42 protein-coding genes and 1 riboswitch are annotated in these 49,538 nt (G+C 64.0%); of the genes, 21 read left to right on the top strand and 21 right to left on the bottom strand.

The window, feature by feature from the left end; translation table 11 throughout:
• Positions 1-204 precede the first annotated feature (204 nt).
• Complete coding sequence (locus E4L98_RS01285; RefSeq protein ID WP_135199753.1) at positions 205-1,668, top strand: catalase; 1,464 nt, start codon at positions 205-207, stop codon at positions 1,666-1,668.
• Between the two features lie 46 nt (positions 1,669-1,714).
• Positions 1,715-2,824 carry a patatin-like phospholipase family protein gene (locus E4L98_RS01280; RefSeq protein ID WP_229257176.1) on the top strand — a complete coding sequence of 370 codons (1,110 nt, stop codon included), beginning with the start codon at positions 1,715-1,717 and terminating at the stop codon, positions 2,822-2,824.
• Here the strand turns inward: E4L98_RS01280 and E4L98_RS01275 are convergent.
• A complete protein-coding gene (locus E4L98_RS01275) occupies positions 2,781-3,692 on the bottom strand; it encodes a LysR substrate-binding domain-containing protein (RefSeq protein ID WP_135199752.1) in 912 nt (303 codons plus the stop codon). The two genes, E4L98_RS01280 and E4L98_RS01275, sit on opposite strands and share 44 nt — an antisense overlap.
• An 89-nt stretch (positions 3,693-3,781) precedes the next feature.
• Here E4L98_RS01275 and scpC point away from each other — a divergent pair, with 89 nt between their 5' ends.
• From scpC to E4L98_RS01255, 4 genes are read left to right on the top strand one after another with little or no spacing between them, the layout of a single operon-like run.
• Positions 3,782-5,275: a succinyl-CoA:acetate CoA-transferase ScpC gene (gene scpC / locus E4L98_RS01270; protein ID WP_135199751.1), complete on the top strand. Its 1,494-nt coding sequence runs from the start codon at positions 3,782-3,784 to the stop codon at positions 5,273-5,275.
• A gap of 33 nt (positions 5,276-5,308) precedes the next feature.
• Positions 5,309-6,436, top strand: coding sequence for a M14 family metallopeptidase (locus E4L98_RS01265; RefSeq protein WP_135199750.1), 1,128 nt, complete (start codon positions 5,309-5,311; stop codon positions 6,434-6,436).
• 2 nt (positions 6,437-6,438) lie between these two features.
• A complete protein-coding gene (locus E4L98_RS01260) occupies positions 6,439-6,903 on the top strand; it encodes a CYTH domain-containing protein (protein WP_135199749.1) in 465 nt (154 codons plus the stop codon).
• A gap of 28 nt (positions 6,904-6,931) precedes the next feature.
• Positions 6,932-7,237, top strand: a complete 306-nt coding sequence (locus E4L98_RS01255) for a hypothetical protein (RefSeq protein WP_135199748.1) — start codon at positions 6,932-6,934, stop codon at positions 7,235-7,237.
• Positions 7,238-7,266: 29 nt separating this feature from the next.
• Here the strand turns inward: E4L98_RS01255 and E4L98_RS01250 are convergent, their stop codons facing one another.
• The 5 genes from E4L98_RS01250 to E4L98_RS01230 all read right to left on the bottom strand — a co-directional run bounded on the left by E4L98_RS01250 (position 7,267) and on the right by E4L98_RS01230 (position 14,081).
• The gene (locus E4L98_RS01250) at positions 7,267-8,529 is read right to left on the bottom strand and encodes a DUF2863 family protein (protein WP_135199747.1); all 1,263 of its coding nucleotides are present in this window, start codon (positions 8,527-8,529) and stop codon (positions 7,267-7,269) included.
• 147 nt (positions 8,530-8,676) lie between these two features.
• Positions 8,677-11,385 (bottom strand): aconitate hydratase AcnA, encoded by a 2,709-nt coding sequence (gene acnA / locus E4L98_RS01245; RefSeq protein WP_135199746.1) that lies wholly within the window; start codon positions 11,383-11,385, stop codon positions 8,677-8,679.
• Between the two features lie 90 nt (positions 11,386-11,475).
• Positions 11,476-11,988: a hypothetical protein gene (locus E4L98_RS01240; RefSeq protein ID WP_135199745.1), complete on the bottom strand. Its 513-nt coding sequence runs from the start codon at positions 11,986-11,988 to the stop codon at positions 11,476-11,478.
• Entirely contained in the window at positions 11,988-12,992 is a 1,005-nt protein-coding gene (locus E4L98_RS01235) for an HpcH/HpaI aldolase/citrate lyase family protein (RefSeq protein WP_135199756.1), read from the bottom strand. The genes E4L98_RS01240 and E4L98_RS01235 overlap by 1 nt, the downstream gene beginning before the upstream one ends.
• Positions 12,993-13,091: 99 nt before the next feature.
• Positions 13,092-14,081, bottom strand: a complete 990-nt coding sequence (locus E4L98_RS01230) for a malate dehydrogenase (protein ID WP_135199744.1) — start codon at positions 14,079-14,081, stop codon at positions 13,092-13,094.
• A 239-nt stretch (positions 14,082-14,320) separates the two neighbouring features.
• On the opposite strand from E4L98_RS01230, the gene E4L98_RS01225 reads away from it, so the two are divergent.
• From E4L98_RS01225 to gltA, 7 genes are all read left to right on the top strand, one after another.
• Entirely contained in the window at positions 14,321-15,106 is a 786-nt protein-coding gene (locus E4L98_RS01225; RefSeq protein WP_135199743.1) for a GntR family transcriptional regulator, read from the top strand.
• A gap of 205 nt (positions 15,107-15,311) precedes the next feature.
• Positions 15,312-15,734 carry a succinate dehydrogenase, cytochrome b556 subunit gene (gene sdhC / locus E4L98_RS01220; RefSeq protein WP_135199742.1) on the top strand — a complete coding sequence of 141 codons (423 nt, stop codon included), beginning with the start codon at positions 15,312-15,314 and terminating at the stop codon, positions 15,732-15,734.
• A complete protein-coding gene (gene sdhD / locus E4L98_RS01215; RefSeq protein ID WP_135199741.1) occupies positions 15,734-16,102 on the top strand; it encodes a succinate dehydrogenase, hydrophobic membrane anchor protein in 369 nt (122 codons plus the stop codon). Before sdhC ends, sdhD begins: the two co-directional genes overlap by 1 nt.
• Positions 16,103-16,104: 2 nt before the next feature.
• Entirely contained in the window at positions 16,105-17,883 is a 1,779-nt protein-coding gene (sdhA, locus tag E4L98_RS01210; protein WP_135199740.1) for a succinate dehydrogenase flavoprotein subunit, read from the top strand.
• Positions 17,884-17,899: 16 nt separating this feature from the next.
• On the top strand, positions 17,900-18,610 hold the full coding sequence (locus tag E4L98_RS01205) for a succinate dehydrogenase iron-sulfur subunit (protein WP_135199739.1): 711 nt from the start codon (positions 17,900-17,902) through the stop codon (positions 18,608-18,610).
• A 56-nt stretch (positions 18,611-18,666) separates the two neighbouring features.
• Positions 18,667-18,948, top strand: coding sequence for an FAD assembly factor SdhE (locus E4L98_RS01200; RefSeq protein WP_135199738.1), 282 nt, complete (start codon positions 18,667-18,669; stop codon positions 18,946-18,948).
• Between the two features lie 54 nt (positions 18,949-19,002).
• Complete coding sequence (gltA, locus tag E4L98_RS01195; RefSeq protein WP_135199737.1) at positions 19,003-20,304, top strand: citrate synthase; 1,302 nt, start codon at positions 19,003-19,005, stop codon at positions 20,302-20,304.
• Positions 20,305-20,370: 66 nt separating this feature from the next.
• Here gltA and E4L98_RS29900 read toward each other — a convergent pair whose 3' ends face one another.
• From E4L98_RS29900 to E4L98_RS01150, 10 genes are all read right to left on the bottom strand, one after another.
• Positions 20,371-20,517: a hypothetical protein gene (locus E4L98_RS29900; RefSeq protein WP_167761246.1), complete on the bottom strand. Its 147-nt coding sequence runs from the start codon at positions 20,515-20,517 to the stop codon at positions 20,371-20,373.
• 283 nt (positions 20,518-20,800) lie between these two features.
• Positions 20,801-21,133, bottom strand: a complete 333-nt coding sequence (locus tag E4L98_RS01190; protein ID WP_135199736.1) for a hypothetical protein — start codon at positions 21,131-21,133, stop codon at positions 20,801-20,803.
• Between the two features lie 40 nt (positions 21,134-21,173).
• A riboswitch (SAM-I-IV-variant riboswitch) is annotated at positions 21,174-21,277 on the bottom strand.
• A 90-nt stretch (positions 21,278-21,367) separates the two neighbouring features.
• Complete coding sequence (locus E4L98_RS01185) at positions 21,368-21,688, bottom strand: hypothetical protein (protein ID WP_135199735.1); 321 nt, start codon at positions 21,686-21,688, stop codon at positions 21,368-21,370.
• 28 nt (positions 21,689-21,716) lie between these two features.
• Positions 21,717-22,511, bottom strand: a complete 795-nt coding sequence (locus tag E4L98_RS01180; RefSeq protein WP_135199734.1) for a hypothetical protein — start codon at positions 22,509-22,511, stop codon at positions 21,717-21,719.
• A complete protein-coding gene (locus tag E4L98_RS01175; RefSeq protein ID WP_135199733.1) occupies positions 22,512-24,938 on the bottom strand; it encodes a hypothetical protein in 2,427 nt (808 codons plus the stop codon).
• Positions 24,939-24,995: 57 nt separating this feature from the next.
• Positions 24,996-26,165, bottom strand: coding sequence for an alpha-xenorhabdolysin family binary toxin subunit A (locus E4L98_RS01170; RefSeq protein WP_135199732.1), 1,170 nt, complete (start codon positions 26,163-26,165; stop codon positions 24,996-24,998).
• 115 nt (positions 26,166-26,280) lie between these two features.
• Entirely contained in the window at positions 26,281-27,039 is a 759-nt protein-coding gene (locus E4L98_RS01165; RefSeq protein WP_167761245.1) for a hypothetical protein, read from the bottom strand.
• A gap of 149 nt (positions 27,040-27,188) precedes the next feature.
• On the bottom strand, positions 27,189-27,593 hold the full coding sequence (locus tag E4L98_RS01160) for a hypothetical protein (RefSeq protein WP_135199730.1): 405 nt from the start codon (positions 27,591-27,593) through the stop codon (positions 27,189-27,191).
• A 35-nt stretch (positions 27,594-27,628) separates the two neighbouring features.
• Positions 27,629-28,009: a BlaI/MecI/CopY family transcriptional regulator gene (locus tag E4L98_RS01155; protein WP_135199729.1), complete on the bottom strand. Its 381-nt coding sequence runs from the start codon at positions 28,007-28,009 to the stop codon at positions 27,629-27,631.
• 18 nt (positions 28,010-28,027) lie between these two features.
• Positions 28,028-29,455 (bottom strand): leucine-rich repeat-containing protein kinase family protein, encoded by a 1,428-nt coding sequence (locus E4L98_RS01150; protein WP_135199728.1) that lies wholly within the window; start codon positions 29,453-29,455, stop codon positions 28,028-28,030.
• Between the two features lie 390 nt (positions 29,456-29,845).
• Between E4L98_RS01150 and E4L98_RS01145 the strand changes: the two genes are divergently transcribed.
• The 3 genes from E4L98_RS01145 to E4L98_RS01135 all read left to right on the top strand — a co-directional run bounded on the left by E4L98_RS01145 (position 29,846) and on the right by E4L98_RS01135 (position 36,198).
• Positions 29,846-32,701 carry a 2-oxoglutarate dehydrogenase E1 component gene (locus E4L98_RS01145; protein ID WP_135199727.1) on the top strand — a complete coding sequence of 952 codons (2,856 nt, stop codon included), beginning with the start codon at positions 29,846-29,848 and terminating at the stop codon, positions 32,699-32,701.
• 77 nt (positions 32,702-32,778) lie between these two features.
• Positions 32,779-33,861 (top strand): biotin/lipoyl-containing protein, encoded by a 1,083-nt coding sequence (locus E4L98_RS30480; protein WP_229257174.1) that lies wholly within the window; start codon positions 32,779-32,781, stop codon positions 33,859-33,861.
• Positions 33,862-33,903: 42 nt separating this feature from the next.
• Positions 33,904-36,198, top strand: a complete 2,295-nt coding sequence (locus E4L98_RS01135; protein ID WP_135199726.1) for a UvrD-helicase domain-containing protein — start codon at positions 33,904-33,906, stop codon at positions 36,196-36,198.
• Here the strand turns inward: E4L98_RS01135 and E4L98_RS01130 are convergent.
• Genes E4L98_RS01130 through E4L98_RS01115 form a run of 4 tightly spaced genes read right to left on the bottom strand, consistent with a single transcriptional unit; the run spans position 36,193 to position 39,442 of the window.
• Positions 36,193-37,275, bottom strand: coding sequence for an acyltransferase family protein (locus tag E4L98_RS01130; RefSeq protein ID WP_167761244.1), 1,083 nt, complete (start codon positions 37,273-37,275; stop codon positions 36,193-36,195). The genes E4L98_RS01135 and E4L98_RS01130 overlap by 6 nt on opposite strands.
• Complete coding sequence (locus tag E4L98_RS01125) at positions 37,272-38,042, bottom strand: BPSS1780 family membrane protein (protein WP_135199724.1); 771 nt, start codon at positions 38,040-38,042, stop codon at positions 37,272-37,274. Before E4L98_RS01125 ends, E4L98_RS01130 begins: the two co-directional genes overlap by 4 nt.
• A gap of 2 nt (positions 38,043-38,044) precedes the next feature.
• Entirely contained in the window at positions 38,045-39,001 is a 957-nt protein-coding gene (locus E4L98_RS01120; RefSeq protein ID WP_135199723.1) for a homoserine kinase, read from the bottom strand.
• A gap of 33 nt (positions 39,002-39,034) precedes the next feature.
• Positions 39,035-39,442, bottom strand: coding sequence for a hypothetical protein (locus E4L98_RS01115; protein ID WP_135199722.1), 408 nt, complete (start codon positions 39,440-39,442; stop codon positions 39,035-39,037).
• A gap of 221 nt (positions 39,443-39,663) precedes the next feature.
• On the opposite strand from E4L98_RS01115, the gene polA reads away from it, so the two are divergent.
• From polA to E4L98_RS01100, 3 genes are all read left to right on the top strand, one after another.
• Positions 39,664-42,420 (top strand): DNA polymerase I, encoded by a 2,757-nt coding sequence (gene polA / locus E4L98_RS01110; RefSeq protein WP_135199721.1) that lies wholly within the window; start codon positions 39,664-39,666, stop codon positions 42,418-42,420.
• Positions 42,421-42,491: 71 nt separating this feature from the next.
• Positions 42,492-43,373: a dienelactone hydrolase family protein gene (locus tag E4L98_RS01105; RefSeq protein ID WP_135199720.1), complete on the top strand. Its 882-nt coding sequence runs from the start codon at positions 42,492-42,494 to the stop codon at positions 43,371-43,373.
• Between the two features lie 166 nt (positions 43,374-43,539).
• Complete coding sequence (locus E4L98_RS01100; RefSeq protein ID WP_371857156.1) at positions 43,540-44,244, top strand: ZIP family metal transporter; 705 nt, start codon at positions 43,540-43,542, stop codon at positions 44,242-44,244.
• A 70-nt stretch (positions 44,245-44,314) separates the two neighbouring features.
• On the opposite strand, the gene E4L98_RS31135 is transcribed toward E4L98_RS01100, so the two are convergent.
• Positions 44,315-47,482 (bottom strand): S8 family serine peptidase, encoded by a 3,168-nt coding sequence (locus E4L98_RS31135; protein ID WP_307722068.1) that lies wholly within the window; start codon positions 47,480-47,482, stop codon positions 44,315-44,317.
• Between the two features lie 326 nt (positions 47,483-47,808).
• On the opposite strand from E4L98_RS31135, the gene E4L98_RS30465 reads away from it, so the two are divergent.
• Positions 47,809-48,684 carry a PEP-CTERM sorting domain-containing protein gene (locus E4L98_RS30465; protein WP_229257173.1) on the top strand — a complete coding sequence of 292 codons (876 nt, stop codon included), beginning with the start codon at positions 47,809-47,811 and terminating at the stop codon, positions 48,682-48,684.
• Positions 48,685-48,702: 18 nt separating this feature from the next.
• Positions 48,703-49,538 (top strand): hypothetical protein (locus E4L98_RS01085; protein WP_135199718.1); only part of this gene is annotated, 836 nt, incomplete at its 3' end.

Here is a 49,538-nt window from a genome sequence, read left to right as displayed (position 1 = left end):
CCCCCCCCCCCCAACCCCCCCCGCTTCCCGGGGGGGGCCCCCCCCCCATCTGCCAATACGGCGCCCCCAACGGGCCTTTTGGGGGGCGCCCACCCCGACTTGATTTAGTTTCTGGCTATTATTTTCATAGATATTTATAGATTTCTTTAATGGCTCGCGCTGGGTAGAATAGTTTCACACTATCAAACAACGAGGAGCTATAGCATGAGCCAGCCACCAATCACTACCGCTTCCGGCATCCCTGTCGCCGATAACCAGAATTCCATGACTGCCGGTCCACGCGGACCGGTACTGTTGCAAGACTTTCACTTGATCGAGAAACTCCAGCACTTCAATCGTGAGCGCATTCCCGAGCGTGTGGTGCATGCCAAGGGTTCGGGCGCTTATGGCACCTTCACGGTTACCAACGATATCACCCAATACACCAAGGCCAGACTGTTCGCCGAAGTCGGCAAGCAGACCGAGACTTTCCTGCGCTTCTCCACCGTCGGCGGCGAGAAGGGCAGCGCCGATACCGAGCGCGATCCGCGCGGCTTCGCGGTGCGTTTCTATACCGAGGAAGGCAACTGGGATTTGGTCGGCAATAACACGCCGGTGTTCTTCATCAAGGATGGCATCAAGTTCCCTGACTTCATCCACACGCAGAAGCGCGATCCGCAGACCAATCTGAAGTCGCCGACCGCGATGTTCGATTTCTGGAGCCGCACGCCGGAGAGCCTGCACCAGGTCACGACGCTGTTCTCCAGCCGCGGCACGCCGGACGGCTACCGCCACATGCACGGTTTCGGCAGCCATACCTACAGCCTGATTAACGCCGCCGGTGAACGCGTCTACGTCAAGTGGCATTTCCTGACGCAGCAGGGCATCCGCAACCTGTCGGCCGCCGAGGCGACGCGCATCGCCGGCAGCGATCCCGATTACGCGCAGCGCGATCTGTTCAACGCGATTGCCAAGGGCGATTTCCCGCGCTGGGACGTCAAGCTGCAAGTCGCCACCGAGGCCGATCTCGCCGCGTGGGAAGCCCGCACCGGCTGGAATCCCTTCGATCTGACCAAGGTGTGGCCGCACAAGGATTTTCCCTTGATCCCGGTCGGCGTGCTGGAACTGAACCGCAACCCGCTCAACTATCATGCGGAAGTCGAACAGGCCGCGCTGTCGCCAGCGAATGTGGTGCCGGGCATGGGCTACTCGCCGGACAAGATGCTGCAATCGCGCCTGTTCGCTTACCACGATGCGCAGCTGTACCGCGTCGGCACCAATCACCAGCACCTGCCGGTGAACGCGCCACGCTGCCCGTTCCACAATCAGCAGCGCGACGGCGCCATGGCCATCGCCAACGGCGGCGCGGCGGTGAATTACGATCCGGTGCAGGCGGCCGGCAGCAATCCGCAAGGTATGGGCCACGGTGAACCGGCGCTGCCGCAGAGCGGCGCGGCCGGCCGCTACGACGCCCGCGGCAAGGAGGACGATTACACTCAGGCCGGCGATCTGTTCCGCCTGATGCCGAAGGATGAGCAGCAAAACCTGTTCGATAACCTGGCCGGCCCACTGAGCCAGGTGAGCGCCGAGATCATCGAACGCCAGCTGGGCCACTTCGACCTGGCCGATCGCGCCTACGGTGCCGGCGTGCGCGCGGCGCTGAAAGCACGCGGTGTGAATGTGGGCTGAAGATGGCTTACAATCTCCATGTTGCAGTGCATCGTGGAGATAACTCTTGAGCCGCAAACCTGCTTGTCCTCCTTCATCCTCCCTGCCGGGCCAGGTCGTGCTGGTCCTGCAGGGCGGCGGCGCCTTGGGCGCATATCAGATCGGCGTGTATCAGGCACTGCACGAAGCGGGCATCGAACCGGACTGGGTGATCGGCACCTCGATCGGCGCGATCAATGGCGCCATCATTGCCGGCAATCCGCCCGAGGCGCGGCTGGACAAGCTGCGCGAGTTCTGGCACCGCATGGAGCGCAATTCCTTCGGCTTCGCCACCATGCCGCGCGCCATCGCCAACGCGATCACGCTGGGGCAGGGGATACCGGCCTTCTTCGAGCCGAATCTGGCGTCGTGGTGGAATCCGGAAGCGCGCGTCGGCATCGAGCACGCGTCCTTTTATCAGACCACGCCCTTGCGCAGCACGCTGGAGGCGCTGGTCGATTTCAATTACATCAATCAGAAGCGGATGCGCTTCACCGTCGGCGCGGTCAATGCGCGCAACGGCGCCATGCGCTATTTCGACAGCAAGCGTGAGCAACTGTGTGTGGAGCATGTGATGGCGTCGGGCGCGCTGCCGCCGGCATTTCCCGCGGTGCGCATTGACGGCGAGCCGTATTGGGACGGCGGCATCTATTCCAATACGCCAATCGAGGCGGTGCTCGATGACGAGCCGCGCCGCAGCTCGGTGATCTTTTCGGTGGAGGTCTGGAACCCGGACGGCAGCGAACCGCAAAGCGTGCTCGATGTGCTCGACAAGCATAAGGAGATTCAGTATGCCAGCCGCGCCAGCAATATCGAGCAGCAGCGCAAGCTGCACCGCCTGCGCCACGTGATCCGCCAGCTGACGCAGCATCTGCCGGACAAGGAACTGGCACTGGCCGAGGTGCGCGAGCTCGCATCCTGGGGCTGCGGCACCGACATGCACGTGGTCTCGCTGCGTGCGCCGCGCATCGGCGGTGAAGACCACACCAAGGACATCGACTTCAGCGCGTCCGGCATCCGCGCGCGCTGGCAGGGCGGTTATGACGATACGCGGCGCTTCCTCGAGCAGCGTCCGTGGGAGCAGCCCATCGACCCTATCGAGGGGATCGCGATCCACCGCCTGCCGGAACATTGCTGAGCATCTCCTGGCAGATGTCCAGCCAGGCCCGCGCCGCGTGCGACAGGTAGCTGCCGCGCCAGACGTGGGCCGGCTGCCATGGCAGTTCCGGCTCCAGCCGCACCGCGTCCAGATGGCCGATGGCCAGCCGATGGATGAACGGTTCGGGCAGCAGCGCCACGCCCATGCCGGCGGAGGCCATGGCCACCAGCCAGTCCCACTGGCCGCTCTGCGCGGCGATCTGCGGTTCGAAGCCCGCCGCGGCAAAGGCTTTGCGCAGCGCGCGCGTCATGGCGAAATCGTCCTTCAGCAGCACCAGCGGCGTGCCCGCCAGCGATTTCAGTCTGATCGCCGAGCGGTTCTTCTGAAAAGTGCCGCGCGCCGCCAGCGCCCACACCGGATAGCTGGCAATCGGCGAACATTCCAGCCCCAGTTCCGGATCTGCCGGCAGCACCGTCAGGCCGATTTCAAGCTCGCCCTGCGCCACCTGACGTTCGATGGCCTGGCCGGCGTCTTCCCGCAAGGTCAGCACGATGTTGGGATGGCGCTGGCGGAAGGCTTTCAGCACGGGCGTGAACAGCAGGTTGATCATGGGTGGGATGCCGACCGTCAGCTGGCCGCGCTCCGCCGCCTGCGTGTCGCGTATCTCCACCGCCAGCTGGCGCATGGTGGCCAGCATTTCGATCCCGCGCGCATGGACCACCTGGCCGGTGTCGGTCAGCGTCAGCTTGCGGCCGTCGCGCACCAGCAGCTGGGCGCCGGTTTCCTCTTCCAGCTGGCGCACCATCTTGCTGATGGTGGACTGGGTGACGTGCAGCGACTCCGCCGCCTGCGTAAAACTGTTCAGACGGACGGTCTCGACGAAGTAGCGCAGCGATCGCAGGTCCATGAATAAAACGACTGGAGAATGAGAATTTAAGTCATAAGACGACGGTTTCTCTGATTCTATACTGAAACAAAAGAACGAGGAGAACCACCATGTATGAAGACCGTATACGCCGTCCGGCGCTGATGAATAAACTGATGAGCGCCGCGCAGGCCGCGCAGCTGTTCAGGGACGGCATGACCGTCGGCATGAGCGGTTTCACCCGCGCCGGCGACGCCAAGGCGCTGCCGGCCGCGCTGGTGGAGCGTGCGCGCCAGACGCCGCTGCATCTGACCCTGCTGACCGGCGCCTCGCTTGGCAATGACAGCGACGGCCTGATGGCCAACGCCGGCGTGGTCGCGCGCCGCATGCCGTTCCAGGCCGACGCCGCGCTGCGCCGCAAGATCAATGCGGGCGAGGTGATGTTCATCGACCAGCACTTGTCCGAGACGGCCGAACAGCTGCGCGCCGGCGATCTCAAAGCGGTCGATATCGCCGTGATCGAGGCGGTGGCGATCACGCCCGACGGCGGCATCATCCCCACCATGTCGGTCGGGAACACGGCCAATTTCGTGCAGCAGGCCGACAAGGTGATCGTCGAGATCAACCTGAGCGCACCGCTGGCGCTGGAAGGCTTCCACGACATCTACGTGCCGGGCAACCGCCCGCACCGCAGTGCGATTCCGCTGCTGACGCCATGGCAGCGCATCGGCTGGACTTCGATTCCGGTGCACCCGGACCGCATCGCCGCCATCGTCATCACCGATAGCCCGGACAGCCCGTCCAACGCGCTGCCGCCGGACGAAGAAACGGACGCCATCGCGCGCCATGTGATCGGCTTCCTGGACGGCGAAGTGAAGGCGGGGCGCATGGACCCGTCGCTGCGGCCTTTGCAGGCCGGTATCGGCACCATCGCCAACGCGGTGCTGCATGGCCTGATCGATTCCCCGTTCAGCAGCATGACCATGTACTCGGAGGTGCTGCAGGACAGCGCCATCGAGCTGCTGGATTCCGGCCAGCTGAGCATGGCATCGGCCTCGTCGATTACGCTGTCGGCGGCCATGCACGAGAAGTTCGTGCGCAACATCGAGAACTACCGCGAACGCATCGTGCTGCGGCCGCAGGAGATCAGCAACCATCCCGAGATCGTGCGCCGGCTCGGCATCATCGCGCTGAACACGGCGCTGGAGTTCGACATCTACGGCAACGTCAACTCGACCCACGTCGGCGGCACGCACATGATGAACGGTATCGGCGGCTCGGGCGACTTCGCCCGCAACGGCGCGCTGTCCATCTTCGTCAGCAAGTCGGTGGCCAAGGATGGCGCGATCTCCAGCGTGGTGCCGTTCGCCGCGCACGTCGATCACACCGAGCACGATGTCGACGTGCTGGTGACGGAATGGGGCCTAGCCGACCTGCGTGGCCTGGCGCCGCGCGAGCGCGCGCCGCTGATCATCGAACACTGCGCGCATCCCGACTACCGCCCGCAGCTGCGCGCCTATTTCGAGGAAGCGCTGCTGGGCGGCGGCCAGACGCCGCACGTGCTGGAGCAGGCATTGTCGTGGCATGCCCGCTATAAACGAGAGGGAAGCATGCTGGTAAAATAATGGTCATCAGCATACCCTTAGTATTGGATTAACATGACCATTAAAATCAGCCAGAACTTCGACTCGGGCGCCATTGAAGTGCTGCGCGCGGACAGTGCCGACACCATCGAACTGAATCTGCGCAAGGACTCGCACGCTGACATTCACCAGTGGTTCCACTTCCGCGTGCAGGGCGCGCGCGGCCAGAAGCTGACCATGCGCTTCCTGAACGCCGGCCAGGCGACGTACGCCAAGGGCTACGAAGACTACCAGGCGGTGGCCAGCTACGACACCGAAAACTGGTTCCGCGTGCCGACCAAGTTCGATGGCGCGGTCATGACGATCAACCACACGCCCGATACCGACAGCATCTACTACGCTTACTTCGAGCCGTATTCGTTCGAGCGTCACCTGCGTCTGCTGGGCGAAGTGGGTGAGCATCCGCTGGCGCGCGTGCACGATCTGGGTTCGACGGTCGATGGCCGCGACATGAACCTGGTGGTGATCGGCAAGCCGGAAGCGGAAAAGAAGATCTGGTTCATCGCGCGCCAGCACCCGGGCGAATCGATGGCCGAGTGGTTTATCGAAGGCCTGATCGACGCGCTGCTGGACGACGCCAATCCGATCGCCCGCAAGTTGCTGCAGACCTGCGTGTTCTACATCGTGCCTAACATGAATCCGGACGGCTCGGTGCGCGGCAACCTGCGTACCAACGCGGCCGGCGCCAATCTGAACCGCGAGTGGATGACGCCATCGGTCGAGCGCAGCCCGGAAGTGCTGTACGTGAAGCAGAAGATGCACGAAACCGGCATCGACATGTTCTTCGACATCCACGGCGACGAGGCGCTGCCGTACAATTTCGTGGCCGGCAATGAGATGCTGGAGAACTTCAGCGACGAGCGTCGCCAGAAGCAGCAGGCTTTCATCGACCGTTACAAGAACGCCTCGCCGGACTTCCAGGACAAGGTGGGCTACGCGGCCAGCAAGTACAAGGAAGACATGCTGACCTTGGCGTCCAAGTACGTCGGTCATCACTTCGGCTGCCTGGCGCTGACGCTGGAGATGCCGTTCAAGGACAACGCCGATCTGCCCGATCCTGCCGTCGGCTGGAACGGCGCGCGCAGCGCTGCACTGGGCGCGGCCATCCTGCAGCCCATCCTGCTGTCGCTGGGCGATTACTGATCGTGGGCGTCGAGATCGAGCGCAAGTTCCTGCTGTCGGGCGACGGCTGGATGCAACTGGGGGAGCCGGTGTTTTTCCGCCAGGGCTATCTGTCGTCGCACAAGGAACGCGTGGTGCGCGTGCGCATCGAGGGCGAGCGCGGCGTGCTGACCATCAAGGGCGCCAACCAGGGCGCCACGCGCGGCGAGTGGCAGTACGAGATTCCGGTCGCCGAGGCGGCCGAGCTGCTGGACCGCCTGTGCGAGCAGCCGCTGATCGAAAAGTACCGCCGCCGCATCGCATTCGCCGGCAATGTGTGGGAAGTGGATGAGTTCCTCGGCGTGAATGCCGGGCTGGTTGTGGCCGAGATCGAACTGCAGTCGGAAGAACAGCAGTTCGACAAGCCGGACTGGGTCGGCGAGGAAGTCACGCACGATCTGCGCTACCTCAACTCGAACCTGATCAAGCACCCGTTCTCCACTTGGTAAGGCGGGCATTCTGTCCTAAGCTGGAAGGATGGACAGCGAACGGCAAACCGCGCTGGAGGCGCGCTTCGATGCGACATTGCCGACCTTGGCAACCAAGGCGGATGTGGAAGCGTTGCGTGCCGATATACACAAGTGGATGGTTGGCAGCATGATCGGCTTGTTTGTTGGCTTCGGCGGGCTGGCCGCCGCGATGGGGCAGTTGCTCAAGCCCTCGCCGCCGCAAACTCCCGTCGTGGTGCAGGCGCCTGTTCCGCCACCGGCGCAGGTAACTACGCAGCCACAGCAGACGCTGCAGCCGATCGTAATCTACCTCACGCCGCCGGCGCAAAAATAAAGCCCCTGTTTGCGGACAGGGGCGTTTTATTAATGGAAGTGCTCGGTGCCGACCGGCGCATCCTCGGGCATTTCCGCGTGCGCCAGTTCGCCCAGCGGGTCGGCGAACAGCGGCGCGCCGCAGTCGTCGCAGAACTCGACCACATAACGTTCGTTATGCTTCTTGATCTGGGTGACGCCCGCCTCGTTCAGGTGCAGCACGATTTCTTCCAGCGGCGTCAGCGGCTTCTGCGATGGAATGGCCGAGGCGGGACCTTCCGCCGGCGTGCCTTCCTCGTCTTCCTGGCCGTACAGCGGCCACACCACGCCGTAGATCACGTCCGACGACGAACGCTGGGTGAACGCCACCCGGTATTCGTCGATCTGGCCGTCGGCGTTTTCCTCGCCGAAGCCGGCGATCACGGCGCGCAGATCGCCCGGTTCCAGCGCCAGCGTATGGGTCAGGTAGTGCACGGCGGCGCGGATCGACACCGGACGGATCTGCTTGTCGGCTTCGCGGCAGGCCATGTAGTACGCTTCCGGCAGCAGCAGTTCGATGCCGCAGCCCGGCAGCAGACGGCTGACGGTCGGCGCCGCCTGCGCGCGCCACTGCTCCAGCGCGGTGGCGCGCTCGGCGGCGTAGTTGTTCTGGAGTTCGGCCATCTGCCAGCGGAACAGCGGCGCGCCGGCCGGCGCCACCACGGCCACCAGCAAATAGCGGGTGTCGGCCAGGAAGGGCGCCGTCTCCGGCACCTTGCTGTCGGCCTTCAGCAGCGTGCCCTTGACGGCGGCCTGCGCCAGCTTGTGCACTTTGCCGTAGGTCTCGACGTGGCTGCGCGGCAGTTGGTCGATCGAGAACAGGGTGGGCGACATGGCCATCTGCGTGCCGTCGGCCAGCAGGTGGGCGGAGAAGTGCGCCGACAGGGTCTGCAGGATGTCCGCCGGGATCGCGCCGGAAGCGATGGCAAAGCGGGTCCAGGCCAGGATGGGCGCGGCCACCAGCAGCACGTCGTACGGCTTGCTCACGCCGTCGGCGGTGTCGATGGTGAAGCTGCCCGATTCGCTGGCCGCCTCGACGCCATCCATCAGCACGTCGTAGGCGTTCAGGTCCTCCTTGAACAGTGCGTTGAGGGTGGCGTCGATGGTGTCCTGGTGACCGGTCTTCAGCAGTTTCTGGAGCTGTGCATCGAGAGTGTGTTCCCAGGCCCGCTCTTCGATACGGCTGGCCGCCTGCCCGATGGCCTGGGCATAGGTGGCGAGACGCTGGCTCTCGGCGGACAGTTTGTGGGATGAAGCTTTAGATGGGCGACGCATAGCGCGGTAAGAGTCTCATTAAAAGTGAATAAAACGGATCAGTCATGCAGATGATAACCCTTATGAGCCCTATTGTAGATCATTCGGCAAACGTGCATAAAAAAAGCCGGGCAAGCCCGGCTTCTCATGCGTGCGTTGCTTAACCGATTAGGCCGCCAGCAGCTGACGCAGCACGAACGGCAGGATGCCGCCATGCTTGTAGTAGTCGACTTCGATCGGCGTGTCGATACGCAGCAGCACCTTGACTTCCTGGCTGGAACCGTCTTCGCGGTTGATCACCAGGGTGGCCAGCTGTTGCGGCTTGATATCGCCGTCCAGGCCCTTCAGGTCATAGGTTTCCTTGCCGGTGATGCCCAGCGATTCGACCGAATCGTCGCCGATGAACTGCAGCGGCAGCACGCCCATGCCGACCAGGTTGGAGCGGTGGATACGCTCGAACGAACGCACGATCACCGCCTTCACGCCCAGCAGCTGGGTGCCTTTGGCCGCCCAGTCGCGCGACGAGCCGGTGCCGTACTCTTCACCGCCGAACACCATGGTCGGGGTACCGGCCGCCACGTACTTCATGGCCGCGTCGTAGATCGACAGCTGTTCGCCCGACGGCTGGTGGATGGTGATGCCGCCTTCCACCGCGGAACCGTCGGCTTTCGGCGGGATCATCTTGTTCTTGATGCGCACGTTGGCGAAGGTGCCGCGCATCATGATCTCGTGGTTGCCGCGGCGCGAGCCGTAGGAGTTGAAATCGGCCTTCATCACGCCGTTTTCCTTCAGCCATTTGCCGGCCGGGCCGTCTTCCTTGATCGAACCGGCCGGCGAGATGTGGTCGGTGGTGATCGAGTCGCCGAATACGCCCAGCGCGCGCGCGCCGGTGATGTTCGGGTCGGTCTGTTTCGGGGTCATCTCGAAGCCCTCGAAGAACGGCGGCTCGGCGATATAGGTCGAGGCCGGCCAGTTGTAGACCTGGCCTTCGGTCGACGACACGTGCTCCCACAGCTTGCCCGGATTGCCCTTGACATCGGCGTAGTTGGACTTGAACACTTTCGCGTTCATCGCGAACTTCATCAGCTTGGCGATCTCTTTCGAGGTCGGCCAGATATCGCCCAGGTACACGTCCTTGCCGTCCTTGCCCTTGCCGACCGGCTGGGTCATCAGGTCGACGGTCATGTTGCCGGCGATGGCGTAGGCCACCACCAGCGGTGGCGAGGCCAGGAAGTTGGAGCGGATGTTCGGGTGGATACGCGCTTCGAAGTTACGGTTACCCGACAGCACGGCCGAAGCCACGATGTCGTTGGTGGTGATGGCCGCGTTCAGCTCCGGCGTCAGGTCGCCGGCGTTGCCGATGCAGGTGGTGCAGCCGTAGGCGGTGACGCCGAAGCCCAGCTGTTCCAGGTAGGGCAGCAGGCCGGCGGCGGTCAGGTACTCGGTCACCACGCGCGAGCCCGGGGCCAGCGAGGTCTTGATGTGGGGCGCCACGGTCAGGCCGGCTTCCACCGCCTTCTTGGCCAGCAGGCCGGCGGCCAGCAGCACGCTCGGGTTGGAGGTGTTGGTGCACGAGGTGATCGCGGCGATCAGCACGTCGCCGTTCTTCACGTGCACGCCGTTGGTGGTGGTGTAGGTGGCGTTCAGGTCCTCGGCCTTCTTGTTGAAGCCGTTTTCCGAGGTCGGTTTCGAGAACAGTTCGGTGAAGGTGTTCTTCACGTGGCCGATTTCGATACGGTCCTGCGGACGCTTCGGACCGGCCAGCGACGGGGTGACGTCGGACAGGTTCAGTTCCAGCACGCGGGTGTAGTCGATTTCGCCGGCTTTCGGGATGCCGTACATGCCCTGGGCCTTGAAGTAAGCCTGGAAGGCGGCGATTTCCTCCTTGGTGCGGCCGGTGCCCTCGAAGTATTCGATGGTGGCGTCGTCGACCGGGAAGAAGCCCATGGTGGCGCCGTATTCGGGCGCCATGTTGCCGATGGTGGCGCGGTCGGTCACCGACAGGGTCTCGGTGCCTTCGCCGAAGAATTCGACGAACTTGCCCACGACCTTGGCCTTGCGCAGCATCTCGGTGATGGTCAGCACCAGGTCGGTCGCGGTGCAGCCTTCGCGCAGCACGCCGGTCAGGTTGACGCCGATCACGTCCGGGGTCAGGAAGTAGACCGGCTGGCCCAGCATGCCGGCTTCCGCCTCGATGCCGCCGACGCCCCAGCCGACCACGCCGATGCCGTTGATCATGGTGGTGTGCGAGTCGGTGCCGACCAGCGAGTCAGGGTAGTAGACGCCGTTGCCATCCTTGTGGACGCCGCGCGCCAGGTATTCCAGGTTGACCTGGTGGACGATGCCGAAGCCCGGCGGCACCACGCCGAAGGTGTCGAAGGCTTGCATGCCCCACTTCATGAACTGGTAGCGCTCGTTGTTGCGCGAGAATTCCAGCTTCATGTTCAGGTCCAGCGCCTTCGGCTCGCGGAAGTGGTCGATGGTGACCGAGTGGTCGACCACCAGGTCGACCGGCACCAGCGGCTCGATCTTCTTGGCGTTCACGCCCATCTTGTAGGCGACGTTGCGCATCGCGGCCAGGTCGGCCAGCAGCGGCACGCCGGTGAAGTCCTGCAGCACCACGCGCGCCACCACGAACGGAATCTCTTCGGTACGCTCGGCGGTCGGCGCCCAGCTGGCGACCTGCTTGACGTGTTCTTCGGTGACTTTCTTGCCGTCGACGTTGCGCAGGACGGATTCCAGCACTACGCGGATCGATACCGGCAGGCGGGAGATGTTGACGCCCAGGCTCTTCTCCAGGGCCGGCAGCGAATAGAATTTTGCCTTCTTGCCCGAAATAGTGAATTCCTTAAGCGTGTTCAGAGTGTTGCGGGACATGACCTCTCCTTCAGATGGGTATCGTCTATTATTGAAGTTAAACCTTGTTGCTCAAGGCGCCCGTGACGGCGCGCCCGTCCTGGACTGCCGTTACTGAATGGTGACCTTGCTGCTGGCCGGTGCCGCCTGGTTCACGGCCACCGCTTTCGATTGTTCGGCGTCGCGGCACTCGTTGGCCAGCTGGCGGTTCTGCTTGGAGTCCAGCAGCATGCCCTTGGCCGGGATGCCGATCCAGATCAGGCCGTACAGCTTGTTCTCGAAGCGGTTGGCGCCGGTGGTGGTGCCGACGCGGGTCAGGCGGTGCAGACGCTTCTTCCAGCGCAGCGCGATGTGGGCGTCGTCGCCGGCGTTGGTGTAGATGGTGATCTTGTTGCCCAGTTCGCAGTCGAAGTCGACCGAGGTGGTGTCGGTGATCGAAGGCTCGTCGGCTTCCTCATCGGGAGCCTTCGGTTCCACCGGCTTTTCGGCGGTCTTCTTCCTGGCGGCCGCCTTCTTGACGGTTTTCTTGGCCGGAGCGGCGGTGGTGTCGGCGTGGGCGCCGGCGGCCAGCGTCAGCGAGGCCAGGGCGAAGCTGCAGGCAGCGAGTAATTTGGTCAGGGACATTAGTGTGCTTCCATAGGGTGAGCGGTCGAAGTGCCGTTGAACAGCGGCGCCACCGACTCGGGCAGCGTCAGGCCGGCCAGTCGGGCGCGTTGTAAAACGGTCCAATAGTAGCGATAGCTGGCGCGGTCGTGCAAGCGCCCGTGCTGGGAAATCGGTCCCCATTGCACAGCAGCAGCTTCATGCAGAATCGCGGCCGCCTCATTGACTTCCGACAGGCGCGGCGTGAACGTCTTGATGATGGGCTTGATCTGGCTCGGATGGATGCTCCACATCCGCGTGTAGCCGAACTCGGCGGCGGCGCGCTGCGCATCGTTGGCGGCCACGGCGGTATCCTTGATCTCGGTGGTGACGTTGTGCGACGGCACCTTGCCGTGCGCGTGGCAGGCGGCGGCGATTTCCAGCTTGGCGCGCACCACCAGCGGGTGGGTGAACTGGCCCGGGGTGCGCATCGCGCTGCCCGGAATCGCACCGTAGTGCGAGGAGACGAAGTCCATGATGCCGAACGACAGGCACTGCACCTCGGGCAGGGCGGCGATGGCGTACACGTCGTGCAGGGCGCCGTGGGTTTCGATCAGCACGTGCACCGGCAGGTCCTGGCGGCCGGCGCGCGCGGCGGCGGCGCCGATGTGCTTGACGGCGCGGGCGGTGTCGTCGATGCCGTTCACCTTGGGCACCACGATATAGGCCAAGCGCGCGGCGGCGGCGCAGATCAGCTCGACGTCGCGGGCGAAATGCGGGCTGTGCACGTCGTGCACGCGCGCGCCGATGCGGTTGAAACGGTTGTCGTCGGAGTTGATCAGTTCGGCCACCAGGCGGGCGTGGGCTTCCTCGTTGCCGGCGCTGGCGCCGTCCTCGCAATCGAGGGTGATGTCGAACAGGGGGCCAAGTTCTTGTTGCAGGGCGATCGATTTGCGCATCAGCTTCTCGGAGCCGGCGTAGTGGTCGCAGGCCGGGAGCAGCGTCGGCTGGAGATTACCCTGGAATAAAACCTCGGATGGATGCATGCAGTCGGTATCGGATGAAACGACCGCCGCGCTGCTCTCGGCAGCGCGGCGGGTGCGGCGGATCGGCGGTTTAACCGGTTCCACGTGCGGAAAGAACGATTATGGCAGCAGGTGCTTGACGCCTTCGCGCTCTTCGGTCAGTTCCTTCAGGGTCAGGTTGATGCGTTCTTGCGAGAAGGCGTCGATTTCCAGGCCTTGAACGATCTTGTATTCGCCGTTTTCGGTGGTCACCGGGAAGCCGAACACGATGCCCTCAGGGATGCCGTAGGAACCGTCCGATGGCACGCCCATGGTGGTCCACTTGCCGTTGGTGCCGACGTGCCAGTCGTGCACGTGGTCGATGGCGGCGTTGGCGGCCGAGGCAGCCGACGACAGGCCGCGCGCCTCGATGATGGCGGCGCCGCGCTTGCCCACGGTCGGCAGGAAGGTGTTGACGTTCCATTCCTGGTCGTTGATCAGCTCTTTCACCGATTTGCCGCCGACGGTGGCGAAACGGTAGTCGGCGTACATGGTCGGCGAGTGGTTGCCCCACACGGTCAGCTTCTCGATGTCTTTCACCTGGGTGCCGGTCTTGGCGGCCACTTGCGACAGCGCGCGGTTGTGGTCCAGGCGCAGCATGGCGGTAAAGTTCTTGGCCGGCAGCGACGGCGCCGATTTCATGGCGATGTAGGCGTTGGTGTTGGCCGGGTTGCCGACCACCAGCACTTTGACGTTGCGCGATGCCACCTGGTCCAGGGCTTTGCCTTGGGCGGTGAAGATCTGGGCGTTGGCTTCCAGCAGGTCCTTGCGCTCCATGCCCGGGCCGCGTGGGCGGGCGCCGACCAGCACGGCGTAGTCGACATCCTTGAACGCGGTCAGCGGGTCGGAGTGGGCGGTCATTTCGGTCAGCAGCGGGAACGCGCAGTCGTCGATTTCCATCATGACGCCCTTCAGCGCCTTCTGGGCTTTCTCGTCAGGGATTTCCAGCAGTTGCAGGATGACCGGCTGGTCCTTGCCGAGCATGTCGCCGTTAGCGATGCGGAACAGCAGAGCGTAGCCGATTTGGCCGGCGGCGCCGGTGACAGCAACGCGCAGTGGGGTTTTAGCCATGATGAATCTCCAATGTGGGAAGTAAATCGTTCTTCAATCGCGGGACCGGTGGCCGGTCCGGGAAACCGTAATCATACTGCAAAAATCAACGCTTAGAATCATGTATGTGGAAGCGTTCGGCGGGGAGTGTAGGCCGGTTGTCACTGGCTGTCAATCCTATCTTATGTCTTATATAAGACAGAGGAGTTTTTGGCGTTTTTTCTGGACGGCACCGGCCTTTTGTGGTGAAATCTCGGGCTATGAGTTCCGCACCGACCAATCCGAGCAGCATGATGGCCGCAGCCAGCGCCGGCGGTGCGGGCGGAGCATCCCCTACTTTTTCACCTCTCTACCAGCAAATCAAGTCCCTCATAACGCAGAGCCTGCAGTCCGGCGAATGGAAGCCGGGCGAGCTGATCCCGAGCGAAGTGGAGCTGGCCAACCGCTACAAGGTCAGCCAGGGCACCGTGCGCAAGGCGATCGACGAGCTGGCCGCGGAGAACCTGGTGATGCGCAAGCAGGGCAAGGGCACCTTCGTCGCCACCCACCACGAGGAGCGCGCGCAGTTCCGCTTCCTGCGGCTGGTGCCGGACGAGGGCGTGCCGCATTCGGGCGTCAGCCAGTTCATCGAGGTCAAGCGCATGCGCGCGCCGGCCGACGTCGCGCGCCTGCTCGACCTCAAGTCCGGCGACGCCGTGATTTTCGTCAAGCGTGTACAGTCCTTCGACGCCGTGCCGACGATTCTGGAAGAGCTGTGGCTGCCGGGTATCACTTTCAAGGGATTGACGGCCGAGCGGCTGGAAGAATACAAGGGTCCGATGTACGGGCTGTTCGAGTCGGAATTCGGCACGCGCATGATACGGGCCACCGAAAAAATCCGCGCCGTCTGCGCCAGCGCCGAGGACGCCGTCTTGCTGAAGATCGCCGCCAGCACGCCGCTGCTGGCGTCCGAGCGGGTGTCGTTCACCTACGGCGACAAGCCGGTGGAATTGCGCCGCGGCCTGTATCTGACCGAGCACTACCATTACCACAATGAGCTGAATTGAGGGAGACACAGCGTCGCAGAGGGCGAAGTCATACGCCGGTAGCATTGTTGCGCTGATAATACGTTGAGCTACGGAAAGTAGCCGCCACCCAGTGTTGCCAAACACTATTTTAGATATATGTGACAATAGATATTGGTTGTACATGCGGAAATAAGCGAAAATCGCAGTCTTACCAATTTTTGTAATAGCCTGAGGAGGTCTTGTTATGTCAGAAGCCGTAAGGGAAGCCCCTAAAAAAGAACGGCCGGAGTTCCGTAACATCCACGTTACCGAACTGTCCAACTACCGCATGCCATTGGCGGCGATCGTATCCATCCTGCACCGTATCAGCGGTTTCCTGGTGTTCCTGCTGCTGCCCTTCGTGCTGTATCTGCTGGAGCAGAGCCTGCGCTCCGAGATCTCCTTCGCCTACTACCAGGGTTTCGTCACCTACCCGCTGGTCAAGCTGATCATCCTCGGCCTGGTGTGGGGCTACATGCAGCACTTCTGCTCCGGCGTGCGCCACCTGATCATGGACATGCACATCGGCCTGGACAAGCACTCGGCGCGTAAATCGTCGGCCGCCGTGCTGGTGGTCAGCCTGGTGCTGACCCTGATCGTCGCCCTCAAACTGTTTGGAGTATTCTGATGGCCAACAATAACAACATCGGTCCTAAGCGCCGCGTGGTCGGCGCCCACTACGGCATGAAAGACTGGCTGGCGCAGCGCGTCACCGCCGTCGTCATGATCCTGTACACCGCGATCCTGCTGATTTCCTTCCTGTCCGGCCAAAACTTCACGTATGAGGGCTGGGCCGGCCTGTTCGCGCAACAATGGTTCAAGCTGATCAGCGCGGTTACGCTGCTGGGCCTGTTCTACCACGCCTGGGTGGGCGTGCGCGACATCTGGATGGACTATGTCAAATCGGTCGGCCTGCGCCTGACCCTGCAAATCGCCACCATCCTGTGGCTGATCGCTTGTGCCGTCTGGGCGGTACAGATTCTCTGGAGTGTTTAATCGTGGCAGCTATCAAATCTGCAATCCCATCCCGCCGCTTTGACGCGGTAATCGTCGGCGCCGGCGGCTCCGGCATGCGCGCATCCCTGCAGCTGGCCGAAGCCGGCCTGAACGTGGCGGTGCTGTCGAAAGTGTTCCCGACCCGCTCCCACACCGTGGCGGCGCAGGGCGGCATCGGCGCCTCGCTGGGCAACATGGCCGAAGACAACTGGTATTGGCACATGTTCGACACCGTCAAGGGCGGCGACTATCTGGGCGACCAAGACGCGATCGAATTCATGTGCCGCGAAGCACCGAAAGTCGTGTACGAGCTGGAGCACTTCGGCATGCCGTTCGACCGTAACCCGGACGGCACCATCTACCAGCGTCCGTTCGGCGGCCACACCGCCAACTTCGGCGAAAAAGCCGTGCAGCGCGCCTGCGCCGCGGCCGACCGTACCGGTCACGCCCTGCTGCACACCCTGTACCAGCGCAACGTCCGCGCGCGCACCCACTTCTTCGTCGAGTGGATGGCGCTGGACCTGGTGCGCGACGCCGACGGCGACGTGGTGGGCGTGGTGGCGCTGGAAATGGAAACCGGCGACGTCATGATCCTGGAAGCCAAGACCACCATCTTCGCCACCGGCGGCGCCGGCCGTATCTTCGCCGCCTCGACCAACGCCTTCATCAACACCGGCGACGGCATGGGCATGGCGGCACGCGCCGGCCTGCCGCTGCAGGACATGGAATTCTGGCAGTTCCACCCGACCGGCGTGGCCGGCGCCGGCGTGCTGATCACCGAAGGTGTGCGCGGCGAGGGCGGTATCCTGATCAACTCCGAAGGCGAGCGCTTCATGGAACGCTACGCGCCGACCCTGAAAGACCTGGCGCCGCGCGACTTCGTCTCGCGTTCGATGGACCAGGAAATCAAGGAAGGCCGCGGCTGCGGTCCGAACAAGGACCACGTGATGCTGGACCTGCGCCACATCGGCAAGGAAACCATCGAGAAGCGTCTGCCGTCGATTCTGGAAATCGGCCACAAGTTCGCCAACGTCGACGCCACCAAGGAACCGATCCCTGTGGTGCCGACCATCCACTACCAGATGGGCGGCATCCCGACCAACATCCACGGCCAGGTGGTCACGCCGAACGGCGACGGCACCCAGCGCGTGGTCAACGGTCTGTACGCGATCGGCGAATGCGCCTGCGTGTCGGTGCACGGCGCCAACCGCCTGGGCACCAACTCGCTGCTGGACCTGGTGGTGTTCGGCCGCGCGGCCGGCAACCACGTGGTGGCCTCGAACCTGAAGCAGAAGGAAAACAAGCCGCTGCCGAAGGACGCCGCCGACTTCGCGCTGAACCGCCTGAACAAGCTGGAAACCTCGACCGGCGGCGAAAAAGTGCAGGGCGTGGCCAACGACATCCGCGCCACCATGCAGAAATACTGCGGCGTGTTCCGTACCGACGCCATGCTGCAAAAAGGCGTGGAAGAGATCATGAAGCTGGACGAGCGCCGCAAGCACGTGTCGTTCCAGGACAAGTCCAAGGTGTTCAACACCGCCCGCGTGGAAGCGCTGGAACTGGACAACCTGATCGAAACCGCGAAGGCGACCATCGTGTCGGCGGCGGCGCGCAAGGAATCGCGCGGCGCCCACGCCCACGACGACTTCCCGCACCGCGACGACGACAACTGGATGAAGCACACCCTGTGGTACTCGGAAGGCAACCGCCTGGATTACAAGGCGGTCGTGACCAAGCCGCTGACGGTCGACACCTTCAAACCGAAACCACGTACTTTCTAAGCAAGGGCTCATTGTTATGCCACGCACTCTCAAACTGAAAATCTACCGCTACGATCCGGACAAGGATGCCAAGCCCTACATGCAGGATGTCACCGTCGAGCTGAAAGACACCGACAAGATGCTGCTGGACGCCCTGCAGCGCATCAAGTCCGACGTCGACGACTCGCTGGCCCTGCGCCGCTCGTGCCGCGAAGGCGTGTGCGGTTCGGACGCGATGAACATCAACGGCAAGAACGGTCTGGCCTGCACCACCAACCTGAAAGAGCTGACCGAGCCGATCGTGCTGCGTCCGCTGCCTGGCCTGCCGGTGATCCGCGACCTGATCGTCGACATGACCCAGTTCTTCAAGCAGTACCACTCGATCAAGCCGTACCTGATCAACGACTCGATCCGTCCTGAAAAGGAACGCCTGCAGTCGCCGGCCGAACGCGAAGAGCTGGACGGCCTGTACGAGTGCATCCTGTGCGCGTGCTGCTCGACGTCGTGCCCGTCGTTCTGGTGGAATCCGGACAAGTTCGTCGGCCCGGCCGGCCTGCTGCAAGCCTACCGCTTCATCGCCGACTCGCGCGACGAAGCCACCGGCGAGCGTCTGGACAACCTGGAAGACCCGTACCGTCTGTTCCGCTGCCACTCGATCATGAACTGCGTCGATGTCTGCCCGAAGGGTCTGAACCCGAACAAGGCCATCGGCAAGATCAAGGAATTGATGGTACGTCGCGCGATCTAAAGCGCACTTTACGGGCGGCGATCTCGTCGCCCGTTTTAGTATAAAGTAGTATTGATATGACTGAAACGAACGCTATTGCGCATCAGTCCGACCCGGCCAACCGCGCCCGCCTGCGCTGGCGCGCCCGCCGCGGTCTGCTGGAAAACGACATCATCCTGACGCGTTTTCTGGATGCGCATGAAACCGAATTGACCGACGAGGAAGTGGACGCACTGACGCGGCTCCTCGACTTGTCGGACAATGCCCTGATGGATCTGGTACTGGCCCGTAAAGAGCCGGAGGGCGAGGTCGATCTGCCGCACGTGCATGCGTTGCTGCAGCGGCTGCGCCTGGCGTAGCAGCACACCCAGAATTTTTTTATCCGTAGCATCTCTCCAAAGAAGGAAGAGTCCATGAATATCTCTGATAACAAAGCCACTCTCTCGTTCTCCGATGGCAGCGCATCGGTCGAATTCCCGATCTACAAAGGCACCGTCGGCCCGGACGTGATCGATATCCGCAAACTGTACGGCGCCACCGGCAAGTTCACCTACGACCCGGGCTTCATGTCGACCGCCTCGTGCAACTCGTCGATCACCTACATCGACGGCGACAAGGGCGAGCTGCAATACCGCGGCTACCCGATCGAACAGCTGGCGGTGAATGCCGACTTCATGGAATCGTGCTACCTGCTGCTGAACGGCGAACTGCCGAACGCAGTACAGAAACAGGAATTCGTCGACACCGTGACCAAGCACACCATGGTGCACGAGCAGATGCAATTCTTCTTCCGCGGCTTCCGTCGCGACGCGCACCCGATGTCGGTACTGGTCGGCACCGTCGGCGCGCTGGCCTCGTTCTACCACGATTCGCTGGACATCAACGATGCCAAGCAGCGCGAAATCTCGGCCATCCGCCTGATCGCCAAGATGCCGACCCTGGTCGCCATGGCCTACAAGTACTCGATCGGCCAGCCGTTCATGTACCCGCGCAACGACCTGTCGTACTCGGCCAACTTCATGCGCATGATGTTCGGCAACCCATGCGAAGAGTACAAGGTCAACGACGTGCTGGTGCGCGCGCTGGACCGCATCCTGATCCTGCACGCCGACCACGAGCAGAACGCTTCGACCTCGACCGTGCGTCTGGCCGGTTCCTCGGGCGCCAACCCGTTCGCCTGTATCGCTGCCGGTATCGCCTGCCTGTGGGGCCCTGCCCACGGCGGCGCCAACGAAGCGGCACTGACCATGCTGAAGGAAATCGGCAGCGTCGAGAACATCCCGGCCTTCATCGAGAAGGTCAAGGACAAGAACTCGGGCGTGAAGCTGATGGGCTTCGGTCACCGCGTGTACAAGAACTTCGACCCGCGCGCCAAACTGATGCGCGAAACCTGCCACGAAGTGCTGAACGAACTGGGCCTGCACGACGACCCGCTGTTCAAACTGGCGATGGAACTGGAAAAGATCGCCCTGAACGACGAATACTTCGTCTCGCGCAAGCTGTACCCGAACGTCGACTTCTACTCGGGCATCGTGCAGTCGGCGCTGGGCATTCCGGTGTCGCTGTTCACCGGGATCTTCGCGATGGCGCGTACCATCGGCTGGATCGCCCAGTGGAACGAAATGATCGCCGATCCGGAACAGAAGATCGGCCGTCCACGCCAGCTGTTCGTCGGCGCCACCGTGCGCGACGTGCCGCCGCTGGACAAGCGTTAATCGGCGCTGTAACGCACTCCAAAAAAACGGGCTTCGGCCCGTTTTTTTATTGTGCTGGTGCCGCCTTCAAGATACGGCATTTGCCGGGTTCGTCAGCGGCACAGAGAAACACTCCCGCGTCGCACTTGAAATGTAGCGGCCGGTGGCGATTGCTTCTCGCGCACTCGCCGTGGTGAACGCGGCCAATAGCGCCAATATGATAGCGATTTTCATAAGGCATCCATTGAAGATGGTATCCGCAGAATGAATTGCCGTCAGCTGGCGGCAGTGCCTCCAGTCTGAGCTTAACTCGTGGCGATCTTTCGATCTGGAACAGAGAATCCGCGAATTCCGCCTGCCGCGAATATTTTTCTACGGCAAGCTTGGTCGCATATTGAGAAAGCCTATGAAATGCCGCGGAAAGACAGTGACACCGGGCTTGGGCCCGGGACACTTGAATGGCAGCCGGACATGTCGGACTGGCGGAGCAGGAAGCGTCCAGGAAAGGAGCGCTGCATCATGCATGGAATCTCAACTCAGGAGATGGGCTGTCGAAGTGCAACATATGTTCGACGTGCACCTTGATCTCTCTGTTCAGGCTGGCCAGCGCCTTGCGCAGGGCGCGCGCGGAGGCTTCGCCGATGCCGCCGACGGTGATGCTGTGCTCATAGTAGCCGCCGCGGCGCAGGATCAGCCATTTCTCGACGCGCGCGTTGGAGTTTTTCAAGGTCGATTCGAGTTGGCCGGCAGCGGGCTGACTGGCGCCCAGCGACAGGTGAAAGGTGTGCGTCATGCGGAACTGCTGATCCAGCGCGCTGGCGTCTTGAGAGAGAATGGTCTGCGTAGTCATGGTTGCTCCAAAATTCCTGGCCCGATCCGGAGCAAACCACCTGCACCCGCTTCGTTGCCGTTAAAAGGCCGCATCGCCGTAAGGCTTCCACCTTGCCCGGGAAGGCAGGTTGGCGTCGGATCAAACCGACTCTTGATGCAAAAAGTCTATATCGGATTATATTGAACAAATCCGCTATAGAGAACATGTGTTCAATATAGCGGAATTTCCGCGCCAGGGCAATACCCTGCGCGCTCAGTTGTGCGAGGTCAGTTGCACGAAGCCGCCGTTCAGCACCACCACGCTGTTCATGTTCAGCAGGTTGTCGATCGGGGCGCCGCGCGTGACCACGAATTCCTGCTCGCCGAAGACGCCGTCCTCGCCGACCGCCACCACCGACAGACCGTTCAGGTAGATGTTGGAGTCGTTGCCGTAGGTAACCCGGGCCTGTGAATTGGCGCGGATGGTGATGGTCTGCTGGCCGGCGGTGTTGGCCGGATTGTCGCCGGCGCGGATCGACAGCGTCAGGCTGATGTCGCGCGGGGTGTTGTTGATGAAGGTTTTCTGGCCTGCCATGATGAAGCTCCTTGGTTGAAGTTGAGGTTTAAGCCGCGGCGGCAAAGGCGGCCGCTTCGGCGGCCACGCTCTGCCATTGACTGCCCGCCAGTTGCAGGTCCAGGCCGGCCAGTACCGTGTCCAGGCTGGCGGCCAGTGTCTGCATGTCTTCCCGAAGCGCCGCCAGGTCGTCGCTGATGCCGCCCCAGGCGCCGCGCAGGCGTTCGATGTCGGCCAGCGGCACGTTGCCGGCGACCGCGTACAGCACCGCCACCTGCGCCAGATTGGCGGCGATGGCGCCGATCTGCGCCGCCAGCCGGGCGGCCAGACCGTCGTTGCTGCCCATGCCGGGAATGCCGACCGATTGCGCCGTCAACGACGAGATCACGCCCGGCAGCGCGCGCTGGATGTTGCCGCAGGTGCTGCCCAGCGTCTGCAGGTCCGGCACCAGTGCGGCGGCCAGCGTGGCGCAGCGCTGCGCCGTGTCCATCGCCGGCTGCAGCAGGGCATCCAGCGCCGCGCCTTGTTGCGCCGCCTGCTGGCCGCTGATCATGGCGTTCAGGCGCGGCGCCAGCTGCTGGGAAAAGTAGCTGCCGTATTGGCTGATCTGGCCGGCCAGCGACAGCAGGTTGGGATGCGTGCGCGCGCTCCAGTTGGCGGCGCAGGTGCGCAGCGTGGCGTAGTCGGGCAACTGGGCGGCGATGCCGGCGCTGGACGCGGCATCGGTGGCGTTGACGCTGGCCAGGAAGTCGCCGATGGCGCGCCATTGCGCGGCCGGCAGGGCGAACGGGCTGCCGCCGGCTGTCACCGTGTCCGGTCCGAGGTCGATTCGGGTGGTGTCCATTCAGCTTCCTTTCACGTTGAACGCGGCCGGGATGGCGCTGCCCTGGAACTGGAAGGTGACGCTGCTCACGGCCGACAGGTCGACGCCGGGATTCAGTTCGACCGGCAGGCTCAGATGCCAGGCGCTGAACGGCGTCGGTGCGAAGTAGGCGTACTTGACTTCGTTGTCGACGCGGCCATCCAGCTCGATGTAGCCCAGGTCACCGTTGGCGAAGGCCCAGGCCGGATTCGGATCGGCCGATTTGGCGGGCTTGACGTGGTATTCGAACAGGCGCGCCAGCGGCTTGCTGGAGAACGCGTAGTCGTCGCCGGCGCGCCGGTCGGCGTAACTGCCCGAGCTGGCGATGCGCACGCTGATGCGCTGGCCGTACGGCGCCCTGACGCCATCCAGCCAGACGCGGATGGTGTCCAGCCGCACCCGTTCCAGGCCGAGGAAGGGCAGCGCCGGCAGCGCGATGGCCACATCGGCCGCGCCGGAGCGGATCGCGGCCACGGTGGCGGCATCGGTGACGACGACGGTCTTGTCGCTGATCGCCTGCGGCGGCGGGTCGAACAGGGTGAGGGCGTTGGCCTTGTCCAGCGCCACCGCGGTCAGCGCATTCAGGCCGGTCTCCAGCGTCTGCACCGTGTCGACCACTTTCGGCTGCACGGTGGACGGCGTCAGTGCCCAGTAGAAGTAGGAGGCGCGGTAATTCTGCAGCGCGCTGTACAGGGCGCCCTTGGCGTCCAGGTAGCGCTGGTAGAACTGCTGCATCATCAGTGCACTCGGTGCCGCGCCGGCGCGCAGCTGCGCCACCAGCGCCTGCAGGCGCGCCTGCTGCTGCTGGGCGGTCTGCTGCTGCAGCGAGATCGCGGCGTACTGCTGCGCGGCCTGGATCGCCGCCACTTGCGCCTGCGCCAGGGCCTTGCCGTAGATGCACTGGATGGTCAGCGCCTGCAGGTAGTCGCTGGCGTAGTCGATGCCCTTGTCGATCGGTTCCTTCAGCGCGTCGGTGCTCTTGACCAGGAAGATGTCCCACTGCGTGGCGCTGTCGATGTCCGCGCCGGTGTCGATGTCCTGCATCTTCGCCACCAGGCCGGACGCGTCCTGGATGCTGCGCGCGGCTTCGGTGATGGTGGCCGACAGTTCGTAGACCGCCTTCAGCGCTTCCATCGCATCCTTCAGCGATTTCATGGTGTCGGCCATTTCGGCGGCGGCCTTGCTGGCGTCGGACACCGCCTTCACGGTCTGGATCGCGCCGTCCGCTGCCGCCGGAGCGGCCGCGCCGTCGCCGACCGCGATGGCGACAATCGCCGCGCCGAAGGTGGCGATGCCAGTGACGATGGCGAACACCGCCTTGGCGATGGCCGCCCGCTCATAGGCCGGCAGGCCGACGTCCTGGAAGTCGATGGATACATTGCGTGTTGCCAGCTGCTGGGTATTCAGTTCGGCCAGCGCGGCCGCCACGGCGGCGTTGGCGTTGACGCAGTTGAGATTGGCCTGGGCCAGCAGGCCGTTGACGTAGTCGGTCTGGTAGACGGCGTTGTCGCACAGTGCCTGCGCCAGCGCGATGCCCTGCTGGCTGACCGCCTGCTGGGTGCTCAGCGCCATGTAGTCGCTTTCGTACTGGCGCGCCTGCGCCACGTAGGCGTCGGCCAGCTGGGTGTAGATGTCGGCGCTGAGGTAGGGCACGAAGGTGGCGCCGTTGGCGCGCGCGCTGATCTGCGCGCTGAGCAAGGTGGCCAGCGATGCGCTGCGCAGGAATAGTCCCAGCTGCGCCGGCACGGCGCCCGACCAGTCCTTGACCCAGCCGAGTATCGACAGCGCCAGCGCCGGCTGCTCGTCGACCAGCAGCGTGCCGAAGATGAAGGCGTTGTTCAGCGCCAGTTCGAATTCGTCGTCGAGCGCCAGCGGCAGGCCGTTGGCGCGGCTCAGCGGCGCCATCGTCGGCGCGCCGTTGACGCTGTGGATGATGACGCCAGGATCGGCGCTGGCGGCGTTGACCACGAAGGTCACCGGCTGCGTGGCGACGCTGGACACCACCGCGCGCGCCGTCAGCGCGCCCTGCATCTCGTCGCAGAACAGCAGCAGCGCCGCGCTCGACGAAGCGCGGTAGTCGAGCAGCACCGCGGCGCTGGGATCGACTTCGATGCGGCGCGCGTACACCACCAGCACGGCGGCGGCCAATGGCCAGCTCAAACCGGCCGGAATGGTCAGCACGTCCGCGTACACGGTAACGTGGGTGGGCTGCATGCCGCTGGCGGCGATCTGTTGTTTGAGGTCGGCCAGGTTCAGGTACATGGAGCGGAACACGGCGTTGCGGGCGTCGATCTGGGCGCCGGACGCCTGCGGTATCTGGCCTTCGCTGGCCAGGTCGCGGTAGAGCGTGGCCCAGTCGGTGGCCGCGGGAGCGGACGGACTGGCGGTTTGTAGCGCGGAACGGGGCATGGCTGAATCTCCTGTCGGGAATGAGCAAGGGCCGGCGTTGGCCGGCCCGGCGCCGATTTATTGCAGCGTGGTGCCGGCCGGCGCGCCGCTGACGGTGACGTAGGCGTTGACGCGGTACTGGTCCGCTTCAGCGGCGACGTTGGCCCAGGCGGTAATCGCCTCGTCCACGCCCAGGTTCATGATGATCGGCAGCGCCTGGCGGATGTCGGTGTCGATCAGGGAGACGATGGAACCCAGGTCGGAAGCCAGGCCGCCCCAGATGCCCTGGATTTTCTGGATGATGGGCAGCGCGGCCGCCAGTGCGTTGACGATCTCCTGCATGCCCTTCTGCGCCATGCTGATGCCGATCATCAGCGCGGCGTCGGCGGCCAGCTTGTCGTTGTCGGCATTGATCTTGGCGGTGGCGGCCTTGGCGCGGTCCAGCGCTTCCACCGCGCGCGCGCCATAAACACCGGCCACGACGGCGGCGGCGATGGTCCCGAACGGGAAGATCCAGGCATAGGTCGGCGAGGTCGAGGCGACGATCACGTCGTGCTTGTATTCGGCGTTGGCGGCATCGAGCACCAGCTGCTGCGCGGTCAGGTCCTGCATCAGCGCGGTGACTTCGGCGCTGGTGGCGCCGTACTTGTCGTTGTACTGCTTGACCAGGCCGGCGTCGCCTTTGGGGCCGATCAGCGTGATCTGGTCGTTCTGGGTGTTGGTGGCGAAGGTAGCGATCTGCTTGGCGACGTCGCTGGCGCGGTTGGCGTAGCTGGTGGCCTGCGCGGACAGGTTGTCCAGGATCGCCTTCAGCGCCTTGAGTGCGTTGGCGTTGGTGGGATCGTCGCTGAGGATGTTGGCTTCCTTGAGGATGGCGTTGTAGTAGGTGGGCGCCTTGGTTTTGCCGTACTGCGAAATGTCGGCGGCCAGGTTGACGGTGGCCGGGAACACGGTGTTCTGCCAGGTGGCGCAGTGGCCGTTGATCACGCCGTAGCACTGGATCAGCGGCTGGAAGTCGCTCATGCTGTCGGGCGCGCCCTTGCCCAGCGAGGCCTTGAACGTGGCGTCGGTAGTCGGCAGGGCCAGCGCGTTGATGACGTAGGTCTGGATCGCCAGCCACTCGGTGGCGGACATGGCGAACGCCGGGCCGCCGCTGACGGCCGGCGTGGCCAGCGCGCCGGGGCCGATCGATGGCGCGGTGCTGTTGGCGGACAGGGGACGGGCGATGGTGCTGGGGACGGCGGACATGAGTATTCCTTTCTGTGGGCAGTGACGAGTGGAGGTGCCGGTGCGGTGGCGCCATGTGTGCTGGCAGATCAGAATAAGCGCGGCGGGTGGCGCGGCGTCAGTATCGCCGGGCGTGTTACGGTAACGTGTGGGCCGGTTCGCTGTCGGCGAAATGGCGCTGCAACGCGCTGCTGATGGTTTGCGCCAGCCGCTCCTGGGCAGCGATGCTGCGTCCGGCCGGCGCGTCGTATTGCTGCGACCAGGCGATCACGCCGCTGTCGCCGGCGAGCAGGCGCAGGCTGATACGTGCGCATGCGCCGTCGATGCGGATGCTGCCTTCCAGCTGCAGCGCGGCCTGCCGATCCTGGCCGGCATGGCGCATGACGGTGGGACCGAGCGCCTTGAACAGCTGGTGCGTGAGTTCATCGTTGATATCGGCCGCGTAGGCCATGGCCGCGGGTGTGGCGTCGGCCACTGTCAGCGGCTTGAACACCAGCGGCCGCACGGACGCTGCGCGGCGCGGCACGGCTGCCGTCACGATTTCAGGCATATAACTGCCGAGGGGGATGTCGAAGCGTAGCGGTGCGTCGTTGCCGCTGGTGGCGTAGTAGCTGCGCAGCTTGGCGCGCAGCCGTCCGGCCTGGACGCGGACGATGGGATCGTCGCAGGTGTCGTAACTGCCGGGATCGCGGTCGAAGACGGCGATGCCGATCGAATACTCGCTGGTTTCGCGGCGGTTGCCGCTCACGCTCTGTTCCACCAGGTAGCGCAGCAGGCGGCTGATGCGGCGCGAGCGGCAGAACAGCGGGCTGGTCAGAACCTGGTTCAGTGCGGCTTCCACTTCGACGGGAACGCGCGGCGGCGGCATGACTGGCTTGCGTACTGGCAGCCGCATGGGGATCGCAACGGGAGCGCTGTGCATACGGTGGACCTCCGTTTCGGTTGGCGGGATCGATACTGTATGCCGAAGCGGCGACGCTGTTCCTGTCCGGACTGCTTAGTTTGGCTGGCGATTGATATGGATCAATGATGTCGCACGCTGCATTACCTGTGTCGCTTGTCGGGCCGCTGCACCAGCACCCACCAGATGAGCACGCCCAATGTCATTTGCGGCAGGTTGAACAGGAATTTGCCGATGGTGACCTGCTGTCTCTGCGCCCAGGCCAGGTTGGCGGTCTCGGTGATGATGTTGGTGTGGTAGAAGCACAGGCCGAGCAGGATCACGGCGGCGATGGCCCAGGTGGACGGCAGCGACGTCACGCGATGGCGCAGCAGCGCGGCAACCGGATAGGCCAGCAGGCAGCAGCCGAAATAGGCGAACAAATTGGCCGGCATATCCGACAGCGCCGCATGCGGCAGCAGGATGGGCACCGCGCAGACGGCGATCGCCAGCATGACGGCGAGTACGGGATGAGGGCGTTCTGGCCAGTTGGCCCAGTGATTATTCATGGAATGAGAGGGAGGTCGGCATGGCGCCGGCGGGCTTACTTTTCCTGATCGAGCAGGGCCTGGATTTCTTCGCGTTCTTTTTTGCTGACGTGGCCGCCGCGCAGGGCGGCCAGGACCAGGGCTTTGCCGGAACCGGCGAAGGCTTTCTGGATCAGGTCTTTCAGCAGGCTGGTCTGGACGGAGTCTTGTTCCTGCACCGGGGCGTAGACGTGGGCGCGCTGGCTTTCGTCGCGCTTCAGCAGGCCCTTGGTGTGCATCACTTGCAGCACGCGCAGCACGGTGGCGTAGTTGGTGTCGGGGCGGGTTTCCAGCGCGGCGGCGTGCACCTGTTTGGCCGTGGCCGGGCCGAGCGCATACAGCAGGCGCAACATCTCCAGTTCGGCGGCGGTGGGTTTGGGCAGGTTCGCGGTACTCATGGATGTAGAATAAATTATCTAGACGTGTTTGTCTAGCTGTTGTTGGATCTCGGTGAAGCGCGGCTGGCCTTGCAGGCAGGCGGTTTGCAGGGCGCGCAGTGGCGCGGGCGCGCTGTCGCAGCGGTCCAGCAGTTCTTCCAGCAGGCAGCCGAAGGCGCGCACTTCCAGTGTCTGCAGGGCGGCGGCCTGGGGCCCGGCCGGGTCGTAGAACGAGGCGGCGCCGAAGTCGCCCAGCAGGGTGTGGCCGTGTTCGTCGTGCAGAATGTTGTGACCGTACAGGTCGCCGTGCAGGATGCCGCGGCTGTGCAACTGGGCGGCCGCCGAGGCGATGCCGCGCGCGATGGCCAGCGCGGTCTTCAGGTCGAAGCGTTTGCCGTCTTGGTAGATGTCGCGGGTGCAGCTGGCAAAGCTGGGCGGACCGGCCAGGTTGTGGAAGGCGGGGTCGATCAGCGACATCACCAGGCCGTTAGCGCCGCCCGGATGCTCTTCGATGTGGCCCAGCACGGGAATCAGGTTGGGATGTGGCCCCGCGCCCAGGCACGCCGCCATTTCGCTCAGCGGCGAGCCGTCGCTGGTCATGGCGGCCTTGAACAGCTTGACTGCCACCGGCCGGGAAGCAACGATGCCGGCGTCGTCGGCATCGCCCGCATGATTGGCACCAGCGGCACCATCGGCACCATCGGCACCGGCCTCGTCCTTGTCTCGTCCGGCGCTGCCGCCCATGCTGTGGTCGCCATGGAGGTGGTTGCCGTCGGGCGGCGGGGCTTGCACCCACTCGGCGCGGTGGATCACGCCGGAGGCGCCTTCACCGAGCTTGTCGCCGATCCGCAGTGAAGACCAGGCGATGGCGGCCGACGGCGTGTGCGCCAGGGCGTTTTCGCGCTGCTGGCAGAACGGATTGCCGGCATACGCCAGCCATCGCAGCCGCGGCAGCGACAGCAGCCAGTCGGGCAGGGCGTCCAGCCGGTTGGACGAGATGCGCAGCAGTTCCAGCCGATCCAGCTGTGCCATCGAGGCGGGCAGGGCGCGCAGGCGGTTTCCGGCCAGCATCAGCTTCTGCAGCAGCGGACGCTCGCCCAGCGCCTCGGGCAATTGCTCGATTGCGTTATCGGTCAGCACCAGCCAACGCAGCTGCGCGGGCAGGGCGGTGGCCGGCACCGTGCGGATGCGGTTGGCCTTGAAGCCGACCATGCTCAGCGCCGGACAGGCGCCCAGCGACGCCGGCAGCTCGGTAAATTGATTTTCCGAGCAAAACAGGATGCTCAGCTTGTGCAGCCGGTGCAGATCATCCGGCAGCGCGGTCAACGCGTTGCCGGTCAGGTCGAGAATTTCCAGACTGTCGGCCAGCGCGAAGATCTCGCGCGGGAATTCGGTGAGGCCGCAGCGCAGCGACAGGCGGGTGATGCCTGTCAGCGCGCCGCTGCGCAACTGCTCCAGCGTGTGCATGTGAGGTGAGGATAACGGTGACGGCGCAGTGTATCACCCCCGCGCGCGGCCCGACGGACGTTGCTTCGCGGCTACAAATTGGCCATTACAGCAGTTTGCGCCGAAAGAGAGATGAAAAGCCGTTAAAAACATGAAAACATTAGGCTGGAGCCAAGCATTCATGCGGCTTAAGGAAAAATTAATGATGAAAGATTTAGCGGGATTTTGTCGCGCAAATGGTTGTTGGGATACAATACCGGTGCTATGCTGAAGGACCCGTTTTAGGTAACACCCGAACAATAGCCCTTCCCCCACAACTTGATGTGCAATCCGCTAACCGGTCAGGCCGTGTCGCGGAAGGTTAGACCAACCCGCTAATTCCTCGCGAAGCGCGAAGAAAGGTGAGCAAGAATGATGCAACAATATACGTCCAACTCCTACCTGTTCGGTGGGAACGCACCGTACGTTGAAGAACTGTACGAAGCGTATCTCGACAACCCAGGCTCCGTCCCAGACAACTGGCGCGCCTACTTCGACGCCATGCAGCACGTGCCGGCCGTCGATGGCAGCAACAAACCCGACGTCGCCCACGCCTCCGTCATCGCCTCCTTCGCCGAGCGCGCCAAAGCTGGTCCGATCCGCACCGTAACCGCCTCTGCCGACGCCGAAATGGGCCGCAAGCGCGTTGCCGCGACCCAGCTGATCGCCGCTTACCGCTACCTGGGCTCGCGTTGGGCCAACCTGGACCCGCTGCAGCGTCAGGAACGTCCCGCCCTGCCGGAACTGGAGCCGAGCTTCTACGGCTTCACCGATGCGGACATGGACACCGTATTCAACATCAGCAACACCTACTTTGGTCCAGAGACCGCGACCCTTCGCGACCTGATCAACTACCTGCGCGACACCTACACCCGTTCGATCGGCGCAGAGTACATGTACATTTCCGACCCGGCCGAAAAACGCTGGCTGCAGGAACGTCTGGAGTCGATCCGCTCGACCCCGAACTTCACCCCGGAAAAGAAAAAGCACATCCTCGAGCGTCTGACCGCGGCCGAAGGCCTGGAACGCTACCTGCACACCAAGTACGTCGGCCAGAAGCGCTTCTCGCTGGAAGGCGGCGAAACCTTCATCGCCTCGATCGATGAAATCATCCAGCGCGCCGGTGAAAAAGGCGTGCAGGAAATCGTCATCGGCATGGCCCACCGCGGCCGTCTGAACGTGCTGGTCAACACCCTCGGCAAGGCGCCGAAAGACCTGTTCGAAGAATTCGAAGGCAAGCACGCCGAAGACCTGCCGGCCGGCGACGTGAAATACCACCAGGGCTTCTCGTCCGACGTCTCGACCGTCGGCGGTCCGGTGCACCTGTCGCTGGCGTTCAACCCGTCGCACCTGGAAATCGTCAACCCGGTGGTGGAAGGCTCGGTCAAGGCCCGCATGGACCGCCGCGGCGACCACGCCGGCAAGCAAGTGCTGCCTATCCTGGTGCACGGCGACGCCGCGTTCGCCGGCCAGGGCGTTGTGATGGAAACCCTGAACCTGGCCCAGACCCGCGGCTACGGCACCGGCGGTACCGTGCACATCGTGATCAACAACCAGATCGGCTTCACCACCTCCGACCCGCGCGACGCCCGCTCGACCATCTACTGCTCGGACGTGGTCAAGATGATCGAGGCGCCGGTGCTGCACGTGAACGCCGACGATCCGGAAGCCACCGTGCTGGCCTCGCAGATCGCCATGGACTACCGCAATGAGTTCGGCAAGGACATCGTGGTCGACATCATCTGCTTCCGCAAACTGGGCCACAACGAGCAGGACACCCCGGCGCTGACCCAGCCGCTGATGTACAAGAAAATCGGCCAGCACCCGGGCACCCGCAAGCTGTACGCCGACAAGCTGGCGACCCAGAACGTGATCCCGGCCGATGGCGGCGAACAGATGCAGGCCGCCTACCGCGACGCCATGGACGCCGGCAAGCACACCGTCGATCCGGTCATCACCAACTTCAAGAACAAGTTCGCGGTCGACTGGCTGCCGTTCCTGAACAAGAAGTGGACCGACGCCGCCGACACCGCCGTGCCGCTGACCGAACTGAAACGCCTGGCCGGCCGCATCACCACCGTGCCGGAAGGCTTCAAGGTGCACTCGCTGGTCGAGAAAGTGCTGGCTGACCGCGCCGCCATGGGCCGCGGCGACGTCAACCTGGACTGGGGCATGGGCGAACACCTGGCCTTCGCGTCGCTGGTGTCGTCGGGCTACGCCGTGCGTCTGACCGGCCAGGACGCCGGCCGCGGCACCTTCACCCACCGCCACGCCGTGCTGCACGACCAGAACCGCGAGCGTTGGGACGCCGGCACCTATGTGCCGCTGCAGAACATCGCCGAAGGCCAGGCGCCGTTCACCGTGATCGACTCGGTGCTGTCGGAAGAGGCGGTGCTGGGCTTCGAATACGGTTACTCGACCGCCGAGCCGAACACCCTGACCATCTGGGAAGCCCAGTTCGGCGACTTCGTCAACGGCGCCCAGGTTGTCATCGACCAGTTCATCAGCTCCGGCGAAGTGAAGTGGGGCCGCGCCTCCGGTCTGGTGATGCTGCTGCCGCACGGTTACGAAGGCCAGGGTCCGGAGCACTCGTCGGCCCGTCCTGAGCGTTTCCTGCAACTGTGCGCCGACAACAACATGCAAGTGGTGCAGCCGACCACCGCGTCGCAGATCTTCCACGTGCTGCGCCGCCAGATGGTGCGCCAGTTCCGCAAGCCGCTGGTCATCATGACGCCGAAATCGCTGCTGCGTAACAAGGACGCGGGTTCGCCGCTGGGCGAACTGGCCAAGGGCGCGTTCCAGACCGTGATCGGCGAAGTCGACGAGAAAATCGACGCCAAGAAGGTCAAGCGCGTGATCGCCTGCTCGGGCAAGGTCTACTACGATCTGGTCAACGCACGCAAGACCCGCGGCCAGACCGATACCGCCATCATCCGTATCGAGCAGCTGTATCCGTTCCCGCACAAGGCATTCGCCGCCGAACTGAAGAAGTTCCCGGCCGCGACCGAAGTGGTGTGGGCACAGGACGAACCGCAGAATCAGGGCCCATGGTTCCAGATTCAGCACAACATCTTCGAGAGCATGGAAGCTGGCCAGCGCCTGGCCTACGCCGGCCGCCCAGCCTCCGCATCGCCAGCTGTCGGCTACTACGACAAGCACTACGCTCAGCAAAAAGAGCTGCTGGAGACTGCCTTCTCGAAGCTCAAGGGCTTCATCCTGACCAAATAAGCATCACTCATTGATTGAACGGAGCGCGCCACGGCTACGCGGTGGCGCGCCGCAAAAACAAATATACGGAGTTTTACATGGCACAAATCGAAGTCAAAGTTCCTCAGCTGTCGGAATCGGTCGCAGAAGCAACCATGCTGGCATGGCATAAAAAAGTCGGCGACACCGTGGCGCGCGACGAAAACCTGATCGATATCGAAACCGACAAGGTAGTTCTGGAACTGCCGGCACCGGCCGCTGGTACCCTGGTACAGATCATCAAGGGCGACGGCAGCACCGTGGTGGCTGACGAAGTGATCGCAATCATCGATACCGAAGGCGGCGCCGCTGCCGCTCCTGCGGCTCCTGCCGCCGCCGCAGCTGCGCCAGCCGCCGCGCCCGCTCCCGCGCCGCGTGCAGCTGCACCGCGCCTACGCATCAAAGGCATCCAGAACGCTTACGCCATTGTGCGCGCCGGCAACGACGGCATGACGGTCTCCGCAGACATTTCCGACATCCGCAAGGTAGCGCAACTGCGCGATTCCGTGAAAGGCGATTTCCTCTGGTTCCGCGACGGCGACAAAACCTATCTGATCCGCGACCCGGCCGTGATGGCCCGGCTGGAAGAAGCCTGGCAGCCGGTCAAACGCCTCGGCGTACAGATGGAAGAGCAGGGCAAGAAAATGGAAGCCCAAGGCAAGATCATGAACGAGATCGGCCGCCAGATGGGCGACATCACCCACACCGCCGATCTCGATGGCAACAGCGACTACCGCCGCCACGAGCGGGAAATGGAGAAGATCGGACGCCAGCAGGACGCGCTGGGCCGCCGCATGGGCGAGGTGGCGCGTGAAATCGGCCTGCATCCCGACCAGGAACAAGTACGCATCTACCAGGAAAAACTGGCGAAGATGCAGGCTGAAATGGCTGTGCTGTCGGAGAAAATGGCGAAACAGCAGGCCGACATCGCGCCGCAACTGGCGCGCATCCAGGCCATGAGCGAGCCGATGAAAGCGCTGCAGGCCAAGATGACCGAAGCCAGCCGGCCGATGGCGGAACTGGGCGCCAGGATGGGCGTCCTGGACCTCCAGCACGCCGACGCCGTGCGCGAAGCCGAGCGCGCCCTCAAGGCGCTGATGCAGGAAAGCCTGCAGAACGGCAAAGCCGTCCCCGCCGCCTGAAATCGGGGTCAGAGTCGGGGGGAGTCCCGGTATAATCACGGGATGCAAAATCTTCTTCATAATCTCAACGACGAGCAGCTCGCCGCCGTTACGCTGCCGTCGCAGAGCGCCCTGATTCTTGCCGGCGCCGGTTCCGGTAAGACCCGGGTCCTGACCACCCGCATCGCCTGGCTGATCCAGACCGGCCAGGTGTCGCCTTCCGGGATCCTGGCGGTGACCTTCACCAATAAGGCCGCCAAGGAGATGCTGACCCGACTGTCGGCGATGTTGCCGATTAATACACGCGGTATGTGGATCGGCACTTTCCACGGTCTGTGCAACCGCCTGCTGCGCACCCATCACCGCGATGCCGCGCTGCCGCAGACTTTCCAGATTCTCGATACGCAGGATCAGCTGTCGGCCATCAAGCGGCTGTTGAAGGCGCACAACGTCGATGACGAGAAGTTTCCGCCCAAGGAGGTGATGTACTTCATCAACGGCGCCAAGGATCAGGGTCTGCGCGCGCACGATATCGAGCCCTACAATGCCGACGAGCGCAAGAAGGTCGAGCTGTACCAGCTGTACGACGATCAGTGCCAGCGCGAGGGTGTGGTCGATTTCGCCGAGCTGCTGTTGCGCACATATGAATTGTTGAGCCGTAATCAGCCGCTGCGCGAGCATTACCAGCAGCGCTTCCAGCACATCCTGGTCGACGAGTTCCAGGATACCAATGATTTGCAGTACAAGTGGCTGAAGCTGCTGGCCGGTCATGGCGGCCAGAGGGGCGGCGTGCTGTTTGCCGTCGGCGACGATGACCAGTCGATCTACGCCTTCCGCGGCGCCAACGTCGGCAACATGAGCGCGTTCGAGCGCGAGTTCAACGTCAAGAATCTGATCAAGCTGGAGCAGAACTACCGCTCGCACGGCTATATTCTGGACGCCGCCAATGTGTTGATCGCCAATAACAGCAAGCGCCTGGGCAAGAATCTGCGCACCGACGCCGGCCACGGCGAGCAGGTGCGCGTGTATGAAGCCAATTCGGACTTGTCCGAGGCGCAGTGGATCATCGAGGAAACCAAGAACCTGATCGCCGAGGGCGCCTCGCGCAGCGAGATCGCGGTGCTGTACCGCTCCAACGCGCAGTCGCGCGTGATCGAGCATGCGCTGTTCTCGGCCGGCATTCCGTACCACGTGTACGGCGGCCTGCGCTACTTCCAGCGCGCCGAGGTGAAACATGCCATCGCCTATCTGCAGCTGATGGACAACCCGCACAACGATTCGGCTTTCCTGCGCGTGGTGAATTTCCCGGCGCGCGGCATCGGTGTGCGCTCGATCGAGACCTTGCAGGCGGCCGCCGACCAGTATGGCATTTCGCTGTACGCCGCCGTGCCTTATGTGACCGGCAAGGCCGGCACCTCGCTGGCCGGCTTCGTCAAGCTGATCGAGGGCACCCGTTTCGAGACGCAGCAGATGGCGCTGCCGGAGCTGGTGCGCGTGGTGCTGGAGCAATCGACGCTGTTGGCGCATTACGCGACCGAGAAGGAAGGCGCCGACCGCATCGAAAACCTGGAGCAGATGGTCAGCGCCGCCACCCAGTTCCTGTCGGAAGAGGGCTATGGTCAGGGCGCACCGGCGCATCTGGGCCCGCCGGCGCAGGCGCAATCCGGGCTGCCGGTGGTAAACGAGGATGGCTTTGAAATCCTCGACGCCGACGCGCCGCTGGCGACGGTGATGTCGCCGCTGTCGGCCTTCCTGTCGCATGCGTCGCTTGAGGCCGGCGACAACCAGGCCGCCGCCAGCCAGGAGGCGGTGCAGATGATGACGGTGCACTCGGCCAAGGGGCTGGAGTTCAACAATGTGTTCATCACCGGTCTGGAAGAGGGCTTGTTCCCGCACGAAAGCAGCTCGCGCGAGCACGACGGCGTGGAAGAGGAACGCCGCCTGATGTATGTGGCGATCACGCGCGCGCGCCAGCGCCTGTATCTGAGCTTCACCCAGACCCGCATGCTGCACGGCCAGACGCGTTACAACATGAAGTCGCGCTTCTTCGACGAATTGCCGGAGGAGGCGCTGAAGTGGCTGACGCCGAAGATGCAGCCCAGCTGGTTCGGCGCGCGCAAGGCGGCCTGGGACGAGGCGCCGATGGTCGGCAACGACAAGGCGCTGGCGCAGCAGATCGCCAACAAGACCTCGGGCACCGGCTGGCGCATCGGCGAATCGGTGGCGCATGCCAAGTTCGGCGAGGGGGTGATCGTCAACATCGAGGGCAGCGGCAACAATGCCCGCGCGCAGATCAATTTCGGCGCCGCCGGCATGAAGGTGCTGGACCTGAGCATCGCCAAGCTGGATCGTCTATGAGCCTGCCGCCAGCCGGCGGCGCACGGCGCGCAGCGCCGGCGCTTCGATGAAGTGCCAGCTGAATGCCGCCAGCGCCAGGGTCGGCGCCAACGCGGCGAACAGCATGGGAATCGCTGTCAGCGCCGGGAAGCTCAGCTTCAGCATGCTCATCACCGGCCAGTGGTACAGGTAGATGCCGTAGGAATAATCGTGGCGGCGCAGGTGCCGCCAGCCCGTCACGCGCCTGCTGCCGATCCACAGCGTCGCCATGCAGCACAGCGCGGCCAGGCCGAACCAGGTGAAGCCGCTGGGCGACATGGTGACGTTGCGCGCCCAGTTCAGCCACACGAACACGCCGACGCACGCCACCTGTATCCCGCCCACGCGCAGTTGCGGCGCCAGCGCGCAGCACAGCATCCCCAGCAAAAACATCGACCACAGACGCAGTTCCCAGATGTAGCCGGCGGCCACCTCCGGGAATAGCTGCGCCGACAGCAGCAGCAGCACGGCCATGCCGCCGAGCCACTGCCGCAGCGGCAGGGCGGCGGCCACGCCGATCAACGCCACCATCACATACATGCGGCCTTCCCAGTACAGGGTCCACAGCGGACCGTTGATGGCGCCACCCTGCAGCACGCCGGGAATATGCCATTCGCCTTGCGGAACCACGAAGCGCAGGCCATGCAGCGTGACGTTGCCGATGATGTAGCGCCAGGTGTCGTGGCTCCAGAAGCCCGCCGCCTGCGGCGAGCCGTAGCACAGCACCGCCGTGGCCGCCGTCAGCGGTACCGCCACCGCCAGCGCGGGCAGCAGGCGGGCGGCGCGGCGCAGGGTGAAACGCAGCACGTGCGGGTCGTGCATCCAGCTCTGGCTGACGAAGAAACCGCTGATCAGGAAGAACACGGCCAGGGCCAGTTTGCCGATGTCGGCCACCGGGTCGATCCAGCGCCCGACGGGGTCGCCGCCGGGCACGATGCCGGTGGTCATGTAAGCGTGGAAGTAGTAGACGGCCAGCGCGGCGCCAAGCCGCACCAGGTTAAAGCCGTTGTCGCGCGCGTCCGCCGCCTCTGCCAGTGTACGCAGAGGCGGCCGGTTCAAAGCGCACCCTTGACAGGCGTGCTGGACGGTTCCGGCGCGCCGAAGATCTGGCGATAGCTGGCGTACAGCGTGCAGTGCATCAGCACGATCATCATCAGGAAGATGGTGAAGATGGCGGTGACTTCGATCTGCGCCGAGCTGAACAGCATGACCGGAATCGCGGTGAGGATCTGGAACATGATGAACAGCGAAACCGCCGTGGCGAGGAAGGCCTTGATGTCGCGGCCGACCGTCACCACGCTGAAGAACAGCGCCTTGCCGAGCGCCATTTTCTGCCAGTAGATCAGCGGCGCCGCCAGGCAGCTCAGCATCCAGCCCAGCATGTACACCGCCGACGATACGAACAGCGCCCAGCGCGAGTTCTCGATCAGCTCCTGGTCCATCGGAATCTGCCGCGTGGCCATCTTGATCAGCACTCCGTCATCGAGCAGGCTGAGGACCAGTATCGACAGCAGCATCACCAGCAGATACAGGCCGCCCAGCAGCAGCAGGGGCTTGCGCGCCGGCTTGCGGAAACCGATGAACACCAGGTGCGGGAAGGCGCGCTTGCCGTGATCGACGTCGGCGCAGCCCTGCAGCAGGGCCACGCTGAACAGCGGCGCCAGCACGATAGGCGCCATGCCGCCCACCAGCGGGATGAACAGCGACAGCATGGCCAGGAACATGCAGCTGAAGAACAGCGCCATCAGCGCCCCCGGTTGCTTGCGGAAGACATCCAGGCCCTGCTTCACCCAATTCCAGCCTGCTCGTGCGGGTAGTGTTGCCATGGTCAGTACAATCCAGGCGCCGGTGTGGCGATGCGTTCGCGCAGGATGCGCTCGAAGTGGGTGGGATCGTGCGGCGTCAGCATTTCGGCCTCGCGCGGCAGGTAGTAATCGTACAGGCGCGACAGCCAGAAACGCAACGCGCCGGCGCGCAGCATGGCCTGCCAGGCGTGCTGTTCGGCGCTGGTGAAGGGCCGCACCGCGTGGTAGGCGTCCAGCAGGGCGCGCACGCGGGCCGCGTCGAGCACACCGGTGTCGAGATCGATGCACCAGTCGTTGACGGTGACCGCGACGTCGAACAGCCAGGTGTCGCAGCCGGCGAAGTAGAAGTCGAAGAAGCCGGTCAGCCGCGCGCCGTCGAACATGACGTTGTTGCGGAACAGGTCGGCATGCACCGGTCCCACCTGCAGCTGCCGGTAATGCGCGCAGGCGGCGAAGGTTTCCTGGTAATGGATTTCGGCCTTGAGCAGATGCGCCTTGTCTTCCGGGATGTAGGGCAGCACCTTGGGCGTGGTTTCATGCCACCACGCCAGGCCGCGCAGATTCGGCTGTTGCAGCGGGTAGTCCTGGCCGGCCAGGTGCATGCGCGCCAGCATGGCGCCGACGGCGGCGCAATGTACCGGCTGCGGGTCCATCTGCGAGCGGCCGTCCAGCTTGCTGACGATGGCGGCCGGTTTGCCGTGCAGGGCCGTGATCAGTTCGCCCCTGTCATTGGCGACCGGCGCCGGCACCAGGATGCCGCGCTCGGCCAGGTGGCGCATCAGGTTCAGGTAAAACGGCAGCTGGTCGAACGACAGGTTCTCAAAAATGGTGAGCACGTATTCGCCGCGCTCGGTGGTCAGGAAAAAATTGCTGTTCTCGATGCCGGAGCTGATGCCTTTGAGCTCAAGCGCGCGGCCGAGCGGAAATTGGGTGATCCACTGGGTGACATCTTCCAGGGAGACCGGAGTAAAGACTGCCATGTGAAAGTGAGCTTGTATTCTGTGCGGTGCGGATTATTTGACGGCCGGCGGAGGCGGTGCATCGGGTTCGGGCGCCGCTTCTTCGTCCGGGGTTTTCTTTTTCTTCTTGCCGATATCGAATTCCAGGATCGTCCACTGCGGGCCGCGGTTGCTGCCGCTCAGCGCATCGCCGGGCAGGGCGGTGCCGGCCGGGTGGTTGGGACGCAAGGTATAGGTGCTCGGACCGCTTTTGACGGTGGCTTCGGTGACATTGCCGCTGTTGTCGCGTTTTTCCGTGATCTTGCCTTCGGCGCCGGGTTTGGCGGTGATGGTCACCGGGTCGTCCACTTCCTCGATCTTTTCCAGTTTTGGCGGCGCCTGGCTGGGGGTCGACTGGGCGTAGGCCTGGTGGGCAAACAGCGTCAGAAGCAGGGCAGGCCAGAGGGAGGAGGTGCGCGTCATGATGAATCGCCTTTAGCAGAGTAGAAGCCGCAGAATTTTTATGTATGATCCATTGTAACAAACAGACACGCATCCCTGTGGTTTATGCTGCCGTTTGCGCCAACATTGCCAGAATTGTCACGCAACACGACAGGCGGGGCCGCGCCAAAACCTGCGATAATGCGGTGTCCGTGGCAAAGCTGCCATTGTTGTAGTCGCCCCTCATCCCCATTTAGTACCTTATGCAAAATACCCTGTTGTTAGTCGACGGCTCCAGCTATCTTTATCGCGCCTTCCACGCGCTGCCCGACCTGCGCAGCCCGGACGGCCATCCGACCGGGGCCATGCACGGCATGGTCAACATGCTGCGCCGCCTGCGCGCGGACTATCCGGCCGCCTACATCGCCTGCGTGTTCGATGCCAAGGGCAAGACTTTCCGCGACGATCTCTATCCCGAATACAAGGCCACCCGCGCCGCCATGCCGGACGACCTGCGCCTGCAGATCGAACCGATCCACGAAGCGGTGAAAGCCATGGGCTGGCCGATCCTGATGGTGGACGGCGTCGAGGCCGACGACGTGATCGGCACGCTGTCGGTGGCCGCCGCGCAGGCCGGCATGAACGTGGTGGTGTCCACCGGCGACAAGGACCTGGCGCAACTGGTCAACGACAAGGTGATGCTGATCAACACCATGACCAACGAAAAGATGGATGAAGCGGGCGTGCTGGCCAAGTTCGGCGTGCCGCCCAACCGCATCATCGATTACCTGACCCTGATCGGCGACACCGTCGACAACGTACCGGGCGTGAACAAGTGCGGCCCGAAGACGGCCGTGAAGTGGCTGAGCGCCTACGATTCCCTGGACGGCATCATCGCCAACGCCGACAAGATCAGCGGCGCCGTCGGCCAGAACCTGCGCGACGCGCTGGCCTGGCTGCCGAAAGGCCGCGAACTGATCACGGTGAAGCTCGATTGCGACCTGTCCGGCCACATGGTGTCGATCAGCGAATCGCTGACCGCGCGCGAGGAAGACAAGGAGGCGCTGCTGGCCTTCTTCGGCAAATACGGCTTCAAGACACTGTTGCGCGAGCTGAGCGCGGCGGCCGGTCCGGCGGCGGGCGGCGCCGCCACCACGGTCACCGTGCAGGCCACCGCGCCGGTCGGCGGCGGCGATCTGTTCGCCGAGCCGGTGGTGACCGACTACGAGACCGTGACCACCGAAGAACAGCTGGACAAGTGGCTGGCGCGCATCGACGCGGCGGAACTGACCGCGGTCGATACCGAAACCACCTCGCTGGACCCGATGCTGGCGCAACTGGTGGGCATCTCGCTGTCGGTGAAGGCGGGCGAGGCCTGCTACATCCCGGTGGCGCACGCCTACCAGGGCGTGCCGGCGCAGCTGGAGCGCGAGCAGGTGCTGGCGAAGCTGAAGCCGTGGCTGGAGAATCCGGCCAAGCCGAAGGTCGGCCAGAATCTGAAGTACGACTCGCACATCTTTGAAAACCACGGCGTCAAGCTGCAGGGCATCCAGCACGACACGCTGCTGGAATCCTATGTGTTCGAGTCGCACCGGTCGCACGATATGGACAGCCTGGCGCTGCGTCACCTGAACCACACCACGATACCTTTCTCGGATGTCTGCGGCAAGGGCGCCAGCATGATCACCTTCGACCAGGTGGCCATCGACCGCGCCACCGCCTATGCGGCGGAGGACGCCGACATCACGCTGCGCCTGCACCAGAACATGATCGGCCAGGTGGAGCCGGACGAGAAGCTGAACTTCATCTATCGCCAGATCGAGCTGCCGACCTCCGTGGTGCTGCAAAAGATCGAACGCAACGGCGTGCTGGTCGATGCGGCGCTGCTGGCGCAGCAGTCGGCGGAGCTGGGCAAGCGTATCGTGGAACTGGAAGCCAGGGCGCATGAACTGGCCGAGCAGCCATTCAACCTGGGCTCGCCCAAGCAGATCGGCGAGATATTCTTCGAGAAGCTGAAACTGCCGGTGGTGAAGAAGACCCCGAGCGGCGCGCCGTCCACCGATGAGGAAGTGCTGCAAAAGCTGGCCGAAGACTATCCGCTGCCGAAAGTGCTGCTGGAATACCGCAGCCTGTCCAAGTTGAAATCGACCTACACCGACAAGCTGCCGAAGGGGATCAACCCCAACACCGGCCGCGTGCACACCAACTACGCGCAGGCGGTGGCGGTGACGGGACGGCTGGCGTCCAACGACCCGAACCTGCAGAACATTCCGATCCGCACCGCCGAAGGCCGCCGCATCCGCGAAGCGTTCGTGGCGCCGGCCGGCGCGCACATCGTGTCGGCCGACTACTCGCAGATCGAGTTGCGCATCATGGCGCACATCTCGGAAGACGCCAACATGCTGCGTGCGTTTGCCGAGGGCGTGGACATCCACCGCGCCACCGCCGCCGAGATTTTCGGCGCGGCGCCGGAAGAGGTCAGCAGCGAGCAGCGCCGTTACGCCAAGGTGATCAACTTCGGTCTGATCTACGGCATGAGCGCGTTCGGGCTGGCCAGCAACCTGGGCATCGAGCGTTCGGCGGCGCAGAACTATATCGACCGCTACTTCGCGCGCTTCGCGGGCGTGAAACAGTACATGGACGACACGCGTTTGCAGGCCAAGGCGCGCGGCTACGTGGAGACGGTGTTCGGCCGCCGCCTGTGGCTGCCGGAGATCAATTCGCCCAACGGCCCGCGCCGCCAGGGCGCCGAGCGCGCGGCGATCAATGCGCCGATGCAGGGCACGGCGGCCGATCTGATCAAGCTGTCGATGATCGCGGTGCAGAACTGGCTGGAAGCCGAGAAGCTGGGCACGCGCATGATCATGCAGGTCCACGACGAACTGGTGCTGGAAGTGCCGGATGCGGAGCTGGAACTGATCAAGCAAAAACTGCCGGAACTGATGGCCGGCGTGGCGCAGCTGAAAGTACCGCTGATCGCCGAGGTCGGCGTCGGCAGCAACTGGGATCAGGCTCATTAAAACGGGGTCTGTCCCCGGGGACAGACCCCGGGGACAGACCCCGATTGTGCAACTATTCAAGGGAGGTGTGCATGGATGATTTGATGCGGGACGCGGAGAGTTTGCTGGGTAAAACGGTGTCGGACGGCGTCGATCGCCGCGACTTCCTGAAGGTGGCGCTGGGCACCGGCTTTGCCGCCGCCACGCTGCCGGTGGTGGCCCAGAACGTGATCAAGACCGACACCGCCGGCCTCACCGCCGGCACCGTCCAAGTCAACGTCAACGGCCAGAACGTCCCGGTCTACCGCGCCCAGCCCGAGGGCAAGACCAATCTGCCCGTGATCCTGGTAATCTCCGAGATCTTCGGCGTGCACGAGCACATCGCCGACGTCGCCCGCCGCTTCGCCAAGCTCGGCTACCTGGCGCTGGCGCCCGACCTGTTCGTGCGCCAGGGCGACCCGACCAAGGTGGCTTCCATCGCCGACCTGCAGCGCGACATCATCTCGAAAACCCCGGACGCCCAGGTCATGACCGACCTCGACGCCGTGGTCGCCTGGGCCAGGGCCAATGGTGGCAATGGCGACAAGATTGCCATCACCGGCTTCTGCTGGGGCGGCCGCATCACCTGGCTGTACGCCGCCCATAACCCGTCCATCAAGGCCGGCGTGGCCTGGTATGGCCGCCTGATGGGGGAGACCAACGCCAACTTTCCCAGGCACCCGGTTGATGTCGCTGGCACTCTGACGGTGCCGGTGCTGGGCCTGTACGGCGCCAAGGACAGCGGCATCTCGCAGGAATCGATCGCGGTCATGAAAGCGGCGCTGGCCAAGGGGCCGAACAAGTCGACCTTCGTGATCTATCCGAATTCCGGCCATGCCTTCCACGCCGATTACCGCCCCAGCTACGTCGAGGCCGACGCCAAGGATGGCTGGGGCCGGGCACTGGCCTGGTTCAAGCAAAACGGCGTTTTTTAGTCAAAGATGAGCAGAAAAGCAGGCCGGACGGTAAAATAACGCCCCGGCCTGCCGCGCTCCGGCGCGCCCGGCTTCAGGTACTAGAGGCTATAACATCGATCCCGTACTCATTTCCATCATTCTGGCGACCACACTGGCTGGCGTAGTGAGCATCACTGCGGCGGCCGTGTTCTCGTTTACGCTGCTGTCGAAAGTGGTGGAGCGCATGGTCAGCCTGTCGGTCGGCATCATGCTGTCGACCTCGCTGCTGCACGCGCTGCCGGAAGCGTTCGAATCGCAGGCCAGCGCGCGCAGCCTGTTCGCCACCCTGCTGGGCGGGCTGCTGGCCTTCTTCCTGCTCGAGAAGACCGCCATCCTGCGCCATTCGCATCATCACGAGCATGATGGCCACCATCACCACCATGGCCACGACAAGCACGAGGCCGGCAAGGCCGGCTGGATGATCCTGGTCGGCGACGGCATGCACAATTTCACCGACGGCATCCTGATCGCGGCGGCTTTCCTGGCCAATCCGGAACTGGGGCTGGTCACCGGCCTGGCCATCATCGCCCACGAGATTCCGCAGGAAATCGGCGACTTCATCGTGCTGCTGAACGCCGGCTTCTCGCGCACCCGCGCCTACGTCTACAACCTGCTGTGCAGCTTGCTGGCGATTGCCGGCGGTCTGCTCGGCTACTACACGCTGGACCGCGCCAGCGGCCTGATTCCCTATGTGCTGGTGTTTGCCTCATCGGGCTTCATCTACATCGCCCTCAGCGACCTGATGCCGCAGATGCAGCGCCGGGCCACGCTGCGCGAGACCATCCCGCAGGTGCTGCTGATCGCGGCCGGCGTGGCCATCGTGGTGTTCCTGGTCGGCCACCACCATTAAACGCATTGGGGACAGACCACGATTTCGCAATCATTGCAAAATCGTGGTCTGTCCCCAGCGCTTGCGAAGCTTACTCGCTGGCGATGCTTTTGGTCATTGCCGCTGCGGCCGGCGTGACGTCGCGGGTATCGATGTTGAGCTCGGTGGTGGACAGCACGCGGCCATCCTGGTCACGCCATTGCAGACCGCCCAGATAACGCTTGCCTTGCTCCAGCCCGCTCCAGCTGACCCCGACATTCGCCAAGCCCGCCACTTTCACCGCATCCGGCAGGCTCACCTTGACGGCGCCCTTGGTGTCGTTGGGAATCGCGGTGGCGTACGACAGGGTGTAGTCGGTGCTGGTGCCGCTCTTGAGCTTGAAGCCGATCACGCAGATTTTCACCACCATCGTGCGCGGGGCGATCAGCGTGACGCTTTCGTTGGCGTCGGAGTGGCCGCTGTAGCCGAGCACGATGTTGTTCTCGTCCATGACCATCAGGTCGAGATCGTCATCGGCGCCGCCGGCCGTGTCGCGGTTGGACAGCTCGAAGCGCGCAATCGCGGTCTTGTCGGGGATGCCGATCGCGATCGCCTTGACGCCCGGGCTGCGCGCGGCGCAGGCTGCCCGCACGGCGCCCATGCTGTCCAGGCTGCCGGCTTTGGCCTGCTGCACGGTTTGCGCCGCGCGCGTGTATTCGCGCAGGCCGCCGCGCATCACCGCCAGCTTGCCGTTGTAGCCGGTCGCCAATTCGATCTGGCGGCTGCCGCTGACCGTGCTGGCGGACACCCGCGCCGGCGCGTCGACGCCGCCGTTGAAACGCGCCTGCAGCGGGCTGCGCACGTTGTGCTCGCCGTCATTCCATACCAGCTGGCCGAATTTCCATACGCCGTCCGCCGCGTCGGTGCGCGCCAGCGTCACGCTGTAGCTCCGGGTCTGGCCCGGTTCGAGCGTCAGCGTCGATGGCGTGACCGTCACGTCGAAGCCGTCGATGGCGGCGCTGGCGTTATAAATCGCCAGCTTGTCGCTCACGTTGGTGACGCTGCGGCTTACGGTCTGGGTGCCGACCACATTCGGCAGCGAAATCGAGGCCAGGTTCAGCGCATGGCTTTTCAGCGCGCCCAGCGTGCAATCGCTGCTCTCGCCAGTCATGCCGCACAGGTATTTCTGGTAGTCGGGCGCGCCGATGTCGTACACCAGCCCCGGATCGGCGGCGCCGTTGGGCACCACCAGTCCGGCGCCCTGGCCCCATGGCAGCGTGCCGTCCTGATCACCGCCGAGGTCGGTCGGCAGCACGGTGCGGGTGGTGGTCATCAGCGCCGATTTCACGGCGGCCGGCGACCAGCCGGGATGACGCTGTTTCAGCAGCGCCGCCAGGCCCGCCACGTGCGGCGTCGCCATCGAGGTGCCCGACATGTAGGCCGAGGTGCTGTAGGCCGGGCCGCCGCCGGCAATGACGGCGTCGCGCTGGGCCGTGCTCAGGCTGGGGGCGATGCCGGCCAGGATGTCGACGCCGGGCGCCGCCATGTCAGGCTTGAGCACGCCGCTGTCGAACATATTCGGGCCTCGCGACGAGAACCTGGCCAGCACCGGACCTTTCACCGCGCTCAGCGAGTTGGCCGAGAACGCCGCGGTGGCGCCGGGATTGGCGGCGTAGGCAGCGATGGCCTGACCGTCGTCGTAGCTGACGTGGACCGTCGGCACGCTGTAGATGTCGACAAACGTGCCGTCGCCGCTGTCCAGCAGGATCATGCCGACGCCGCCGGCGGCCTTGACCGCCTGGCCCGCCGATTCCGGGTTGTAGAAGCTGCTGCGCTGGCAGGCGACGATCTTGCCGGCCACTTTGGCCGGGTCGAGCGGCGCGATCGGGCGCCGGCCGCCGACGTCTTCGACACGGGTGCAGTTCGACGCCGCGATGCTGTCGGCGCCCGCGGAAGCGGCGTCCTCGGCGCGGATCACGGGCGCCGCCGGTAGCGGTTTGACGCCGGCCGAGATGCCGCTGTACTGCTGGCCATTGCCCAGCGTGACGATGGCGGTCGGCGCCTTGTCGACGGTGCTGGCAGCCACCGTGGTCAGCCACGGGGCGATGTGGGCGACGGCGTTGTCCGGGCCGGCGTTGCCGGCGGCCGCGGCGACGAACACGCCGGCTTCGACGGCGTGGCGGAACGCCTGTTCGACCGGATCGAGCGGCGTTTCGCCGCCGCTGATCGAATAATTGAGCACGTCGACGCCGTCGGCGACGGCCGCTTCGATCGCCGCCAGGCTGTCGCTGTTGTAGCAGGTGTTGCCGACCGCCTGCGGGCCGCGCGCCTTGTCCTGGTAGCTCCAGCAGATTTTGTACATCGCCACCCGGGCGTGCGGCGCCATGCCGCTGCGGGCGGCCAGCAGGTCGCCGTTTTCGGCCACGGCCGGGACATTGGCGTTGCCGGCCGCGGTGGAGGAGGTGTGGGTACCGTGGCCGCCGTCGCCGGCGGGGGCGCTGAGCGAATCGCGCGGCGAGCGGAATTCGCTCCAGTGGATCGCGTTGCCGCTGGCGCGGAAGCCGCTGTCGAAATAGCGCGCGCCGATCAGCTTGTTGTTGCAGTCGGCCGCGGTGTAACCTTCGCCGGTCTGGCATACGCCTTTCCAGCGCGCCGGCGGCGGGCCGTAGGCCAGGGTGCCGCTGGCGTCGAAGGTCGGCTGGCCCTTGCTGTCGACGCGGTCGGCATACGACAGGTTTTCCGGCCAGATGCCGGTATCGATCACGCCGACGATGATGTCCTCGCCGGCGTGCGCCTTGCCGCCCAGTTGTTCCCACAGCCCGCCCGGCTGGTCGAGGCCGAGGAAAGTCGGGGTGTAGTTGGTGACCACATGCTGCGCGACGTCGGGCGTGATGCGTACGGCCTTGCCGCTGGCCTTGAGGGCGCGCACTTCGGCATCGGTCAGATTGGCCGCAAAGCCGTTGAACACCACCTGGTACTCGCGGGTGACGGCGCTGGCCGGCAGCAACGCCTTGGCCTGCGCTTGCTGCGTGCTGAGGTAGGTGCGGTACTGCCGTGCGGCGTTCGCGTTCAAGTCCAGTCGTTGGCCGGGAGCGACCTTGGTGGCGCGCAAGCCGCCAATGTTACCGCTATAAGCGGCGACCGGCTGATCGGCGAGTTCCACGATGTAAGACCGGCGAACTTCGTCGGCATGGCTAGGATGGATCATGCCCAACAGCGGCGTGGTGGCAATTAACAGCCGCGTCAGACGTGAATGCCGTACCTTTTTTCTCTTTGCCATTAAAGCGCTCCCCGTGATAGTCAGTTAACTTTTTGAGCCAAAAAACGAATAGTTGAAGCTTATAATTTAACATCCAAGCAGCAATTATTTTCATGATATTTCGACATGTTGTTTAATCAAGACACACGTGAAATAACGTTTTCATGGCGGTTTTGATAATAAAAAATCATTGAAATCGTGCCGGTTTCATAGAGGAAGCGACCAGGCGACGGGATGCGAAATGTGACTGAAATTTTACCATTTGGACAAATAAAAAATTCATAACGATATGGACGATTGGTATCGGCATGTGCATACTTGGCTTCTTGTTAACTCAAGGAGTATCCATGAAAATCGCTGCACTCAACGCACTGGCCGCCGCCTGCCTGACGATGGCGGCCGGGCCGGTTTTCGCTGCCGCTTATGGGAGCGCTATCTTTGGCAATGTCCACGTGACGTTGATCGACCTGGATCCCAACGACGGCATCGCCGCCAGCATTTCATTTTTGCCTGGCGATAAGTATTACGACGGCGCTGAAATCGCCGGCACGGCGGCGTCCGGTCCATTGGGCAGCAAGCAGCCCGGCGCAAGTTACGAGCTGTTCGATCTGAGCGCGGCGTGGCGCAGCAACAGCCCGCACGCCACGGCGCAAACCAGTCTGGCCAGCGTCAGCGCCAGCGTGACCGGGTCCGGCAGCGGTATCGGTTTCAGCCAGGGCAGCCTGTCGGGTAGCGCGCTCAGCAGTGCGCAGCTGGGCGCCTCGTTCTACGGCGACGCCAAGCTGCCTGGCAACAAGAAAAGTGAGTTCGTCCTTTCCGCCAATACCCAGGTGATCTTTTCGATCGACGCGGCGCTGAGCGCCCGGACCACCATCGGCCGCAGCGCGGATGGCTTGACGGGCGAGGCGGTATCGGCGCAGATGTCCTTGTACGCCAGTGGATGGGGCGCCGACGGCTACACCTTGCTGGAGGACCAGCAAGACCGGCTTGCCAGTGTGGCGTGGACGGCCGGCGGTGCGGCCGATAGCTGGAGCGGCGCGATGTCGGTCAGCTATAGCAACCTCAGCACTGAAAGCAGCGATGGCAGCTTCTGGGCCGAAGCGCAGATCAGCGGCAACTCGATCACGACGGCGGTGCCCGAACCTTCGACCTACGGCATGCTGCTGGGCGGTCTGGCACTGCTGGCCGGCGTCGCGCGCCGCCGCCGCAATCCCGCCGTTTAACCGAGTACTGGAGAAGCGATGAAACACAAAGTCCTGCATACCCTGGCCGCGGCGTGCCTGGCTGCCGTTGCCGCGCCTTCGTTCGCCAACTCGACCGCCAGCGCCACCTTTGGCAACCTGGTGATCACCCTTACCGACCTCGACCCCAACGACGGCATCGCGCCGACGCTGACATACGGCGCGCGTGGTCCCTCCTCGATCGATAACTTCATGTACACCATGAGCGATGAAGGCGGGATCTCCAAGCAGGCTGGCAAGGTGTCCAGTTTGCCCACGGAGCAGTTATCGCTGGAGACCCGTACCAAGCTGGGTTGGGGCGTTTCCAGCGTGACGGTCGCCGACACCGTGGCCGGTTTCAGCGCGATGTCGGCGCATGGCGTGGCCGATAGCATCATCGGTGAATACGGCACCTACCGGTCGGTGGTGGCCGGTCCGCAGTCGCTCAGCGACTTCACCGTGTCGGCCAACACCAAGGTCACCTTCAGCCTGACGTCGGAATTGAAGACCAGGACCACCATGGGCTTCAATCTCGATGCCTTGGAGGGCGAGAGTGCGCTGGCAAAGAGTTCGTTGAGTCTGTTCGGCCAGGTGGGCAATGATTTCCAGTTCGACGGCAGCGAGCACACGGCGTATTCCTCCTACCTGGTCAATGACGACAACACCGTCACCGGCATGAGCGATGACTGGAGTGGGGTGCTGTCGGTCAGCTTCATCAACACCAGCGCCGCCTCGGCCAGCGCACAGTTACAAGCCTCCTTGTACCTGGAAGGGAAGTCGGCGAGCTGGGACGGCGTGACGCCGGTGCCGGAGCCGTCGCAATGGCTGGCCCTGAGCAGCGGCCTGCTGTTGCTGGG

The sequence above is a fragment of the Duganella callida genome (genome assembly GCF_004614165.1).
Taxonomy (GTDB): Bacteria; Pseudomonadota; Gammaproteobacteria; order Burkholderiales; family Burkholderiaceae_D; genus Rugamonas; species Rugamonas callida.
The sequence above is the reverse complement of the archived record's forward strand: the minus strand, read 5'-3'. Positions and strand labels throughout refer to the sequence as shown.

What these genes read in the sequence shown, in the direction of transcription:
- E4L98_RS01155 (WP_135199729.1), bottom strand. Translation starts at nt 28,009, where the DNA reads ATGAGTACCGCGAACCTGCCCAAACCCACCGCCGCCGAACTGGAGATG.
- sdhC (WP_135199742.1), top strand. Translation starts at nt 15,312, where the DNA reads ATGTCAGAAGCCGTAAGGGAAGCCCCTAAAAAAGAACGGCCGGAGTTC.
- E4L98_RS01115 (WP_135199722.1), bottom strand. Translation starts at nt 39,442, where the DNA reads ATGACGCGCACCTCCTCCCTCTGGCCTGCCCTGCTTCTGACGCTGTTT.
- E4L98_RS30465 (WP_229257173.1), top strand. Translation starts at nt 47,809, where the DNA reads ATGAAAATCGCTGCACTCAACGCACTGGCCGCCGCCTGCCTGACGATG.
- sdhD (WP_135199741.1), top strand. Translation starts at nt 15,734, where the DNA reads ATGGCCAACAATAACAACATCGGTCCTAAGCGCCGCGTGGTCGGCGCC.
- E4L98_RS01225 (WP_135199743.1), top strand. Translation starts at nt 14,321, where the DNA reads ATGAGTTCCGCACCGACCAATCCGAGCAGCATGATGGCCGCAGCCAGC.
- E4L98_RS01105 (WP_135199720.1), top strand. Translation starts at nt 42,492, where the DNA reads ATGGATGATTTGATGCGGGACGCGGAGAGTTTGCTGGGTAAAACGGTG.
- E4L98_RS01255 (WP_135199748.1), top strand. Translation starts at nt 6,932, where the DNA reads ATGGACAGCGAACGGCAAACCGCGCTGGAGGCGCGCTTCGATGCGACA.
- E4L98_RS29900 (WP_167761246.1), bottom strand. Translation starts at nt 20,517, where the DNA reads ATGAAAATCGCTATCATATTGGCGCTATTGGCCGCGTTCACCACGGCG.
- E4L98_RS01150 (WP_135199728.1), bottom strand. Translation starts at nt 29,455, where the DNA reads ATGCACACGCTGGAGCAGTTGCGCAGCGGCGCGCTGACAGGCATCACC.
- E4L98_RS01160 (WP_135199730.1), bottom strand. Translation starts at nt 27,593, where the DNA reads ATGAATAATCACTGGGCCAACTGGCCAGAACGCCCTCATCCCGTACTC.
- gltA (WP_135199737.1), top strand. Translation starts at nt 19,003, where the DNA reads ATGAATATCTCTGATAACAAAGCCACTCTCTCGTTCTCCGATGGCAGC.
- E4L98_RS01230 (WP_135199744.1), bottom strand. Translation starts at nt 14,081, where the DNA reads ATGGCTAAAACCCCACTGCGCGTTGCTGTCACCGGCGCCGCCGGCCAA.
- E4L98_RS01235 (WP_135199756.1), bottom strand. Translation starts at nt 12,992, where the DNA reads ATGCATCCATCCGAGGTTTTATTCCAGGGTAATCTCCAGCCGACGCTG.
- E4L98_RS01145 (WP_135199727.1), top strand. Translation starts at nt 29,846, where the DNA reads ATGATGCAACAATATACGTCCAACTCCTACCTGTTCGGTGGGAACGCA.
- scpC (WP_135199751.1), top strand. Translation starts at nt 3,782, where the DNA reads ATGTATGAAGACCGTATACGCCGTCCGGCGCTGATGAATAAACTGATG.
- E4L98_RS01135 (WP_135199726.1), top strand. Translation starts at nt 33,904, where the DNA reads ATGCAAAATCTTCTTCATAATCTCAACGACGAGCAGCTCGCCGCCGTT.
- acnA (WP_135199746.1), bottom strand. Translation starts at nt 11,385, where the DNA reads ATGTCCCGCAACACTCTGAACACGCTTAAGGAATTCACTATTTCGGGC.
- E4L98_RS01165 (WP_167761245.1), bottom strand. Translation starts at nt 27,039, where the DNA reads ATGCGGCTGCCAGTACGCAAGCCAGTCATGCCGCCGCCGCGCGTTCCC.
- E4L98_RS01180 (WP_135199734.1), bottom strand. Translation starts at nt 22,511, where the DNA reads ATGGACACCACCCGAATCGACCTCGGACCGGACACGGTGACAGCCGGC.
- E4L98_RS01170 (WP_135199732.1), bottom strand. Translation starts at nt 26,165, where the DNA reads ATGTCCGCCGTCCCCAGCACCATCGCCCGTCCCCTGTCCGCCAACAGC.
- E4L98_RS01265 (WP_135199750.1), top strand. Translation starts at nt 5,309, where the DNA reads ATGACCATTAAAATCAGCCAGAACTTCGACTCGGGCGCCATTGAAGTG.
- E4L98_RS01185 (WP_135199735.1), bottom strand. Translation starts at nt 21,688, where the DNA reads ATGGCAGGCCAGAAAACCTTCATCAACAACACCCCGCGCGACATCAGC.
- E4L98_RS31135 (WP_307722068.1), bottom strand. Translation starts at nt 47,482, where the DNA reads ATGGCAAAGAGAAAAAAGGTACGGCATTCACGTCTGACGCGGCTGTTA.
- E4L98_RS01250 (WP_135199747.1), bottom strand. Translation starts at nt 8,529, where the DNA reads ATGCGTCGCCCATCTAAAGCTTCATCCCACAAACTGTCCGCCGAGAGC.
- polA (WP_135199721.1), top strand. Translation starts at nt 39,664, where the DNA reads ATGCAAAATACCCTGTTGTTAGTCGACGGCTCCAGCTATCTTTATCGC.
- E4L98_RS01190 (WP_135199736.1), bottom strand. Translation starts at nt 21,133, where the DNA reads ATGACTACGCAGACCATTCTCTCTCAAGACGCCAGCGCGCTGGATCAG.
- E4L98_RS01240 (WP_135199745.1), bottom strand. Translation starts at nt 11,988, where the DNA reads ATGTCCCTGACCAAATTACTCGCTGCCTGCAGCTTCGCCCTGGCCTCG.
- E4L98_RS01125 (WP_135199724.1), bottom strand. Translation starts at nt 38,042, where the DNA reads ATGGCAACACTACCCGCACGAGCAGGCTGGAATTGGGTGAAGCAGGGC.
- E4L98_RS01275 (WP_135199752.1), bottom strand. Translation starts at nt 3,692, where the DNA reads ATGGACCTGCGATCGCTGCGCTACTTCGTCGAGACCGTCCGTCTGAAC.
- E4L98_RS01175 (WP_135199733.1), bottom strand. Translation starts at nt 24,938, where the DNA reads ATGCCCCGTTCCGCGCTACAAACCGCCAGTCCGTCCGCTCCCGCGGCC.
- E4L98_RS01200 (WP_135199738.1), top strand. Translation starts at nt 18,667, where the DNA reads ATGACTGAAACGAACGCTATTGCGCATCAGTCCGACCCGGCCAACCGC.
- E4L98_RS01120 (WP_135199723.1), bottom strand. Translation starts at nt 39,001, where the DNA reads ATGGCAGTCTTTACTCCGGTCTCCCTGGAAGATGTCACCCAGTGGATC.
- E4L98_RS01205 (WP_135199739.1), top strand. Translation starts at nt 17,900, where the DNA reads ATGCCACGCACTCTCAAACTGAAAATCTACCGCTACGATCCGGACAAG.
- E4L98_RS30480 (WP_229257174.1), top strand. Translation starts at nt 32,779, where the DNA reads ATGGCACAAATCGAAGTCAAAGTTCCTCAGCTGTCGGAATCGGTCGCA.
- E4L98_RS01285 (WP_135199753.1), top strand. Translation starts at nt 205, where the DNA reads ATGAGCCAGCCACCAATCACTACCGCTTCCGGCATCCCTGTCGCCGAT.